Source organism: Bacillus cereus group sp. N11, from assembly GCF_016483605.1.
Lineage (GTDB): Bacteria > Bacillota > Bacilli > Bacillales > Bacillaceae_G > Bacillus_A > Bacillus_A toyonensis.
Genome location: NZ_JAEHBN010000014.1, coordinates 114,994 through 171,240, shown reverse-complemented (window position 1 = coordinate 171,240; position 56,247 = coordinate 114,994). Strand labels below are relative to the sequence as shown.

The following is a 56,247-nucleotide window of genomic DNA, read 5'->3' as shown; positions in this document are numbered from 1 at the left end:
TTTCCGTGAACAAACGAACATTCCAGAACAAATGGTGAAGAAATATGAAGGAGAGATTCTAGATTATACAGATTCACTCAAATTAGCATTAGAAACTCAAATGAATTCATTTTCTGAAGATGATTCACCTTTTGCGGTTCGTAGTCTAGAAACATTAGAGCAGTTAAAAAAAGACTACAAACTTTAAAAAAACAAAACGACCAAATTACATACTGTGCAATTTGGTCGTTACTGTGTACTCACTTTCTTTAACACTTTTGAAAAGTCCACGAGTTCCCCTAATGTTGGAGGTGCTGGTTTCACTAAATACTCTTTATCTTTTTCTACTAATTTAAAAATATTGTACGTCGTCATCGCATCATCTAGCGCACAATGATGCTTACCCGTTCCTACTTTTCCATACGCCTCAATCGCTTTCCATAATCCTGTTTGATTTCTTTCTCCAAAAAACTTCTTATACTCAAGCGATAAATCACGACACTGTCCGAAAAACGGAAAAGCTACTCCCGACATTTCACAATTATGCTTCAGCACTTTCATATCCATATTTCCCCACGTTACAATGGTCGGTTTACATCTTTTTTCGTATTCTGCAAGTTTATCAATGAGTTCAGGAAATGAAATTCCTTTATCCACGATTTCTTGTTTAATTCCTAAAAATTTCTTGCATCGATCCGTTAAAGAAGGAAATGTTTTCGGCCTGACATGTGATGAATACGTATCTTCTACCTTACAACCTACAACCGAGACGAGTCCTACCTCAATAATTTCCGGGAAAAATCCTTTTGGTTTCTTTCGATGCTGGGGCATCGTAAACTCAAAATCTAAAAATAAAAATCTTTGTTCATCCATACGATCCCTTCCTTATCATCTTTGTCATTCCTTTCTATTTGACACTCCTACACGAACAAGCTCGAATGCTAATTCCATTTTAAATATTCAGATTGGATGTATCTTATATATATGTCAAATGCCCACAAATATTTTTAAAAATGAGAAAAAATGACCTATGCAGAAAATATGACAAAATCCCTCCTTTCATTTACATCCGCAGTTTTTCTACTTTATAATGACGTTATGTGTGTTTCATCTAGTTAATATTTGACACACTAAGAAAAATGAATGAAAGGAGATGAGATTTTTGCACGAAACAACGCAAGAACTCGCTAACTGGCAGTATTATTTTGCTATCGCAGTCTTTTTAATTACATATGCCATTATTATTTCTGAAAAAATTAATCGCGCTGTCATCGCACTTCTTGGTGCAGCACTCATGGTAATTGTGGGGGTCGTCGATTTACATAACGCCTTTACGAAACATATTGAATGGGGAACGATTACGCTACTCATCGGTATGATGATTTTGGTGAACATTACGAGTAAATCAGGTGTTTTCCAATACGTTGCCATTAAAGCAGCAAAAGGGGCACAAGGAAATCCAATTAAAATTTTAATTTCCCTTTCCCTACTTACCGCGCTTGGCTCCGCATTTTTAGATAACGTTACAACTGTACTTCTTGTTGTTCCAGTTACTTTATCTATTACGCGCATCTTGCAAGTAAATCCTGTTCCTTATTTACTTTCTGAAATTATTTTTTCAAACATTGGGGGAACAGCAACATTAATTGGTGATCCGCCAAATATTATGATTGGTTCTGCAAATAAGCACCTAGACTTCAACGCTTTCTTACTGAATCTAGCACCAATCGTAATTATTATTATTGCAGTTACAGCAACAATACTTTACTTCATGTACCGTAAACAATTAATTGCTGATCCTGTACAAGTTAAAAAATTAATGAGCTTAGATGAAAAACAATACATTAAAGATCCAGTATTAATGAAAAAATCTTTAACAGTACTTGGACTTACAATTGTAGGTTTCATGACTCATTCCATTTTCCATGTTGATGCAGCTATTATCGCCTTGACTGGTGCTACTGTACTTATGCTAATCGGTGTGAAAGAACATGAAATTGAAGAAGTATTCGCAAGCGTAGAATGGGTGACGATTTTCTTCTTCGCGGGACTATTCGTACTCGTTGGAGGACTTATCGATATCGGTCTTATCAAAATGTTAGCTCAAAAGGTAGTCGGAATAACAGGCGGAGATATTTCTCATGCATCTATCCTTATTCTATGGGTATCTGGTATCGCCTCTGCAACAATCGATAACATTCCATTCGTTGCAACAATGATTCCACTTATTAACGATATGGCAGTTGGGCTAGGTTTATCACCTTCTGACGCACAAATCGACGTATTATGGTGGGCATTAGCATTAGGTGCTTGCCTAGGTGGAAATGGAACTTTAATCGGGGCTTCTGCTAACGTAATCGTAGCCGGAATCGCAAGTCGTGAAGGACATAAATTTAGCTACATGGAATTCCTTAAAGTCGGCTTCCCAATTATGATTGTTTCATTAATCATTTCTCATATTTACATTTATTTACGCTATCTTATGTAGTAGAAAAAGGGCTGTCCTATGTGGCAGCCCTTTTTTCTTAGTCAACGAAATATCAATTAACCAACAAAGAGCTGTTCCAAAATAGCTTCGAAACAGCTCCCCGCATATATCTACTCGTTATATCTTACCGGCTCATTTCGGATAATGAATAAATGAATCGGCAAGAAAACCGAAAATGTGATTACATGAATAATCGTAAATAGTATAGAGTTCGTTCCGTATCTGTCTAAAATAGCGTAGATGAGATAAATGGACAGCACAATCGATACGGCTGTTGCTAGTAAACTTATAATTGGTACGAAGTTAAAGATGAAACATGCGACATATATACCGAATACTTTCCACCCTGCCTCTTCTTTCAAGAAATCTGGTAATTTATCCTTCGCCAAGTCACCCCACGTCTTACTATTCAAAAATGGAATAAACGCAAGAACCCCATCAGTTGCACCATCATTTTTTGCCATCGTATAAAGTGCAAAAGCCGTTAACAAATACGAAATAATTGCCCAAATTATTATAACAAGAATAAACGCAAAACTAAGAGCAAAGAAACCTGCTAGTACGCTCTGATCTTCCATCTTATCCTCTCCCCTCTCTTTTCAACATATTTCATTACATTGCAAGTTATGTTTTAAAATTTAACCAAACTCTTTGTATAATAAGAGAAGAAAGGTAATAAGAGAGGAGAAACACTTATGCATCCATTTGTACAAGCATTACAAGAGCATTTTACAGCTCATCAAAATCCTGAAAGAGCAGAACCAATGGCTCGTTATATGAAAAATCACTTCCCATTTCTAGGTATTCAAACACCGGAAAGACGCCAATTATTAAAAGACGTCATTCAAATACATACTCTCCCAGATAAAAAAGACTTCCAAATTATCGTACGTGAACTTTGGAACTTACCAGAACGTGAATATCAAGCTGCCGCACTTGATATTATGCAAAAATATAAAAAGCATATAAACGAAACTCATATCCCATTTTTAGAAGAACTTATTGTTACGAAATCTTGGTGGGATTCTGTTGATAGCATCGTCCCTACATTTTTAGGTACTATCTTTTTACAACATCCCGAATTAATTTCTGCATATATTCCAAAATGGATTGCATCAGATAACATATGGTTACAACGTGCCGCTATTTTATTCCAACTAAAATATAAACAAAAGATGGATGAAGAACTTCTTTTCTGGATTATTGGACAACTACATTCTTCAAAAGAATTTTTCATTCAAAAAGCGATCGGCTGGGTTCTTCGCGAGTATGCAAAAACAAAGCCTGATATCGTTTGGGAATACGTGCAAAATAACGAGCTTGCCCCGCTCAGTAAACGTGAAGCAATTAAGCATATTAAACAAAATTACGGAATAAATAACGAAAAAATAGGCGAGACTCTATCATAGATAGACGCGTTCCTCTATTGAGATTTAAAAAAGAACGTGTTAGAATATGTTCATTATTATTAATATAAGTAGCGATGACGGACTTATAAGTACTTGCACAAAAAGCGATTCAGGGATAGTGAAAGCCTGAAGACGCAAGGAAACGGCAGTCTCGAGCATTACATGATAAAGTGGATGCACATTTTGTGTATCAACTAGGGTGGAACCGCGGGCAAACGCTCGTCCCTAGGCAAATATGCCTTGGGATGAGCGTTTTTTTATGTTTTTCAAAGCATATACTGCGCATTTCACAAGTACCAGAGCACGTCATCGCCAATACGTTAACTTTCAAAAGGAGGATTTTATTATGTATTCAATGGAACAAGTTGTAAACTTAGCGAAACATCGCGGTTTTGTTTTCCCTGGTTCTGAAATTTACGGTGGTCTTGCAAACACTTGGGATTACGGTCCACTTGGAATCGAATTAAAAAATAACGTTAAAAAAGCTTGGTGGAAAAAATTCATTCAAGAATCTCCACACAACGTTGGTTTAGATGCAGCTATTTTAATGAACCCAAAAACTTGGATCGCTTCTGGTCACGTTGGTAACTTCAACGATCCAATGATCGACTGTAAAAAATGTAAAGCGCGTCACCGTGCTGACAAATTAATTGAAGATGCATTAGATGCAAAAGGCATTGAAATGGTTGTTGACGGTCTTACTTTCGACCAAATGGCTGACTTAATGAAAGAACATGAAGTAAAATGTCCTGATTGTGGTAGTGAAGAGTTCACTGAAATTCGTCAGTTCAACTTAATGTTCAAAACATTCCAAGGTGTTACAGAGTCTAGCACAAACGAAATCTTCCTTCGTCCTGAAACAGCACAAGGTATTTTCGTAAACTTCAAAAACGTACAACGCTCTATGCGTAAAAAACTTCCATTTGGTATTGGCCAAATTGGTAAGAGTTTCCGTAACGAAATCACGCCTGGTAACTTCACATTCCGTACACGTGAATTCGAACAAATGGAACTTGAATTCTTCTGTAAGCCTGGTGAAGATTTAGAGTGGTTCGCATTCTGGCGTGAAACTTGTAAAAACTGGTTACTTTCACTTGGTATGCATGAAGAGAGCATGCGTCTTCGTGACCACGGTGAGGAAGAGCTATCTCACTACAGTAACGCAACAACTGACATTGAATTCAAATTCCCATTCGGTTGGGGCGAACTATGGGGCGTTGCATCTCGTACAGACTTCGATTTAAAACGTCACATGGAACACTCTAACGAAGACTTTAACTATATCGATCCACAAACGAACGAGCGTTACGTACCATACTGCATCGAGCCATCTTTAGGCGCAGACCGTGTAACATTAGCGTTCTTATGTGATGCATATGAAGAAGAGCAATTAGAAAACGATTCTCGTACAGTTCTTCGTTTCCACCCTGCTTTAGCACCATACAAAGCAGCAATCTTACCATTATCTAAAAAGCTATCTGAAGGTGCTACTGATGTATTCGCAGAACTAGCTAAAGACTTCATGGTAGACTTTGATGAAACTGGTTCTATCGGTAAACGTTACCGTCGTCAAGACGAAATCGGTACACCATTCTGTATCACATACGACTTCGACTCTGTTGAAGACAAAGCTGTTACAGTACGTGACCGTGACACAATGGAACAAGTTCGTATGCCAATTAGCGAACTAAAAGGTTTCTTAGAAAAGAAAATCCAGTTCTAATTATAAAAAAAGAGGCTGCTCATGAGAGCTGCCTCTTTTTTATTTTTCACGTTTTTCTTTAATTGCTACTGTACATCTTGAAATACATATTAAATCATCATTTTCATCAATGATACGAATATCCCAAACCATCGTTGAATGTCCTCTATGTATCGGTGTCCCGATTGCTGTTACGATTCCATCTTTCTTTGAGCGAATATGATTTGCATTAATTTCTAGACCGAAACAAATACATTTCTCTTGATCAATTAAATTATATGATCCAACACTTGCTACTGTTTCCGCTAACGCAATAGAAGCACCACCATGTAAAAATCCAAACGGCTGATGCGTACGCTCGTCAACAGGCATCGTAGCAACTACTTTATCTTCTGTCATTTCTAACAACTCAATTCCAAGTGAGTCCATTAAAGTTTTTGCCATATCGTTTTCGCCTTCTCTCTTTAATTAAATGTATAATTTTACCTATTTATTTTCAAACTACCTATAATACTTATATAAGGAGGTTTCACCACAATGAAACAGAAACTTTGTATACTATTGCTCATGTTCTCCTTGCTGACTATTGTACCAAATTGTGCAATGGCAGCCAAAGCATCTAACCTGACAATCGATGTTCAGACTATAACGCAAAAAGGTAAGAAACCTTATATAGAATATCAAATTAGTAGGCCTTCTTTTCACAGTTTTTCCGATTCTAAATTTCAAAATAAGCTCAATTTCTATTACAAAAAATCTACTGACAAATTTAAAAAAAAATTAGAAAAAGAAGCAAAAAAATATTATAAAGAAACAGAAGGGTCTAGTACACCCTTCCATCCGTACGTGGCGAATGTTGATTATAAAATCTCCTTAAATAAACCACCTTTTCTCAGCCTATATGTGAATTACTATCAATATACGGGCGGGGCACACGGCCTTTATACGTGGAAAGCAAACACATTTGATTTAAATGAAAAAAAATTACTACGCTTAGACGATTTATTTCAACAAGAAGATAAATATAAAGAAGTAATCCGTGCAGAAATTGTAAGGCAAATTAAACAAAATGAAAGTATTTATTTTCCTGATGCAACGGAAAAAGTAATGAGTGCTAAAAAGTTTCACTTCTTTTTAGAACCAAACAATCTCGTTATTTATTTCCCTTTATATGAGATCGCTCCTTATTCAAGCGGCATTCCACAATTTCGTATTCCGTATACGTTGCTAAGAGACTATTTGAAGCCTTCTTATCAAAATAATTTGATTGACAACAAGTAAATATTTTCGCTACGATAATGTTAACCTAAAAACAACAGGAGGTTAACATTATGAGAAGATTTCATGTTTTAGATTTAGCATTAGCTGCCATGTTTGTTGCTCTTATGGCCATTGGTGCAAATATTGTATCTTGGGCGCCATTCCTGCAAATAGCGGGCGTTCCGTTATCTATGCAACCATTTTTCGCAATTTTAGCAGGCCTTCTTCTTGGAAGTAGACTTGGTGCATTATCAATGACTGTGTATATGCTAGTTGGCGTAGCCGGCGCACCAATCTTCGCTAACTTCAAAGCTGGATTCGGAGCACTTTTAGATCCTACTGGTGGTTTTATTATCGCATTTATTATCGTTGCTTACGTATCAGGAAAAATAGTAGAACAAAAAGAAAGACCAACATTCAGTACATTTGCTATCGCTTCTTTCACAGGAATCATTTTAACTTATATTATCGGTACTACTTACATGTACGGGGCGGTCAATCTCTTCATGGGCGGTAATATGAGTTATAAAGCTGCCTGGATGATTATGATGTGGTTTGCAGTAAAAGATATCGCATTTACAATTATCGGTGCTATTATCGCACCTCGCATATACTATGCTGTACGCCGTTCTGCTTATCAACGTTCTCATTCGACGATTTCTTAATAAAAAAGAGTTATTTCAGTACACTGAAATAACTCTTTTTTTATATTAAGACTCTTGATTCGTTTGTTCTTCTAAAATTCTCTTCATCATTGTAACCATGTCACCACGTAATTCTGGGTGTTGCAGGGCCATTTCAATTGTCGTTTGAACGAATCCTAACTTTTCACCAACATCGTAGCGTTTTCCTTCGAAGTCGTAAGCAAATACTCGTTGAATTTCATTTAAGTTTTGAATTGCATCTGTTAACTGAATTTCACCGCCAGCACCGACATTTTGCTGTTCTAAGAACATGAAAATTTCAGGCGTTAAGACGTAACGTCCCATAATTGCTAAGTTTGATGGTGCTGTACCTGCTGCTGGTTTCTCAACGAAATTACGAACTTGGTAACGACGTCCTTCCTGCTCTAATGGGTCGATAATTCCATAGCGATGTGTTTCATCTTCTGGAACCGTTTGTACACCAATAACAGAAGAAAGTGTTTTATCATATTCGTCCATTAACTGACGTAAACATGGTTTTTCAGCTTGAACGATATCATCACCTAATAAAACAGCAAATGGTTCATCACCGATGAATTTACGTGCACACCAAACTGCGTGTCCTAATCCTCTTGGTTCTTTTTGACGGATATAATGAATATCTACCATTTTTGAAGAAGCCTGTACTTTTTCAAGTAACTCATACTTTTTCTTTTCTAATAAATTTTGCTCTAATTCAAATGCATTATCAAAATGATCTTCAATAGATCGCTTTGTTTTACCAGTAACGATAATAATATCTTCGATTCCTGATTGTATTGCTTCTTCGACAATATATTGAATAGTTGGTTTATCTACTATCGGTAACATTTCTTTTGGCATTGCTTTTGTAGCTGGTAAAAAACGTGTTCCTAATCCAGCTGCTGGGATTATCGCTTTTCTTACTTTTTTCATAACAAAATACCCTCTCTTCTGTCAGGATCAATAACGATTATTTCCTTACATAGAACAAAAGGGAAGTTTTGCTTCCCTTTTGTTCTGACTACCTAAAATTAATTTATATTATAAACGATTCATAATATCTTCTTTAATAGTAAGTAACTTTTGTTCACTATTTTGTAAAGAATTATCTTTTACACCAAAGTAAAACTTGATTTTCGGCTCTGTTCCAGATGGACGTAAGCAGAACCAAGAACCATCTTCTAATTGATATTTTAACACATTTGATTTCGGTAAGTGAATCTCTTCTTTATGTCCATCTTGTAAAGATGTAACGATGCTTGCTTTATAGTCTTCAACCGCTACGACTGTTAAGCCCGCTACTTCTTTCGGAGGATTTTCACGGAATGTCGCCATCATCTCTTGAATTTGTTCCGCTCCATCTTTCCCTTTTAACGTTAATGACACAAGATCTTCACGGAAGAAACCGTACTTCTCAAATACTTCTAATAAACCATCATATAACGTTTTACCTTGTGATTTGTAGTATGCAGCTACTTCGCATGCAAATAAAACAGACTGTACCGCATCTTTATCACGGCAGAATGGACGGATTAAATAACCATAGCTTTCCTCATAACCGAATTGGAATTCATATTGTCCGCTTTCTTCATACTGTTTAATTTTCTCACCAATAAATTTAAATCCAGTTAACGTATCAACTGTATCTAAACCGTATGCTTTTGCAATTGTACGACCAATTTCAGACGTTACGATTGTTTTTAATACAACACCGTTCTCTGGAAGCGTTCCGTTTTCTTTCTTTTGAGATAGTAAGTAATCAAGCATTAATGCACCTGTTTGGTTACCAGTTAATACTTGGAACTCACCATCATGATTACGAACTGCTACACCTAGACGGTCTGCATCAGGGTCTGTTGCGATTAGCACATCTGCACCAATTTTTTCACCGTCACGAATTGCATATTCAAACGCTGCATGCTCTTCTGGGTTCGGTGATTTTACTGTAGAGAAGTTTGGATCTGGTAACTCTTGCTCTTTTACAACCGTTACATCTGTAAATCCAACTTCCTCTAAACCACGGCGTACAGAAAGATTTGATGTTCCGTGTAATGGTGTAAAGACGATTTTTAAGTCTTTCCCTACCTTTTGTACCATTTCTTTATTAATAATGACATCGTTCAATTCTGCAGCATATGCATCATCTACTTCTTGTCCAATAATATGTAATAAACCTTCAGCTTTTAATTGCTCTACATCAGCTACTTCAACTGTTAATTCATCTTCTACTGCATTTACGTAACTAATTAACTCATCAGCTTCTTTTGGAGGCAACTGTCCACCATCGTCACCATATACTTTATAACCATTATATTCAGGCGGATTATGGCTTGCCGTAAGAACGATTCCACTTACTGTATGTAAATGACGAACTGCGAAAGAAAGCACCGGCGTTGGGCGTAAGCTTTCAAATACATATGTTTTAATACCATGTGCACCAAGTGTTGCAGCTACTTCCATTGCAAATTCAGGTGATTTATGACGAGAATCATATGCTACAACAACACCACGTTCCTTTGCTTCTTCACCTAATTTTTCAATAAATTTCGCTAATCCTTGTGTCGCTTTACGAACTGTATATACATTTAATCGGTTCGTACCAGCACCAAGTTCACCACGCATACCACCTGTACCGAACTCTAAATTTTTATAAAAGCTATCCTCAATTTTCTTCTCATCTTGCTTCATGTTTTCTAGCTGTTCTTTTAATTCTACGTCTAATTCTGCATATGAAAGCCAGCGACTAAATTCTTGTTTCCAATTCATATCTCTATCTCCTCCCGCTTGTCATACCTTTATTATATGAAAAAAACAACCTGTATCTCAATATTTTATAAAATATAGCAGGATTTTACTAGGAATATTTGTATACACTATGGTTAAATACTCCACCAAAGGGAATGAGGATTATGCAAGAATGGGGCTTGTCCGAAGAGCTCAAAATACAAACAAAGCAAATGATTGAAAGCGCTGAAAAAGAATTATCTATTATGAGGCAAGCAATTGATAAAGAAGATGAATGTATTTTATGTAAAATGGAAGAGATTCATCATATGTTGGCAAATGTACAAACATTGGCAGCTACATACTATATTCAGGCGTATTTATCACCTTATACAGAAAGCTCACATTTTATCACAACTGCTGTCCAACATTTAAGTGCCCGCAAACACGGTGCTCTTATCGTTGTGGAACGAAACGAGACGCTTGAATCTTGTATTCAAACTGGCACAACATTAAACGCTCATTTAACTGCACCGTTACTCGAATCAATTTTTTATCCAGGTAATCCTCTTCATGACGGAGCCGTTCTCGTTAAAAATAATCATATTGTTTCAGCAGCTAATATTCTTCCGTTAACGAAAAGTACGGAAGTTGATCCTGAACTAGGAACACGTCACAGAGCTGCAATTGGCTTATCAGAAAAAAGTGACGCACTTATTTTAGTTGTCTCTGAAGAAACAGGACGTACTTCCTTTGCTTTAAGCGGGACGTTATATACGATTTCTTTATAAGACGAGCCTTTCACTATGCCACACGTTTTTAAACAGCATAATAGTAAATGAAGTTGTATCGACTTACCGACAAAAACTGATCACACTCGTACCATATCAATAAGAAAAGACTGCCTCAAATGTTTGAGACAGTCTTTTCTTCAAAAATTATTCTTCCCCGAAACGCTCAACAAGTGTTGCAAGTGTACGTACCATTGCACCTGTTGCCCCGGCCGGCCCTAAATCATTTGCTCCTGATGTTTCAGATGTTCCAGCGATATCTAAGTGTACCCACGGTGTATCTTCAGCAAATTCACCTAGGAATGTACCTGCCATAACCGCATGCCCTTCACGGCCTGGTGAGTTATTTAAATCAGCAAACTTACTGTTTCGAACGCGTTCTTTATCACGATCAAAAATCGGTAATTGCCAAATTGATTCATCCGTTTCCATAGAAGCTTCTAGTACTTGCTCAAACAACTCTTCATTGTTTGTCATTGCGCCTGTCGTATGATTTCCAAGTGCAACAATTACACCGCCTGTTAATGTCGCAACATCAATAAGGTAGTTTGCACCTAGTTTTTTCGCATACGTAATACCGTCCGCTAACGCAAGGCGACCTTCTGCATCTGTATTTAATACTTCAATTGTTTTTCCGCTCATAGATGTAATTACATCGTCTGGCTTAAATGCTGTACCACTTACAACGTTATCAGTTGATGGAATAACAGCGATCACATTTTGCTCTGGGCGAAGTTCACCGATAATTTCCATCGCACCTAATACAGCAGCAGCACCGCCCATATCACCTTTCATACCGACCATGCCTTCACGTGGTTTTAAAGAATAACCACCTGTATCGTATGTGATTCCTTTTCCAACAAATCCAATGACATCTGTCCACTCTTCTTTTCCTTTATAAATAAGAGCAATCATTTTTGGCGGCTCTGTACTACCTTGGTTTACTGCAAGTAACGCACCCATACCAAGATCTTCCATCTCTTCTTTCTCAAGAACTTTATAATCCATATCATACTTTTCCGCTAACTCAACAGCATACTCAGCAAGCTTCGTCGCTGTTAATACGTTTGGCGGCATATTTACAAGTGTACGAGCCGAATTTGTTGCGCGTCCATGCACGTAGCCAACTGTTAATGCAGCTTCAATTTCCTGTGCATCTTCCGCTGTAATAGCCGTGAACTTCTCTAACTCTACACGATCCTTTTTATCTGATTTATACGTTTGTAATTCATATGTACCAAGACCTTGTACTTCTGCCGCTATATGAGCTACATCAATCACATCTAATTTCTCTGTTACGAAAGAATCAAGTAAGATTGCTGCATCTTGTACTTTTGCTGCCTGTAACGTTTTAAACGCCTTACCAAGAGCCGCACGTAACGTTTCTGTCGTATAAGATTCTTTCTTTCCTAAACCGACGAAGTAATAGCGTTTTACATTTGTTTTTCCTAAACTATGTACTTTTGAAATAGCTTTCTTCTTAGTAGAAAGTTCTTTCTCTTCTAATAAAACTTGTAATTGCCCTTCAAACGCTTTGTCCAGTTCTTGTACAAAACTACTCGTTTTCTCTTCTTCAAATAAGGCAACAATTACCGCTTCATGACCTGCTAATTCTTTTTGTACTTGAAACATGTTCAGACCCCCTAAATTTCTCTACTCTGCCTTTATTATAACTTTATTTTCGATAAAATGCGACAATTCTAACTTCTGTTACATCCTATATAAAGTGAACCTTTAATCAGTGGTGTTTTTCTTCATCCCCCACTGATCATTAGCCTTCACCAATCGGGCTTTTACGGGCCACAAATAGCGGGGTGATCCATCTTTCTTCCATTTCTTCTATGATCAAATAAAAAAGTCTAGCGTAATTACCACTAGACTATCTTTGTTTTAAATATTGGCCACGAAACACTTGCATCGTTTCGTCTTCATTTAACATCGTTAACTCTTCTTCTGTAAACTTACCATTTCCTACCTTAACTACATATACCTTTACTTTTTTCTTACCCCATTGGCTATAAACATCTTTCACCGTATCATAATATAAATCAAGACGATTTCCTTTTATAGCACCGCCCTTATCAGCGACAACCCCATATCCGTAATCTGGCACGAATAAAATCGTTCCAATCGGGAATACACGTAAATCCGCTGCGATTGTGGAATATAAATCCCTTTTCGCCTTAACACCTGAATATGTAATACCATACTCCGGATGTCCCGGCCTCTTACCAGTTGACTCAATTCCCGACGTATAACCTGTTGCCGTCATTTCAATTGAACGATATTTAGACCAGTCGTTTGCCTGCTCTAAAGCATTTATCACTTCTTTACTCGGAGCAACATTTCTCTTAACTTCTGCTGCATGTACTTCTTTTGCACTCGTTCCCTCATACTTCTTTACAATCTCTAATAAAGAAACTCCTGTGAAAGCATTCCATGTTACGCATAATGCGGATACAAGTAAACAAGTCATCATAATGCGAATACAATATCGTTTTAACATTTTTATATTCCACACTCCTTCATCGTTAATCATTCCCTATACGATGAAGGAATATGCAAAAAAATAATCTCCAAATTGATTGGAGATTAAAACATTTGATATCCACTCTTTCGAAGTTTCTTAATTACGATTCCTGCCAAAGCAGCACCTACTAATCCAGTAGATAAAATAAACATATCGGCTTGTCCTAAATGCGATACACTTGTCCCAAATGAAGAAAATGTTTCTTTCGGCTTTGAAAAATAATCCCACACACTCGCTTTATTAATAATAAGCATACAAACAATCGGATACACAATAACCATTACCCATGTAGCTCGCAAAATCATGTTGAGTAAAAATCCAATTCCAAAAAACAAAATAAAGAATAACATCATTGAAATAAGTAGTACCGGTATACTCACTCTTTCTCCCTCTCCTTCGCATGCGCCGTAAATACGTGATACGCTGTATAACCAAATTGCTCTCCTGGATTTAATGTTTTGTCCATTTCAAGATGTAGTTCTGATCTTCTTTCTAGCAAATATTTAATAAGTATAGACGTATTGGGATCGTCAGCAATCGTCTCTGGATGTAAAAATGCTACTTCAGACAATTCCTTCTCCTGTACAATAATATTTTCCCCTTCAGGCTCCAAAAGGAAAATAATCATATTATCACTAATTTCATTACGAATAACGCCCGACCGAATACCTATAATCCCCTTCACATGAGCGACAATACCTGTCTCTTCTAATACTTCACGTTTCACAGCTTCATCAACCGTCTCACCTTCATTTACAAAACCAGCTGGCAAAGACCATTTCCCCTTTAATCCACTGTATTTTTTCTTAACAAATAGCCACCTGCCATCTTTTGTAGCTACTAAACCACTAACAGCTAACCACACTTTCCCTCGTTTCTCCATGATGTAATAACCTCCTCCACCTGAACGGACAGAATATTCTTTCTTTTTTATATATTATACTATATTTTTAATATGAAAAAAGCAGAAACAGCTCTTAGCCGTTTCTGCTTTTTCTATTATATATTAAAAGAACTTTAATTTACCTTTTTTAAGAACTAATAAAGGTCCACCTAATAAGAATAGGTAACGGTTATCAATTACTTTCTTCATGAAGGAAGCTTTCCAACCTGTTAACTTTTTACCCATAACAACGCCCATTGCATCGTCATGCCCTAAAGAACATACAGATCCTTTATTGTCGAATGCGAATTTTTTCATTTCGCCCTTACCACGAACTAACACAGTTAAGTTATGTGCAATGTTGTAACCTTGTTGAATTGCAATTTGTGCTGTTGGTGGATATGGACGGTTAATTTCTTCGTTAATGATTAACGCTGCATCACCAACCATGAATACATCTTCGTATCCTGGAGCGTGCATGTACTCATCGACTTTTACACGTCCGCGCATTGCTTCAAAGCCAGACTCTTCCACAATACCGTTACCACGAACACCTGCAGCCCAAACTACTGTTTCAGACTTAATTAATTCAGTGTCATCGCCATTCGCAACGATAATACCTTCTTCAGTTGCTTCTTTAATTGCTGTACCGATGCGGAATTCTACACCTTTTTTCTCAAGTTGTTTTACAGCGTATTCTACTAACGCTGGATCGAAACCTGGAAGTGCTGTTGGAGCAGCTTCTACACAGATGATACGTGCTTTTTCACGTGGTACATTGTACTCTTTGCAAAGTTCAGGAACACGGTTTGCAAGCTCACCTACGTACTCGATACCAGTAAATCCAGCACCACCAACAACGATTGTTACTAACTCATCGCGTTGTTCAGTTGCATATTTAGCGAAACTAGCTTCCATATGCTCACGAATTTCACGAGTTGCATTAATGTTAGCGATTGAGAATGCATGCTCTTTTAATCCTGTAATTCCGAATGTTTCTGATTCGAAACCAAGACCAATTACTAAGTAGTCATACTCTAACTCGCTGTCTTTTAAGATAATGCGTTTTTCAGCAGCTTTAATTTCTACTACTGTATCTTGTACAAAGTTCACTTTATTTGTATCAATAACGTCTTGAATATCTAGACAGATTTTTTCATCTTGTAATGTACCAGCTGCGCTCTCGTGTAACCAAGTCGCTTGGTAGTGATAGCTGTTGTTGTTTACTAGCGTAATTTCAGCTTCATTTACAGATAATGCTTTTTGCAGACGAACAGTCGTAATCATCCCGCCATAACCTGCACCTAAAACTACGATTTTTGGAGTCTTCACCAAATCACAACCCTTTTCTTTATATAATAGTAATAAAAAATAATACCAAGTACTAAAAACTCTATTTGTCAAGAATGTGGAATTTATCACATTCTATATCGTAACAAAACGCAGTCAAAAAATCGTACGAATTTTGTCATAGAAATTTAACATAATACTTCCCTATATTAGTCGGTTTTATTCCATAATTCAAGCACCTAGCGAATTATCAATATTTTAAAATAACATAGCGTTTACAAGGGTTTTTCAGCCTTTTTTTCATGTATTTTCCTTTCTGTATATTTTATACAATGTAAAAAACATCTATGCGGAAACTTACTTATAATTCAGTCGTTTTCAGAAGTATTATGAACTGAAATATGCTATCATTTATTTGAAAGTATCATCATTTGCAGGATTTTCATGTACATATGAACAATATATGAAATCAATATCAAAATTCCATCTATAGGGGGAATGAAAGTGGCAGAAAATCAAAAAGTTTACGACATAACAATTATTGGTGGTGGTCCAACTGGACTTTTCACAGCATTTTATGGCGGTATGAGACAAGCAAGTGTAAAAATCATTGAAAGCTTACCTCAACTTGGAGGACAATTATCCGCACTCTACCCTGAAAAATACATTTATGATGTAGCTGGATTCCCAAAAGTGCGTGCACAAGAGTTAGTTGATAACTTAAAAGAGCAAATGAAGAAATTTGATCCAACAGTTTGCTTAGAAGAAGCTGTTGATACGCTTGAGAAACAAGCTGACGGTATATTTAAACTTGTTACGAATAAACAAACTCACTATTCTAAATCAGTCATTATTACTGCTGGTAATGGTGCTTTCCAGCCACGCCGCTTAGAATTAGAGGGGACCGCAAAATACGAAAAGAAAAACTTACATTATTTCGTTGATGATATGAATAAATTTGCTGGCAAGCGTGTTGTTGTATTTGGCGGCGGCGACTCAGCAGTAGACTGGACGATGATGTTAGAACCGATTGCTGACAAAGTTACAATCGTTCATCGCCGTGATAAATTCCGCGCACATGAACATAGCGTCGAAAGCTTAATGAATTCTCGTGCAGAAGTAAGCACACCGTACGTTCCAGTTGAACTCATTGGTGATGACAAAATTGAACAAGTCGTTCTTCAACACGTAAAAACAGAAGAAAAACTTATCATCGATGTTGATGATGTAATTGTAAACTACGGCTTCGTTTCTTCTCTTGGCCCAATTAAAAACTGGGGCTTAGATATACAAAAAAATAGCATTCTTGTGAATTCAAAAATGGAAACAAATATTCCTGGCATTTACGCTGCTGGTGACATTTGTACATATGAAGGAAAAGTAAAACTTATCGCTTGTGGATTTGGTGAAGCACCGACAGCAGTAAACAATGCAAAAGCTTACTTCGATCCAAACGCAAAACTTCAACCAATGCATAGCTCCAGTATGTTTTAATATAGAACTACGAAGAACCCTTTTCACATATGAAAGGGTTTCTTTTATATCTCCTCAAAAAAGTAACACTTTCTAAAAAGCTCTACTTCTCCCCAAAAACATGTTACACTAAAACAGAACAAACGTTCTTATTTAAAAGGAGGAATTTTCATGATTAACGAACCCATTATCGTAAAAAAAGAAGCTTTCCAAGCAATCGGTGTTTCTCTTACAACGACAAATGAAAAAGAGGCGTCTACTGAAGGAAAAATCCCAGGGCTTTGGAACAAATACTTCCAAGAACAAATGATGCATCACATCCCAAATCAACAAACAAAGGAAACGTTCGCTTTCTATTCAAACTACGAATCAGATGAAACTGGCACATATAAATTTACAATCGGTATGCCCGTTTCTTCATTAAAAGACGTTCCAGAAAATATGACAACTTTAACAATACCTGCCGCTACATATGCGGTATTTACATCGAGAAAAGGCCCAGTTTCTGAAGTCGTGTGCGAAGCTTGGGAATACATTTGGCAATGGTCGAAAGAAAACAAACGTGCTTTTACAACAGATTTCGAACTGTATGATGAAAAAGCGGTAGACCCAAATAATGTGCAAGTAGATATTTATATCGCATTAGCTTAAAGAAGATACTCTTTGGTATCTTCTTTTTTTGTCGTTAAATAGCTACTGGGCAAATTCATTATTATTGTCTACAATGAGAAAGTGCAGTATAGAAATATTAGAAACTGTATAAAGTGAAACTATACTCAGTGGGGGTTTTTTCATCCCCCACTGAGTATTAGCCTTCACCAATCGGACGTTTACGGGCAGTTGGTCTCCCACCTAACTTCTTTGCTCGAACCGAATTTTGAGGTGGGATTTTTACTGCCCGTTAACGCAGGATAAAACGATTGTTAATAGGTTTTTTAGTTTAAATTTGTCACATAGAAAGGAAGCAATATGGAGGAACTACAACAAAATAAAACTGCTTTAGAAGGAAGCGGAAAACCGTTATTAAAAAATACGAATTTCCTTTTTCTTTGGGCAGCTACTCTTTTTTCAAGCTTTGCTTTAGCCTTTTTTACTTTTTCACAAACGTGGTACATAGCAAAAACATTAAACCTTGAGGCTTCACTCGGTATTGTTTTCGTAGCTCTTAGTGTTCCAAGGCTTATTTTTATGATTATCGGCGGCGCTGTAGCTGATAAATTCCCGAAAAAAAATATTATGTTTTACTCCAATATTATTCGAGCGATTCTTGTCGCAACCATTCTCACATGGTTCATCGTCGGTGATGTAACACTATATACATTTGCCTTATTCGCTTTATTCTTTGGACTTGCTGATGCTTTTTTCTGGTCCGCAGATGGATCTATTCTGCCAGAACTTGTAGAAAAAAGCCGCTTAACGCAGGCAAATTCACTTACACAAATGACGAATCAAGCGTCGGTTATCTTGGGCCCTGTACTTGGTGGAATTCTCATCAAATTTACGAACTATGAAACAATCTTTTCGATTACGATTTTACTACTGATCGTTGCGGCCATACTCGTTCAAAAAATACAATTTACGATGTCAGAGCAAAAAGATACCGACAAAGGCATGTTTACTTCTATTAAAGAAGGAATCTTATATGTAAAGGAATCACCATTCCTTTCAACTTTCCTTATTTGTAGCGCCTTTCTAAACTTATTTTTAATCGGTCCGATGCAAGTCGGTTTCCCGCTCTTCGTTAAAAATGTCCTGCACGGTGATTCACTTCAGTTCAGTTACTTAGAAGCTGCTGTTGGTGGTGGAATGGCGATAGGCGCTGTCATTGTCGGTTTAAAGAATATTAATCGTAGACGCGGCCTATTTTGCATTATCATGATGCTACTGTCTGGTATATTCTTCTTATCCATTAACTTTAGTACGGTACTTTGGCAGGCATTATTAGCTGGCATGTTTTACGGTATTACAATCGCAATGGCGATCGTTCCACTTATGGCAATGATTCAAGCAACTGTAAAAGAAGAGATGATGGGGCGTGTAATGAGTTTACTTATGCTATCATCAATGGGCTTTATCCCGCTCTCTTATGCATTCACATCCATTGCACTTGCAATAGGAATTCCAATCGTAACCGTTATGAAAAGCGGTGCAATCGCCGTTATCGTCTTCGTACTATTTGTAGCGATTCGTGTTCCAGTTGTAAGGAAATTCGATTAACAAGCAAGAGTCATGTATTATAAGCATGGCTCTTTTTTAAACGGATCAAATAGATGTACTCCCTTTCTCCTCCTTAATGCTGCTCCCCACTCTAATCCAACCTCAAAAAATAAATCTCGCACTGTACTGTACAAAAGTGCCCCAATATCTTTACGAATTTCCCCATATTTATGTGCCCTCACAACACTTTTCACGCGCCAAATGAAATTTCCGTTCACTTCTTCATCAGCTAATATTTGCTCTAATAAAACACCTTGCTCTAATAAGCCACTCTTTTTATACGCAAGTTCCACCTTACTCCAAAATATATTAATCTTCTTCGGATTACTTGTCATCGGCACCAGTGCGTATATAAAAGACTTCGGTATATCATGACGGCAATACGTTTCATCAAGCTCATACGTTATTTTTCTTTTCTCTTTTATTTGTGGAATTTTTTTAAAAAGAATTGTTTCCCCCTCATATTTTTGCTCATTTTTACTACAGCCAGCTGCATAATCCTTACTTTCACATGCGGACATTTTCATACGGTCATCCATGCGGTCAATTGCAGATATAAGAAAAATATATAAGTTCGCACTATACCCACCGCGCTTATGTCTTTCTTTTGTCGCAACACGCTTTATAATTCCTAGTTCCTCTAACTTTGCAATGGAGCGGCGTACTGTACGAATACTCTTTCCAACATTCGTCGCAATCGTCTCCATTAACGGACAAGCAACTCCTACTGTTTTCTGTTTCTCATTCACCGCATACTTTCCTAAAAAATGAATAATGGTAGCATCCGTTTTATTTAATTGAAATCGATAATATTTCAAAACTTGTTTTTGATATATATTAAACTCCTCTTTACTTTGAAATTCACTATATGGTTTCATTAAATTATATAAGCTTCCCATTCTTATCACCTCATTTATAAGTAAGAAGCAGGAAGAGAAATTGGCGTGATAGTTAATATTTCTTTATTGGAGATGAAAATATGATTGTAATTAGCGCTTGTTTAGGTGGTATCGCTTGTCGTTATGATGGGAATGACAATCTCGTTTCAAAAATAGAGGAACTTTTGCACAAAGAAGATACAGTCCTCATTTGTCCTGAAGTATTAGGAGGACTACCGACGCCTCGTCCTTCCGCTGAAATTATTGGTGGGAATGGCGATGACGTTTTGGACGGAAAAGCGAAAGTGATGACAAAAGATGGAGAAGATGTCACAGAAGCTTTCGTAAGTGGTGCTTATAAAGCATTAGAACAACTTAAAGACTTACACCCAGAATATATTATTTTAAAAGAACGTAGTCCATCTTGTGGTAGTTCTACAATTTACACTGGAGAATTTAACAGGAATAAAAAAACTGGTTATGGGGTAACAACTGCTTTATTCAAAAGACATGGATTTACAGTCATTTCAGAAGAGGATTTTGAGAATATAAAAAGGAATTGACCCTGTTCGTCAATTCCTTTTTTCTTTCTTATTTTGCACCTAATTTTTCTTTAACTTTCGCTGGAAGCTCGTCTTTTTTCACTTCTTCCCAAGCTGTTACACCTTTTTTATCTGAATTGTATACGCGTAAGAATGCTTCTTTGCGAAGATTTTTTGGAGCTGTGAATTCCAATTCTTTTTCTTCTCCACCTTTATCGAATCCTTTTAATTTATACTCGAAATATTTATGTGGCTCTCCGTTATCAAACTTCTCATTTTTTTCAATTCCATCAGCTGTAACTTGAACATAATACTCATCTTTTCCTAAACGATTAATATCACAACCAACTAACAGACTTGCAAATACAACTAAAATACTAAAAAGTGCAATGTATCTTTTCATTTCCTTCACCTCAAATGTTTTTTCTTATATTCTTATCTTAAAGCTCAGGCTTTAAAGAAGAAATTCAAAAACATGACATGAACATTACACTTTTGTAAGATAATAATTATTTCTTCACTTTAGAAATAGTCATTCCAACACCAATTGGAACGAGGACAGATTCTACCTTCGGATCAGTTGCTACTACTTCATTAAACTTCTTCATACACATCAGCCAACTTCTATTATGCAAAAGACAAAAATCGTAAGAAAATAGATAAAAAATAATAATTCCTTACTCAACCAACTAGCGATTTCGTTTTCAATATGTGAAAAGGGATTTGTAAACGATGAATTGAATATATATTTATTATTTTCTAACTTTTGGCTGAAAGTTTTTTTATTACATAAATTTCATTATTTCCTAATTTAAAGTTTTCGAGGGGAGAAATAATATGAATCCTATTTTATTAGATGTTCCGTTACAAATAGAAACAGACAAACTCATTCTTCGAGCACCACTGCAAGCAGGTGAAGGGAATGTAGTACATAAAGCTATTAAAGATTCAATTCATGAATTAAAGCAATGGTTGTCTTTATTCCAGTCCATTCCTACTGTTGAAGAAACGGAAATTCTCCTTAGAAATGCGCATATAGATTTTTTGAAAAGAGAAAGCTTTCGCTATCTTATCTATCATAAGGAGACGAATAATTTTATCGGAACTGCTAGCCTTCACGCGATTGATTGGAAGGTTTCTAAATGTGAAATTGGATACTGGATTAACACCCAATTTAGTGGCAATGGATATATGACAGAAACAGTAAGTGCGTTAATAAACCTTGGATTTCAGTTATTCAAATTTAGAAGGATTGAAATACGATGTGAACGTAATAACACAAAAAGTCGTGCGATTCCTGAAAAACTAGGCTTTGAGCTTGAAGGGATATTACGTAATGAGGATCTTTCAGCTGACGGCAAACAACTAACTGATACTTGCATCTATGCAAAGATAAATTAGATTAAGACTTTAAAACTCGTTGCACAACATATCTTGAGGCTGATTTCTAAATTTAGAAGGTGGCTTTTTGATTTTTCACGACAAAAGAAAAGACCTCCTTAACGATTGTATTCCATCGTTAAAAAGGTCTTTCTCTATTTCTGCCAAAAAATTAGCACTCTTCTGGCTTACCAGCATTCGTCGCTGTACGGAAAGATGATCCACATCCGCATGATGCGATTGCGTTTGGATTATCAATTGTGAATCCGCCGCCAAGCATCGATTGTTTATAATCAACTTTTACTCCTTTAACAATTGGAGCACTTTCTTTATCGATAACAAATTCAACACCGAAAAATTCAAGAACTGTGTCGTCTTCTTTTGGTTCTACTTCAAATCCTAAGCCGTAAGAAAGACCACTACATCCGCCGCCGTGTACAGCAAGGCGCACGTACTTCTCTCCATCTTCAGCATCTTTTAACATATCTTTAATTTGAAAAGCTGCTTGTTCTGTTACTTCAATCATGAAATACACCATCCTTTCTGTTCTCATTCTATTATACATCTTTACGCTTCTATCTTGTACTCATACACTCCGCGGCAAATTACTTCCGCAGGTCCTTTCATTAACACATTTCCTTCTTCTGTCCATGCAATCATTAAATCGCCGCCAGCTAAATGAACTGTAATCTCTTTACCACGTTCCAGCTTTTCATTTAAAATAGCAGCTACAACTGCAGCACATGCTCCTGTCCCGCAAGCTTGTGTTACACCAGATCCACGTTCCCAAACACGGAAGTTCATCTCGTCACCATTCAAAATTTCGATAAATTCAACATTTACTCGCTCTGGGAACATTTCATGTGTCTCAAGGACTGGTCCAAGTGTTGTAAGTGGCGCTTTTTCTACATCATCAACAAAAATAACCGCATGCGGATTCCCCATTGAAACAGCTGTAAATGCATAACGATGATTATTGTATAAGAAGTTTTCACGAATAAACGGTGTTTCACCTTCACCAAGCATCGGGATTTCTGCACGTGTTAAACGTGGTGCTCCCATATCGATTTTTGCTAATGTAACTACACCATCTTCTACCGTTACTTCAGCCGTTACAATTCCGGCTAACGTTTCAATTGCGAAAACTGTTTCTTCTACTAGTTTATGCTCATACGCATATTTCGCTACGCAGCGTAAACCGTTGCCGCAGCTCTTCCCTTCTGAACCATCATTATTAAACATGCGCATTTTCACCGGAGCTACGTCAGAAGGACAAATTAAAATCATTCCATCTGCCCCAATACCAGTATTAATATTTGAAACTTTTTCCGCCACAAGAGCTAAATCTTCTTCAAGAATTTGTTCCTCAAACATATTTACATATATATAACTATTGCCAAGACCATGCATTTTTGTAAAAGAAAATTGGCTCATTTGTATTCACTCCAAAAATAATTTGTTATTTTAAGTATAGAATGCATGCTTTTAGAACACAATATGAATGTCCCCCGTTTCTCATATTTGACAACATTTGGCGATGAGCCATTCTTGCAAAAATTGTGTAGGAAAAAAGCCCTTCTAAAAGGGCCTTTTTTTTATTTATATTCCGTATTATCCTACCCTGCGAAATAATATTTTATCTAATGGAAAAAGGTGCTGCCCATTCGCAACACCTTAAAACATTGGATTTTCATCCAAATACTCATATACATTATTAACAAGCTCTTCTACTGTCGATCCTTGTACTACTTCACCATTCACAAGGGCAAATGGGCCTTCAAAACAAATACCACAATATCCTAAACATCCATACTCCATTACATCTAAATTCGGATCTTTTTCTAATTTCTCTAAAGCTGCTTGTGAACCACTCGCGAGGTTACCTACACAAAATTCAATTAACGGTTTAATCAAAATTCTCCCCCCTGTACTACAAAACAAATTACCTTCTGACTTCATCTATAAGAAGAAAACTAAGCTGTTTCTTGTTGTTTTCATTACACTTACTAAACTATTCAATTCCTTCACTGTTTCACTTCAAAGCAAATATTCTTTTCTATATAAATATATTCACAACACTGCTTTTCGGCCTTCATAATGAAATAGTAACTAGAAAAGGAAAACAGTTTACTTTACTTTTCTTCTTATTGTACAACAGAGTATTCATTCATGCATTGTTATTTGTTCACAAATTCGATATAATTTGATTGAGTAAAGTCGAAATATTTTATTAATATAAAATTTTAGGATTAGGGGACATTTCAACAGAAAAGGGGTAATCCATCATGAAACACCTCGTAATACTAGGTGGTGGCTACGGTGGAATGAGAATTCTGCAACGGCTACTTCCAAGCAACCAACTTCCAGATGATGTACAGGTGACATTAATCGACAAAGTACCATACCATTGTTTCAAAACTGAATATTATGCATTAGTAGCGGGTACAATTTCAGAAACGCATATTCGCATACCGTTTCCTGAGCACCCACGCCTCAATATTCAATACGGCACAATAACAAATATTGATCTCGAAGAAAAAGCTGTTCATCTTGATGGCGGTGAAGCAATCCAATATGATGATTTAATTATCGGACTTGGCTGTGAAGATAAATATCATAACGTTCCTGGGGCAAAGGAATATACACACAGTCTACAATCAATTGAACAAACACGTAAGACATATGAACAATTAAATGGCCTAGAACCGAATGCTACAGTTGCTGTCGTTGGTGCTGGCTTAAGTGGCGTTGAAGTAGCAAGTGAACTTCGTGAGAGCCGTTCTGATTTAAAAATCTATTTATTTGATAGAAAAGATAGAATTTTATTCCCATATCCAGAGAAATTAAGTAGATATGTAGAAGAATGGTTTATAAAACATAACGTTACCATTATACGAAACTCTAACATTACCAAAGTCGAACCAAATATTGTGTACAACCACGATGAACCTCTTGCATGTGATGCAATCGTCTGGACAGCTGGTATTCAAGCAAATGAAGTTGTTCGAAACCTTCCGGTTGAACAAGATGGTAGCGGACGGGTTGTTTTAACAAAATATCACAATATTCCAAATGACGAGCACGTTTACGTTGTAGGAGATTGTGCAGCACTTCCACACGCACCATCTGCTCAACTTGCTGAAGGTCAAGGAGAACAAATTGTCCAAATATTATTAAAACGTTGGAATAATGAACCACTTCCTGATGAACTACCTGTTATTAAATTAAAAGGTGTTCTCGGTTCCCTCGGCAAAAAACACGGATTTGGTTTACTAGCAAACCAACCATTAATGGGACGTGTACCGAGATTATTAAAATCCGGTCTTCTTTGGATGTATAAATATCATAACGGTTAATACTTTACGAGCTGTCTACTATGTAGGCAGCCTCTTTTCATCAGTTGAAAAAATTTTTTTTCATAAACAGAAATTATCAGAAATTTTTTTCTCAATATTTATTCACAAAATTTTCTATTTTTATATTAAAAACTATTGATGAAAAGTGTATGCTATTTGTAAGTTGTTTTTATTATTTCCTTTAAGACCGAATTCATTCGGTCTTATTTTTTATGTGATAAATACTTTTATAGGAGGCATTACATTTCACTTATGAACTTGACGAAACTACACGATCGAATAGAAGCGAAGAAGAAAGAATTGATCTATCTCGTTGAAATGTACGGATTCACTCATGATAAAGTAATTTCTTTCAGTCAAGAATTAGATTGTTTACTTAACTTATTAATAAAACTCAAGACGAAGAAAAAACGTTGCTCTTTATAACCTTATTTTTCTATTTCTCTCTCTTTTTTGATACGATATAACTAGAATCAGAAAGGAGCAATTTATGTTTATATTAAAAAACGTTACATATAAAGATATACTACACATTCCTTATTTACAGATTCAAAAAGAGACAATCACTTGTATTATCGGTGAAAGTGGGAGCGGAAAGAGTACATTACTTCGCATGTTAAATGATTTACAATCTCCAACATCCGGTACAATTGAATATAACGGAAAACTAATTTCTGACTATCCCCCTATTCAATTACGACGTGACGTAGTCATGCTTGGGCAAACGCCACCTATTTTTGATGGAACGATTAAAGACAATCTCTTAATGGGACTTCGTCTTTCTGAAAAACCATTTCCAAATGATGATGTCCTGCGTAGCGCATTAATGACTGTTAGCTTAGAAAAAAATTTAGAAGACAACGCTGATTCCTTATCAGGTGGGGAAAAACAACGACTCGCTTTTGCACGTATCGTACTTATGGATCCACCGGTTTATTTATTAGATGAACCAACCTCGGCGCTAGATAGCGATACAGAACGCCGCGTTATGAAACAATTTACTACACTAGCAAGAGAAAAGAAAAAAACAGTTATCTTCATCACACACTCACAACAACTTCCAGAAGAAATTGCAGACGATATTATTGAAATTAGTAAAACAAACGGTGCAACTAGAAAGGAAGTGCTCTCAGTTGAAGGGCGTTATTGAACTCCAAATTTGGCAACTTGCCGCCGCATATATTTTTATTCTTATTTTAATTGGCCTTGTAAAATTAAAAGGGATTCCGCGTGAAAAACAAATTACGCTCGCAACATTCCGTATGACGATTCAGCTCGTACTTGTTGCATATGTCCTTACATATGTATTTGAAAATAGTAATCCATTTTATACAATTGCCCTTATTACTTCTATTACTACCTTTGCTATTTTTAATATTTATAAACGAGTTAATATTCCGATGTCCAAAGAATTAAAACGTGTAGCCGCTCTTTCCATGGTTGCGGGATCAATCGGACCATTACTACTATTTATCTTTGTTATTATCGGGCATAATCCGTGGTATGCACCGCAATATATCGTTCCTATTGCCGGCATGTTAATCGGTAATGCTATGACCGGTATTTGCCTCGGGGCAAACACCTTTTTAAACAATATGAAATCTCAAAGAGATCATATTGAAGGTGCCCTTATGCTCGGCGCAACACCGAAAGAAGCAACTGCTCCCCTCATAAGGGACGCTTTTGATTCTGCTATTTTACCAACAATCAATTCCATGGTCGGTATGGGAATTATAAGCTTACCCGGCATGATGACCGGTCAAATATTATCCGGTGTATCACCGTTTACAGCAATTCAATATCAAATTGCTATCATACTCGGTATTTCAGGGAGTACTGCTTTCGCTGTCATTATCTTCTTACAGCTTGGATATAAAACATTCTTTAATAAGCGCTGTCAGTTGAAAGAAATTGACTATGATGCGAGGTGAATCGTGCGTAGTTCAAGGCGAATGAAATTATATTAACGATTTTTTCAATATATCTATCATAACTTACAATATATCAACGATTTTTCAAATATATCTATCATAACTTACAATATATCAACGATTTTTCAAATATATCTATCATAACTCAGAATATATTAACGGTTTTGTACGAAATATCGATTTACCGACAAAAAGTGACATAATAAAAAGAGGAGGCGAATAGCCTCCTCTTTTTATTTGTCTTACGCCTTCTTAACGAATTGTGATTTTAACTTCATCGCTCCGAAACCGTCGATTTTACAATCAATATCGTGATCGCCATCAACTAGACGGATACTCTTTACTTTCGTACCGATTTTCACAACTGAAGAAGTTCCTTTTACTTTTAAATCTTTAATAACAGTAACAGCATCGCCGTCTTGAAGAACGTTTCCGTTCGCATCTTTTACAACTTTTGCACCATCATTATTTTCAGCTTCTGCTTCTTGGCCCCACTCATGAGCACATTCTGGACATACGAAAAGAACGCCATCCTCATACGTATATTCTGAATTACATTTTGGACAATTTGGTAAAGTAGCCATAAATTCATTTCCTCCGTTCATTATTTATACGTAAAAATCAAAATTGATGTTTACATCTCGATAAATAAAATTTGTATAGCATTTCTTTATAGTGCCATAGTCTCACGTTATTGACAAGCCTACCTGGAATTCTCATTTTTTATTGTATTTTACAAAATTTCAATTCGTATGGTGTTTTGTATTCACACTTTTCATTAATTAGCTTATTCGACATGTACTTCTTCCATCCAGCTGCTCGTCTTAGATTTCACTATTATTAAGTGCTCATTTTCCCATTTTAGTTTGCCTAAAAACCTAGAATAGACTACTTCATTCCCTACTTCTTCTACGAGCAATTTATTTACCACTCTGAGTCCTTTATCGTTATACACTTCACACATTAGCTGAAATCCTTCTGAGCGATGAATTCCTTTTAATATAGCCGTTTTCTTCCGGCTCGGGCTCTTCTTCGGTGTTTTATCCACTAAGAACACAATCTCGTAATTCTCTTTCTCTATTTCTTGAAGCGCTTCATTCACATACTCTCTAATCATTTCTAATGTTAGATTTGAATATTTTTCAATAGCTGGTACGACATAGAGGTAAACCAACTCACAAAAATGCTTATACTTCTCCTCAACTGATTCCAAATTTAAAAATTGCATATAATCATAATGTACGAATATACGAATCTTCTCCAGAGCCTCATGTAGTTCATAAGAGATATCTTCATTAGGGTTTGCTAGGCAATATATATCTATATTTTCTAATCCAAGATCCAAGCTACTTAACTTCTTTGAAAAAATCAATTCAAAAATTCTCATTTCATGTAATCGATTATAATGTTTTTTAGGACGTTTCTTAGCCCAATCATAAAAATGAACATCTACCATACTACCTTTTCCTCCTAACATATAAAAAGAAGAACCTTCACAAGATTCTTCTTTTCAAAATGAACGAGTTCTGACTAGAACCCCCAACCATTTTCTTCAATGTAAAATTGATACTCTTCTAACTCTTCTTCACTTAACTTCTTATTACTCTCATATACTTCTTGCCATTCAAAGTAACCTTCACTGAAATAAACAGCGAATTTAATTTTTACGTTTTTCTTCTCTGTATATTCATAACCAGTAAACTCTACTACGTCATACTCTTTTTCTTTCTTCACGAACTTCCAAGTTGGATTATCAGTCATAACCTCTAAAGTAAATCCTTCATCACTTGAACGAACAACATTTTTAATATTCGGCTCAGTTGGTAAAAGAGAAAGTCCGAACATAGCTCCACCAAACACTATCCCCACTATAACTTGTAAACCAATCATACCAGCAGCACTAGCGCCGCCCTTTGATTGTAAGTAATACGCCTTCTTGTGATCCGGCATATCTTCTTCCTTATGTAAAACTCGAACAGCATGCTTATAATATAAACGGTTTCCTTGCCATCCAGTAAATATCATCATTCCTAATTGAAGAACTAAACTAACTGTTAAATAAATCCCATCTGGAATATCTATAAAAGGAGTTACAACGATACTAGGTACCGCCAATAACGTAAGTATAATAAATAACTTATACATTTTACGATAAGCTAACCAAAAAGTTGGGAAGAAAAAGGCTACCCAATTCCACGTATTCCCTTGTGCTGGATTTTCTACTTTTCCCCATTTAAAGTCATAATACGCCGTATTCTTTTGAACAATCTTATGTAACTCTTGTGGAGAAATTGTTTCTTGTAAAACAGTGTCTTTCACGTACATCATCCTTTTCTTATTTCTATATACAGGTATTGTATATGTACAAAAAGAAGGAATCTAACAAAAAGTACATATATTTCATAAAAACGAACGGAAATCGAATATATTCCGACAATTATCCGTTTATTGTTTCATTTTACTTTAAAATATATTAAAATACTTATGAATCATACGTTTAATACACTAAGTTAAATGTTTTGTATGTTCACAAAAAAAGATGCCCCAAGATCATTTGGACACATCCTACTCCTATTATATAAAATACTATTATGGTATGGTCCAACCTAAAATCTCGACTTAAAAGACTTCACAAGTTAACTTTCTACCATTTCAAACATATTTCCACTCACGCAACTAATGAATAATCTATTATTAACTTCTTCAATTGATACAATAAAATCTATTTCAACAACATTTTTAGGGAGTTTCATTATATTTTTTACTTCGCCACATTCAGCATCAAGTATTATTAATTCTAAATTTGAAGTAGCAATATAAATTTCCCCATCTTTATATAACAGAACCAATTATTGCATAATGTTTCACATGAAACTATCGACATTCCGGATTACCTTTCTACCATTTCCGACTGGTTTCAAACGTGGGCTTCTTATGAAAATTTAACAAAAATAAATATACATTCCATTACTCCGTTACTAGCCGTCGTTCCAATATTATAAGAAAAAGCGTTTCTGCTTCTTACCTGTTTTTCTTTCTACAAATTAAAACAGTACGAACAAGCTAATCCCTATTTACAGCAATATTTACATTGCTCTGTGCATCTTAATAACGAGAAAAAAGAAAAAGTATTCTTTCATGAAGTTGATATGTATATGAAAAAACTAGTAGAAAGCACAATGTACATTTACATTGTGCTTTCTACTAGTCCTTTATATTCCTCTTGTAACTTTTTAAATTGTTCTTCATACTTTTGCATCTTTACGGTATCCGTTTTCGAATTCAGGAATGGCCTTCTTCTTCCGGTCACCATTATATTTTTCCCGCCTATTGCATCGTTCATATATACATAAGGTTTAAAAAACTCACATTCCGTATATGGCAATGCTACAGATAATTTTGCATACTCTTGCACCTTAAATTGATTAGACAAGCTTAACTCCCTCAAATTTTTTAATTGTATTAAAGGTTCTAACGAATCATCTTTAACCTTTAAGTTCATAAGAGTAAGCTTTTTCAAATGCTGTAATTCAGCAAGCGGCTTTAAAGTTTGTACTTTCATCGCTGTATTTATCCCTCCGCCCATATAGAAGGTATTGAGTTGTGGACACTTACCTAAAGCACTTAAATCTTCTAGCTTAGAAAAATCATCAATTAGTAAAGACTTGAGTTGTTTATTATACGCGATATCCCATAACGTCTTCGCTTTTGTATTCCAGCATATATATAAATGTTGTAAATTAGATAATTTCTGAAGACTACTTAAATCCTCGACCCTCATTTCGTAAACGTATAATATATCGGGACGAGCATACGTAAGAACATGCTCAAACTGCTTTTGATTTACTGCGAACACCCATAACTTCTTAACTTGTAAAGATGCTAGTCGTTCTATATTTTTTGTTTTCCCCTCAATCGCTAGCTCTTCTAAATTACCAGCTATACTTACTAAATCTTTCGTAATATTCGGCTGCTCACCAATCGGAAACATTTTATCCTCCTACAACTACCAAGTAATATTCATTTCTTCAAATGACGCTTTGCTCACTTCTAACCCTTCACTATCATCCGTCCCAATCATTGCTACTTCCTCTTTAGACAACTTAATTTTCTCGTTTGGATTTTGGATTTTTCTCTCATACACGAATTGTAAAAGTTCTATTTGTTCCGCTGTCAGTTCATACTCTTCTTCCAATCTTTCAATTGCTGATTCCGTATCAAGTAATGGAATTTCTAATAAAAATCCACCGTGCTCTTCCATCTCTTCAAATGGATCAATTGAATACGCACCGCTATCCTCAATCCAAAATGCAGTTGTAATAAAAGGAACTGTTTCGCCTTCTACTTCTTCTAATACGTATTGAAGTGCTTCCTCTTTCGCAATGTCTATTACTTCCGAAGGTGCCCCTTCAAAATAATTTGCCGCATCAATCCACTCTTCAATTCTCTCGCTATTCACATCTTGCAGACATACGATCGTATAATCCGGATGAAACGTAATTGTCCCTCTTCCGCCTTGACTATCTTGCATATTATAGTTAAACCCATCCCATGAACTTTCATGCGAGAAATCAGGAGCATGTGCTACAAAAATTGCATCTGCAATCGACTTTAAGATACAACCTTTCCATAGTTGTTCTTTATTTATATGTAATTTATATTTACTCATCTGCTTTCCTCGCCTACATATTTTTTTATATTATCTTTCGAATTCTCATTCCGTGTAAAGTACTTTTTCATTATATATCAATAGTAAAAGCATCCTTCATACAAAGGATGCTTTTACTATTTTCTCTACCATTTCCCCCTACACTCCTCAATTAAACTAAGCAAATATCTCTTCGTCATATCAGCCCTTCTCCAAATAGAAAGTTTCTTCTTCTCCTTTGGATCATACCTCATTCGCTCTACTTCTTTTAATAAAGGCTCCCATTCTTTCGCTGAGCGTTCTAACAAGTATTGCAATCCTCTATCTTTTGAAACAATTGTTTTATGATCTAACGTATATAAAATACGCCCCATCGTAACGACAGCTGATTCTACCCATTCTTCTATAAAAAATAAATATGGCTGCTTCGCTTTTTCACTCCAGTACTGTTCTACGTTGTATTGCATTGTATTGACTACATCATCCCACTTTATTTGAAGTGGAAGGTCTTCTACTTCTTTCCCGATAACTGTAATGCCTTGATTTTTTAATGTCCACCATGTGACCGCATTAATATCCCAATGACCTATATTCGCCTTACCATCTGCACAATACACGTACTCATTTATTTCATGATTGTATTTCCCTAAGTCAGCAAGCGGAATATACATACCGTCCATTCTTTTACCTAGCGTACTTTCACTCATTTTCTTATGCATTTCTACAATTTGTTGTTTTTCAGCTTCATTCACGGAATCATTTAGTACTGCAACAAAATCAACATCGCTCGTTTCTATATGAAATGCACCTAGCGCAATAGAGCCGTAAACATATACTCCGACTATTTTTCCATCTAAAAAAATTTCTTTTAACCCTACTATGTACTGCTCCATTAACTGCTTTACTTCTGCTGGTAAAGCTTGTTTTATTCCATTCTCCACATCTATCCCTCCATAAAAAAAAGCCTTCGCAAATTCGCAAAGGCTTCCTGCTTTATAAATATTTCTCGATTTCCTCGTAAACATCCTTCAAACGAGGATTTCCTTCTCCAACAATCTCTCCATTCACAAGAACGACTGGATAAAATAAATCTTCTTCTACTACGCGCTCTGCGAATGCTTTTTTATCTTCATCTTCTTGTTCTTGTTGAAAATCAATATACTCGAAATTAAATTTATTTTCTTGTCCTTCATATTTACGACCAATCGCCGCTTGTAACCACTCAAACGTTTCTGTTGAAGATGGCATTCCGACGCAGCTCGCACAAATCACTTTCGTCCCATACACTTGCACATTAACCATTTCTTCTCCCCCACTCCTTGTTCTAACAGTATATTCAGATGTCTTATTACATAAGCACATCATTTTACAAACTTATTCCATACCCCTATACTGAAAAAACACGTTGTACACATGATAAAATATTTCGACAATAAAACAAGAACAGAAAAAATAGATTTTCCCCTCTATCTTGATTATAATAAAACTGATGAAAGGAGTCGATAAAAATGGAAAACCCACATATGCAAGAACAAGTACTAGAAGTACTAGATAAATTACGTCCGTTCTTACTTCGCGATGGCGGAGACGTTGAATTAGTAGACATTGAAGAAGGTATCGTAAAATTACGCCTTATGGGTGCATGCGGAAGCTGCCCAAGTTCTACAATCACACTAAAAGCTGGTATCGAGCGCGCGTTACTTGAAGAAGTACCAGGCGTTATTGAAGTAGAGCAAGTATTTTAATTAAAAGCGGAAGCGGCTCGTTCAAAATGTGAGGAGGATGGAGCTTCTGACATAGAGGCGCTTTTTGCCTCGGCGGAAGAAGCGAAGCCACCGAACATTTTAGCCGCTGGAGCTAGATATTAATTAAAAGCAGAAGCGGCTCGTTCAGAATCGCTTCCTAGAAAGAGACCCCAATGGGTCTCTTTTTTTATTCAAATAACACTTCTCCTTTAACATCATAAAACAAAATTGGAAATCATTCTCAAAAAATGCGATAATTAATACTATATAGTGAATCGTTCACACATATAAAGTGAAACTATAATCAGTGGGCGTTTACGGGCAGCCCGATTCCCACAAATAGCGGGATGAAGTAAAAAACATAGGGGGACGACACATGCCAAAAATGGGGAACACTTTTTTAACAATTCAAGAACTAGAAGAGAAAAAAGAATATTTATTAGGCCTTTCGTCCGTTATACCAACATGGAATACAAGCTATCAATTTTTATTTAAAGAAATCCAGCAAGAATTATTGAGTAAAGTAAATGAAAAAATCGAAAGAAATCAATTCATTTTAAATATATGTGCAGATCAACAGGTAGGAGCATAATGTATTACATATACAATTGCGGTATAAAAAAGAGACCTCAATCGGTCTCTTTTTTATACTTTTAAGATAGCCAATCTAATTTTCTAATCCCTAACTTATCAATTGGCAAACGAAGTGATCCATAAAAATTCCTCATAAATTGCTCAGAGCGGTTCACATCATGTAAAATAGCTTCTAAGCGATCTCTATATATACTTTTTTGTTCTTCGTTCCCAGTTTGATAATATCGTTCGACCGTTTCAAAATAGTGGAGCGGGAACAGGAGCCTTGCAAATAATAAGCGCCAACCAAATGAGGATAGCGAATAATTGCGTTCATAATCTGTAACAAATTGAACGATTGTTTGCTCCCAGTCTTTCTTCTTTTCAATCATCATATAGCGAATCAATTCTGCTATATCTCGAGTGGGATGATCATACACCCACTCAAAAGGAAGTTTTAGACGCTTCGTTTGATGCCATAATAAAGGTGTAAATCGCTCCTGGCAAATTGTTGCCGCATCGGTCATTTGTGGCGTATCATCCATCTCTGTATCGACAACATACTGAATTGCATTTTCCGCAACTCCTAAATAATACGGGAAGGATTCGATAAACAATTGATCGAATACGTCTGTAGGGTGGTTCATCACTTGTGATTGCCAAAATTTCTCTAATTGATCGAGCCTTTTTTCCCATAACGCTTTCCATTCACCAATGCGGCTTAATTGCTCAATTTCTTCTGGAAAGAATGCACCTCGTTTATGGAATATAGAAAGCTCACTTCCTAATGACATAGCATGTCGTTCTAACGTGCGCATACCTTTTAATAAGCAGTAATTTTGTTCTTCTATCTCACTTACATAGTAGCCGTGTATAGTCGGAACGAAAGTCGCTACAGTCATATCCCCTTGCTGGTTCATATAGTCACTGAGCTTTTTCATCTCTACAAGTACTTCTTCCTCCATTTCTCCAATTGGAACAAGTACATAAATTTTGTTGCGAATCCAAAAGCTTTTATAGGGGCCAAGGGGGATTAATTCTTTAACATGCATGTGATAATGCTCATAAATATGCTGAATCATCGCAGTCGCCACCTATGGTTTTTCTTTATATATATGAGCTTGTGCTCGCCTTTCATTCCTATGCACATGATAAAGCAACGAAACGTATACAAATACTAAAAAGAAAAAAAGGTGATAAACATGAAAGAATCAAATCAACTACAAGAAAGAGCATTACAACTATTACAAGAACGCGGTGTAACAATTGACGATATTGCTGAACTTGTTCATTTTCTTCAAAAAAAATATCATCCAAATTTAGAGATGTCAGAATGCCGTTATAACGTTGAGCGTGTATTATCAAAACGTGAAGTACAAAACGCACTAATTACTGGTATCGAACTCGATGTCCTTGCTGAAAAAGGAATGTTAAGTGCGCCGTTACAAGATATCGTAAAACGTGATGAAGGCTTATACGGAATTGATGAAGTTATCGCACTTTCTATCGTTAACGTGTACGGCTCTATCGGTTTCACGAACTTTGGATATATAGATAAATTAAAACCTGGTATTTTAGAATACTTAAATGATAAATCAACTGGCAAAGTGCATACATTCCTTGATGATATCGTTGGCGGAATCGCTGCCGCTGCTTCAAGCCGTTTAGCGCACCGAGCTGATCACTCGGAATAATAATAATGCTTTCTAGACCGTTAGTTTTATGCTGACGGTCTTTCATATTCCATGAGCATAAATTCTCTTCCGCGGCTCAAAAAGATAGGTCCTTGCTGAAAACCTATATTTTTATATAGCGTAATTGCTCTTGTATTAAATGTTGCTACACTTAATCGAAACATTTTTGCATTAAACTCTTTCGTGGCAAACGCTATTCCAGCTTTGAAAAATTCTTTCCCCATTCCTTTCCCTGTTAACGCCGGCTTCATACCAAGTCCGATATCAATCAGATTTTCTCCACCATATAAATTAGTATCTCTTCCACCTGGTACTTGTGCATTTTCTCCAAAACAAAAATAGCCGATGAACTCTCCTTGATCGTCACAACAGCCATAATACGTTCCATCTAATAGCTCTTCTATCACTTCTTTCTCGCCTGAAAAACTATATAAATTATATGGTTCCTCGTACGTCCACGTATTTATCTCATTTGCTTCTTCTACCGTTAACTTATGTATATCCATCCTTCTCTCTCCTTATCAAGTGTTCTATATACTCATTCATTCTCCGCACCTTATTTCCCTCTAATTGAAATATGCAGAATTGCATGCACACAAACATTACACAAATGGTACAATTTATTTGAATCGCTGTTGCTACACTTCTTGATTAAAGAAAAGGCGTTAAAACGGAAATTAGCGTCTTATCGAACTCAAGCAATTGACACATTTTGTCATCATAAAAGACACTCGAAAGAGTGTCTTTTTTCTATATTTCATAAGGACTTACTCATTCCCCAAAATAAACGCATAAAATAATGTAACTCTTTACACGCATGAATCCCTTTCTAAAAGTTGTGAAGTACGTTACGGGAGATTCAAAATAAAAAGCACTCTGACTAGAGTGCTTTTCACTTTAAAACAAGGAGGTTACATATATGGATAGTACTCTCGTATTTAACTTCGGTATTGGTATTGTCATCATTTTATTTGTCTTCTTTGTTCTTTGTATGAGCGGGGTATAGCAATCTTTTATGCCGATAATTCCTTTAAAGTATCACTTAATTTGAACTTTCTTAATTGTAATGAAGCAATCATCGCTGCCCCTGCTCCAAGTACCACACTAGCAAAAGCTAATATGCAAACTTGATTATACGGAATGATAATAACCGTTAAATCTAAGCTTGATAACACAATATAACTAAACAAAATCCCGCCAAAAATGCCAATACAACCAGCTATCGCTCCAAGTAAAGTTCCCTCTAATAAAACAATCCTTCTCATTTGCTTCGGAATAGCCCCTACCGCACGAATCATACTAATTTCAGCACGTCTTTCATGTAAACTTGAGACAATCGCATTCATTAACCCTATTCCAGAAATAATGAAAACAATTAAAACTAACAAGCGAATTAACATCATCATTTGCGATAATAACTGCTCCTGTTCTTTCAATAACTCATGGCTATTAATAACTTCTACGTTCTCTTTATTATTTGTAATTTGTTTTACTTGCTTCTTAATCTCTTCAAATGATTGATTAGAATTTGTCATAACTTGAATTGCTTCATATCCTTGCACGTAAAACTTATCACGAACCCATTGTTCATTTACGAAAATGTCTAATCCTCTTCCCCTTAATCCTTGCTCAATAATCGAAACGACTTTAATCGTTTGTTTTTCTTTCCCCTTCCCTTGTACTTCAATCGTATCATGCAACTGAATCCCTAATGTTTTAGCAGTTCTCTTCGTAACGACTCCCTCACCATCTTGTAATGGCTTATTTAAATCTTGTCCTGTAATCACTTTCGCTTTTGTTACTTTTTGATAAGCAACAATATCATTCCCCACAACTTCTATCACATCATATTCAAAATCATCTTTCCTCACATTTTCATACCATTCTTGATCCGCTTTTTTAAAATCATAATTTATAAGCTTCGCTGTAAAGTCAGTAACATTTGCTACGCTCTCTTCTACACCATCAACTTTTTTAACCTTCTCCATCCAACTAAATGGTAATACTTCAGTACTTTGCGACTCTATTGGAATTCTTATTACTAAATCAGCTGGTAAATGTTTTTGTAACCCATCTTTCATGCCTTCGTAAATAGAGTTTATATACATCGTTCCAACAAGTGCTAACATAAAACCAAATGCTAGTATAGCAACCGATACAGCTGCCTTATTTCGATAACGAATTACATTCCGGCTGCTAATCGTCGTTTCAATTCGTAATATCATTTGAAGTGGTTTTGCAATCACTGGTGCTATCATCCGAATAAATAACGGAATCGCAAATAACAAACCGACCGCAAATAACAGCGCACCTATCGCACTTGGATTAAAACCGACATACCGCTCTAATACGTGACCCGTTAGTCCAATAACAGTACCAATGATTAGAATGCTACCACTAAAAGCACTCCATCTTTTTTCTTTTTTCTCATTACTAGGCAGACCTGGCCTAAGCGCTTGAACTGGTGGAATCTTTCTAACCATGAAGGCTGGTATAATAGCCCCTATAATAGACATAACAATTCCTAGTAAAAACGTAATGAGTAAAATCTCGCCTGAAATCGAAAATGATTCTTTCCCTGCTCCCTCAATATTCACCCATTTATTAATAAATGATGCGGCGATTGTTTGCGTACCTGCTCCAAGAATAACTCCTGCTAGCGATCCGATTGCCCCAATACATAAAGCCTCTAATAAAACGACTAATATAATTTGATTTGGATTACTACCAAGTGCACGTAATAATGCCCATTGCTTAAATCGACTTCTGACAGATAAGAAGAAACTTCCCATTATTAAAAGGGCTACAACAAATAAGGCAATACCACCTAAACTAAAAATTAATGGCTTCATTACATTTAGTCGTTCAAATGCCTTATCTACATAAGTACGTTGGTCCACCTTTATATTTTCAATCTTTTTATGTACATCAAAAGCAATTGCTTTTTTCACATTTATATCTTGTACTTTCACTTGAACAAGATTGAATTGATTTGGCAAATTTAATTCTTTTTGAAGCCAATGGATTGGAAAATAAGCACTATGTCCCATTGACGCCATTAACGGTGGATTTAAAATACCGACAACTTTCACAGTCTTTTCACCATGCTGCGGAAATGGCAGTTTAATCGTATCTCCTACCCTTATATTTTCACGATCTGTATACCCTTTTGTCAGTGCTACTTCAGCACCTTCTTTCGGATATCGTCCTTCTAATATTTTATAAGAATGCATTTCTGGAGAATCTTGCTCAACACCCCAATAAGATGGCTTTCCCGATAATTCTTTATAATGTGGAAAAGGATACGGTATAAGTGCTTTTGATATTTTTTCAGCATTTTCTAAGCCATCTATTCCTTTTAAACTTTCATTATTTAAATACATATCATTTTTTATATAGCCAAATTGTAAATTATAATCTCCATACCGACTTACTACTTGTTCCTTCACACTTTGCTCTACTGATTGATTGCCTAGCAATAACATCGTCGCTAACATAACACCTAAAGCTGCACCGAGGGCAATCAACATATTTCGCAACCAATTTTGTTTCATCGATTTTACCGCATACTTAATTACCCATCGCATCACCTTTACCTCCTACTTTAAAGTGACGATTCATAATCTCTTGAATGTGGATAACTTGTTGCGGGATATTTCGAAATTTCCATCCTTTACTTTCAGCATGCTCATGAATCACCTCACCATCTAATAAGAAAACGACTTTATCAGCATGGGCCGCTACGAACGGATCGTGCGTTACAATGACAGCTGTTTGCCCTAATTCATCACATGCATTGCGAAGTGCCGCAATAATATTTTTGCTGTTTTCTGAATCTAAAGCCCCTGTTGGCTCATCAGCTAATATAATAGCTGGCTCATTTGCAAAGGCTCTTGCTATCGCAACCCTTTGCTGTTGCCCACCTGATAACTGTGCTGGTAAATGCTTTGCTTTTCCTTTCAATCCAACGAGTTCTAATAAACGATTTGCTGTCACCGTTGCCTTTTTTTGCGAAACATTATCTAATAATAAAGGCAACCCTACATTTTCCTCCGCATTAAACACTGGAATTAAATTAAACTGTTGAAAAATAAAACCGATTTTATGCCTTCTAAATAAAGCGAGCTCTTTTTCTTTTAATGTTGAAATCTCCGTACCATTAACTCGAATACTACCTACTGATGGAATATCTAATCCACCTAACAGCTGAAGTAAGGTCGTTTTCCCCGATCCACTTGCCCCCATAATACAAACAAAATCTCCTTTTTGAATTTGAAGATTAATATCTTTTAAGATCTTTACTTTACTATCTCCAATATCAAACGATTTTTCTAACCCTTCAATTTCAATAATATTCATCCCGATATCCCCTTCTCTCTCTATTTACCAATCTATATATTCTATCCGAAAATGCAAAATCCCTACTATTTTGTATTTTTTTGTCACATACTAACATTTATATTAACCGGCATTAAGTGCCCGATTAGTGTAAGCAAATAATCAGTGCGGGATGGATAGCCCCCACCGATTAAAATTTCACTTTATTTCTCACGTCAGAAAAGTTGACTCTCGCAACGAAAGTAACCATAATAGTTACACGAATATTTAAAAACTATTCACATATCCACAAGTAGGAGGAAGAACAATGAAACATGTAATCGTTTATGCACACCCGAATACAGAAAGCTTTAACCATGCAATTTTAGAAACTGTAAAAAGTGAATTAGAAGGCAAAGGTCATGAAGTACGCGTTCGTGATTTATATGAATTAAACTTCAATCCAGTATTAGGTGCTTCCGATTTCATCTCATTTTCCCAAGGAAACACACCAGAAGATATTAAAGAAGAACAAAAGCATATCACTTGGGCTGATAGTATTACATTCATTTACCCAGTTTGGTGGGCAGGTCTTCCTGCTATTTTAAAAGGATACGTTGACCGTGTATTTAGCCACGGCTTCGCTTATGCTTACGGTGAGAATGGTATTGAAAAATTATTAAGCAGTAAAAAAGGATTGTTATTATCTACGATGGGAAATTCAAAAGAAGTATACACAGCAGGCGGTATGTTTGATGCAATGAAAAAAACAGCAGATGTTGGTATTTTTGAATTTACAGGCATTGAAACACTTGAGCATACATTCTATACAAGTGTTCCTTCTGTGGATGACAGTGTGCGTAAACAATACCTTGAAGAAGTTAAAGATGTAGTGAATCGTGCGTTTTAATAAAAAAACTCCGGTTATAACAACCGGAGTTTTTATTTCATCATCAATTTCGGAATATATCTTTGAAGAATGCTTTCTAATTCATTCATATCTTCCTGTCTAATAAGTAAATTCACATTATCATTCATTTTTTCTCGCCCGCGATATAAAAATATATTTTCTTTTGGATTTTCCCATGTTGATGTTTTATAGCCTTTTAATTCTTCGTATGAATAATAGTTCAATCCGTCTATTACACCTTTTTCATATATTTGTACACTTTTAATAAGATGGATCGCTATTAAAATCATAAAACAACTTGCTACAGCATAACTACCTGACTGAATGAGAAACTGTTCAAGTGTGCCAATATCACCACTTACGTATTGAGCATATATATACATACATTGTCCGATAAAGTACGCTGGTCCAAGTAAGGCAATCCAACGTCGTTTCACCCGAGGATATGCTGCAATAAGCTTTCCCGCGCTTTTTTTCATTTCATTTATTTTATATATCTTCCGTAGAACAAAGAATAAAACACATAATGTAAAAATAAACATAATACATGACATCCAGTACACTCTTATTTCCCCATTTACATCATTACATATAAATTTTACATTTTATATCCCTATAGTACATATGCAATTGTGCATAAAAAAACAGGTAACCTCTTCCGGCTACCTGCATTTCATTACATCTTCTCAATCCACTCCGTCAAGTTATGCACAACTTGTGTCGGTTGTACTTCGTATTCTGTTAACTTCTCCACAGTTGTGACTCCAGTGTGGACAAGAAGGGTATGCATACCAGCATTTACTCCCGCTAAAATGTCCGTATCGTAGTTATCCCCAACCATTAATGCCTCATCTTTTCCTATGCCAAGCACTTTTAACGCTTGTTCCATAATGATTGATTCTGGTTTTCCAATAAAGATTGGCTCCACACCTGTTGATACTGTAACAACTGATGTTAATGAACCGTTACCTGGTAATAATCCACGCTCAGTTGGAATAGCAATATCTCCATTTGTAGAAATAAACGTTGCACCGTTACGTACAGCAAGACATGCTTTTGCTAATTTTTCATATGTGATGTCGCGATCTAAACCAACAACAACGAAATCAGGGTTTTCATCCACAAGTTCAAATCCTTTTTCCACAAGAGCATCATGTAAGCCTTCTTCACCAATCATGTATACAGTTGCATCTTGTTTACGTTCATAAATGAAATTCGCTGTCGCCATACTCGTTGTGAATACTTGCTCTGCTTTCGCTGGAATATCGAAACGAACAAGTTTTTCTGCAACTTGTTCTGGTTTACGAGTTGAGTTATTCGTAACGAATAAATACGGAATGCCGCGCTCTCCTAATGCTTTCACGAAGTCGCTTGCTTCTTCAATTTGTTCTTCACCACGATACATCGTACCGTCTAAGTCAATTAAATAACCTTTATACATCTATTATGTCTCTCCTTCTATGCTAGAGTTCTCATCTATCATACCACTCTTATATTACCCCCTTTTCCAAAAGAAAAAAACGCTTTACCTTAAAGCGCCCCAGAACGTTCATTTTTTCTCTTTTACTTGGTAAGAACAACTACAATCACCCTCACACATGTTTGCTAGCGTATTTACATCTGCATTCGCAAATAAACGCTTATACATCTCTTTTTCATCTGCACATACTTGCGGGAATCTCTCTGCAATTTCCTTTAACGGACAGTTTTGCTTTTCAATTACGAAAGAGTTCTCTCCATCTCTCTTTATTTGAACCATATAACCATTTTTCTCTTGCATTGCTGCTACCTCTTGCACTTTATATGCTAAGTTCTTTTGATTACTAATTCTCTTTTGTAATTTTTCTTCCATTCGCTTCGTTCTTTCTTTCAAAACGTAACGAAGTATTTTTTCATCGCCCATTCGAGCTAAATCTTCTAGCATATCAATCGCAAATTGCTTATATTCTTTCGGGAATGTATCTTCTCCCTTTTCACTTAACCCGTACAAATAAGTTGGTCTTCCGACATGTTGCCTGACCATCTTAGAATAAATGAACCCATCTTTCTCAAGATTACTTAAATGTCTTCGAATCGCCATTTCTGTAATCTCTAAAACGTCAGCTAATTCTGCTACCGTATGTTCTCCCTTTACTTTCAACAATTGGACAATCTCGTCTTTCGTAGTGCGTGCTTCCCCCATGCTTTACCCTTCTCCCTTCTCCCTTTTCCCTTTTCTTTCTCACATACAATATAAGATCCCCAAAAGGTATTCCCGGGGATCTCATAAGCATAATTATTCTGGTACAAATGCAGATACAGGCCCTAATTCCTTCTCTAAATAACTGCGAATATTTGCCGGGTAGTTCTCTACCACCGCAATATGTTTTTGAATCGTCTTATATAATTCATCATGATTCATTTGAATATAATCTTGCGTAAGCATTTTTCGAAGAAGGATAATTTCTTTCATTCCTTGTCCTTCTTCTGCACTTATCACTCGCTCATCCATTAAAATATCGATAATATCTTCATAGCTTCCTGGATCGCGCATAATAAATCCATCAATCATCGCATTCCCTACATCTAATACGCAATCAATCATAAGATGGGCTATGCGCTCTAATGCATAAAATTCAAACTCGGTTTCATATATCTTCTTCTCTTGAAATGTATTTGTTGCTCGTTCTAAACATACTAGCATTTGTTCTATTTTTTTTCTGTCTACGAAGTACATTCATGTCACCTACCTGGAAATTAAAGCATTTACATTTTAATTGTAACGCTTTCTTCTGAAAAAATCGACAATTTTTCGAATTCACCTTTTCTCCGTTATTTGTTATAGTTATATTTGTATGATTTTTGAAATTGGAGGAATGAAATCTTGGAACGTGAACTCGCACTAGAAATTGTCCGTGTAACAGAAGCAGCAGCATTAGCATCCGCACAGTGGATGGGCCGCGGAAAGAAAAATGAAGCAGATGATGCAGCAACTACAGCTATGCGTGATATGTTCGATTCAGTAAACATGGCAGGTACAGTTGTAATTGGTGAAGGAGAACTTGATGAAGCACCGATGTTATATATTGGTGAAGAACTAGGAACAGGTAACGGTCCAGAAGTAGATATCGCCGTTGATCCATTAGAAGGTACAAACATCGTTGCAAAAGGTCTTGCAAACGCAATGGCAGTTATCGCAATCGCAGATAAAGGAAACCTTCTTCACGCTCCTGATATGTACATGGAAAAAATCGCGGTTGGTCCAAAAGCAGCTGGTAAAATTAGCTTAGATGATCCAATTGAAAAAACAATTGAAATTGTAGCAGAAGCTAACAATAAAAAGATTCGTGATCTAACAGTTATCATTCAAGAACGTGAACGTCATCAAGATATTATTGACCGTGTTCGTGCAAAAGGGGCTCGCGTGAAATTATTTGGTGATGGCGATGTTGGTGCATCAATCGCAACAGCACTCCCTGGAACAGGTATCGACTTATTCGTAGGTGTTGGCGGAGCTCCAGAAGGCGTTATTTCTGCAGCAGCATTAAAATGCCTTGAAGGTGAAATGCAAGCTCGCTTAGTTCCAATGAACGAAGAAGAAGAAGCTCGTTGTCGTGAAATGGGATTAGAAGATCCTCGTCAACTTCTTATGTTAGATGACTTAGTATCTGGTGATGATGCAATCTTCTCAGCAACAGGTGTTTCTGCTGGTGAGTTATTAGACGGCGTGAAATTCCTAGGCGGAGATTTAGCTGAAACATATTCTATCGTTATGCGTTACAAAACAAGAACAGTACGTTTCATTAAAACGCATCACCATTTAGATCATAAACCACACTTAAACTTAGATATTTAATAAAGGAGCCATGTGTATGGAAGAACGTTTCTTTCTGTACGACGATACTGTCGCTACAAAAACTCGTTTCGTTAGCTTTATGGGAGAAAATGAGCGTCATGATTTAGCGCTTTTATACTCCGATCGTCATTACGGTAAAACAATTGTCCTTGATATGCAGAGCAATAAATTTGCAATCATCGGTCCTGACGATTTAAACGAACCAGGCTACTTAGAGCACGCATTTTCTATGACTGAAGAAATTGCAGAAGAATTACGCTCATTTTTATTTGAACTTATATAACTTATCTCAAACACCAGCTATTTTAGCTGGTGTTTTTTCACTGTAATTATTTTGAATTTTCAATCTCTCGTGGTATACTTATGTACAAATCTATTTGGATAGAAAGGACGTTATCTACGTATGCCAACATTTACTTTGTAATGGACCAGCAATTGGATAGCATTACTCTCAAAAAAGCACGGTGCTTTTTCAAGGGAGTAGTCTGCCCATTCCCATTACAAAGGAACGTAACGCATCTGTAGTATGATGTTTACGGAGGTTCCTCTTTGGGGAACCTCTTTTTATTTTTGTCTACTTCTCATGTCTTCATACTACAAGACATCCAAATAGCTGTATTACGTTCCTTTACCACTACTATAAGAGGTGAAGGAAAATGCAGAAAGTACAACTTTCTTGGAGTTTATATGAAAATCAGCAAAACACAATCGAAAAATATTGTAAAAATTGCGGACGTAATACCCTATTTACTGATACGAATATTCGCAGGCATAACGCCAATGGAAAAAACATATACCGCTTTGCCATTTATAAATGCCCGAACGATCATACGTGGAATCAAAAACTGCGCATTTATAAATCATTTACTGATCATGTCGAAACAATCGATATGATTCAGCAAGACCAAACAGAAACAACTACTACCATTTCTATGACACAACATAAAGAAAGTGGCATAGTTGAAATCACGATTGTATTAGACATCGTTTTTGGCTCCCACCGAATTGATAAAGTGTTATCCACATATATTTCAGATTGGAGCCGTACTACCATTGTGGATAAAATTAAAAGTGGGGATATTCAATTGAACGGACAACAAATGAAACCAAATAAACAACTCTCTGAAGGCGATTATATTTCAATTTGTTTATAAGGAGGTGCCTCATGCTAAACGTGAGAAAAGGTACGATGGATTTATTAGACGAATTAGATGGAATGTATACAGAATGTAAAAAAGCGCTATTACAAAATCAAATTTACCAATGGGATGATTCTTATCCAGCTCGAGAACATATTTCCTATCACTTAGAACAAGATGAACTCTATTGCTTGTTTGAGGATGATTCACTCGTTGGTGCTGTCGTGTTAAACGAGTGGCAGTCTCCCGAATATAAACGAATTGATTGGTCAGAAACAGACGGACGCTTTCTTATCGTCCACTCTTTCGTTATCCATCCTCTCTCGCAAGGAAAAGGATATAGTAAAGTACTTTTATCTTTTTGGGAAAGTGAAGCAAGACGGGAAGGTTACAAAGGCATACGCCTAGATTGCTTTACTCGCAATCCGGTTTCATTAAGTCTATATGAAAAAAACGATTATATTTGCCAAGGTGCTGTTTATTTTGAAAGTAAACAGCCTCCTCACAACTGGTATAATTGCTATGAAAAAATCCTCTTACAATCGTAAGAGGATTTTTTTATTTCTTCACTTTTCGTAATACGAAGTGTGCACAACCGAAGTTACAGTACTCGTATAAATACTCTGATAAAGTACTAATTTTCGTATCATATGTCGCACGTTGGTTACTATCATCAAAGAATCCGCGCAATCTAAGTTGCTCATATCCCCAGTCTCCAACGATATAATCATATTTATTTAAAATTTCTGCATAGCGCTCTTTAAATGCTTCTTCACTAAAACCGTCACGAAAGTTTTTAATTACTTCGTACTGAACATTATTAATGCTCACCGTAGCATGAATTTCTTGCTTTTGCTCCATCATTAACTTCCTCTCTAAGCATTCTTCTTTTTATCGTATCACAAAGCATAACAACCAACAATTTCAAATACAAAAAATTGCAAATTAGTACATGCTATGGAGAAGGAGGTGATACATCGTGAAAAAACAAATTTTACTTTCCCTTCTCACTCTTTCCCTATTTGCAGGCTGCCAATCAACGAATAAAGCCGAAATGGAACGTGAGGAAGGAAGCCGTGTTCTTGTTTCCAACAAAAACGACATGTATCATACGGAAAATACAAATACACGATTAACGAGAGTCGGTTATTCATCTAAACAAAAGCATGAAGTATCTAACAAACAAGTAGGAGCCATTAACCGTGAGAAAGTTGCTGAAATGATTACAAGCATGACAGTCAAACTTCCTGACGTTACAAACGCTGCTACGCTCGTTACCGATGATGAAGTATTTGTTGTATACCGTGCAAACACAACGGATCCGAAACTCGTAGCGGATCAAGTATATAAAGCTGCTTTGTCCATCGTTCCTCGCTATTATAAAGCATATGTATCGACAGACCAAAAGTTGATTTCTCAAATTCAAGGACTTCAATCAGGTAGCTTAAATGATACAGAATATACGCAAAGCCTCGATATGTTAAAACGGGAAATGAGTAAAAATCCTCATTTGAACAATACAGAGGATCAGACTTTAAATGATATGATTAAAAAGTAAAACAGGTGGAGAAAACCTCCACCTGTTTTACTTTTTATTTTTTATTACGATCCGCATAAACCTCCATCGCATCACACATAAACTGTGCTAACCCTTCGCCAAACTTATCAATATTTTTCGTGAAGCGCTCATCAGCGACGTACATTTGACCGAGTCCCTTGAAGGCTTCTAATGAATATTCACCAAAGTTTTGCAAGTAATCATACCATACTTTAATAGCTTCTTGTGCCTCTTTAGAATCAGGTGCACCATGTCTAAGCGCTGCTAAATTTCTGTAAATAGTATTAAACTCTTCCTGATTCTCTTTTGACATACCTTTTGCATATTCGTTCGCTTTATCTACAGTTGTATCTCCCCATCTTTCACGCGCTTCTTCTTCATATGGGTTATGGCTAAAATCAAATCCTTCAAATTTCTCTTTGTTCGTCATTTCAATCTCTCCTTTTGTATGCTGAATTGTTTTATCAATCGTCGCAATCACCTTATCTAACCTCGCACGTTTTTCAAAAAGCATTTTCTTATGAAGCTGTAATGCTTCTTCGCGATCAAATGACGGACTCATGATAATTTCTTTAATTTTCTTCAAAGGGAAGCCTAGCTCTTTAAAAAATAAAATTTGCTGCAGTGTCTCTAAATTTTCGTCAGAATACAGACGATATCCAGATTCTGTCGTCTCGTCTGGGGTTAACAACCCAATTTCATCGTAATGATGCAGTGTGCGCACACTAATTCCAACTAAATCAGCTACTTCTTTTACTCTCATTGTCATTTGTATCTCCCCCTTAATACATACGATAAAGTATGACGCAACGTTAGAGTCAATAAGTAAATTCATTTTATCCCTCTATTTGCGAGCAGTAATACCCTCACCTCAAAATTCGGGGAATAGACAACACTCCCATTGATTAAAGTTTCAATTTATCTCTAAAAGTTTCATCTCTCCCATATTTCATGCATAATAGATATGTACATATATTAGAAAGCGGTGAAAGTATGGTTTCAAATACTGTAATTGCCAGCATCATTATGCAACTCGTTGTTTCGGTTCTGGTCCCAATTATTGTACTCGTTTATTTCCGTAAAAAATATAATATTAATTGGAAAGTGGTCGGAGTTGGTGTTCTTATCTTTATCGGATTTACCCAAATTCTCGAAACACCATTTCATCTATTTATGCGCGGTAATCCAGCAATCGCTCCATTTTTAGAAAATCCATTTGTCTTCGCACTTTATGGCGGGCTAACTGCTGGTATTTTTGAAGAATTAGGACGCTTCGTTGCCTTCTTCTTCCTACTAAAAAAATATCTAGAATATAAAGATGGCTTTGCTTACGGAATTGGTCACGGCGGGATAGAATCTATTTTAGTTGGCGGATTCTCTGCATTGCAAACTCTTATATTCGCAAATGCTATTAACGATGGTAGCTTCGCTCAAATGGCAGAAAAACTACCTCAATTAAACCTTGTAAAGGACATGTTAATCGAGCAGCCTGCCTATTTTTACTTCCTTGGTAGCGTAGAAAGAATTATGGCACTCGTATTGCAAATTGCCTTTACAATGCTTGTTTTATACGCAGTAAAACAAAAGAAGTACATCTTCCTTGTATATGCTATATTATTCCACGCATTCGTAGACTTTTTCGCAGCACTTTACCAAACAAAAACGATCAACATCTTTGTTGCAGAAGGGATTACTCTTCTACTAACAATTTGTGCTCTCGTTGTGATTCGCAAAATGAAAGTGAAATTAATGAGTGTGCCGGAGTAAAAAATAACCCACCAGTTGGTGGGTTATTTTTTACTCCGCACTAACGGGCGGTAGGACTCTCACCTCAAAGTTCGGCAAATGCAGAGAAGTTAGGCGAGAGATCAACTGTCCGTAACTGCCCGATTGGTTCAACTAATAATCAGTGGACAAATCCCCCACTGATTAAAGTTTCACTTTATAAGGATTATCACAATGATGATAACTTTTGCCCTCTTGCAGCTCCCTCTTTGTTTCTGCATCTATAACGATATACTTATAAAACTCTTCTACTTCATTTTGAGTAAAAGAAGCAAAGAAGTACACTTGGCAATCAGGGTGAACAAAAAATCTTGAAGCACCACTCTACTTCGACAACCGACAGCTGTTTTTTGTAGGAAAGAAAATTCTTCATCAGGCACTTCTTTAAATAAGATTTTTTTCCGAACACTATATGCTGCATTTTTGTATTCTTTATAAATTTTCTTATCTAACTGTTTATAAAACACATCCTCACTCACAAATGGCTTATTTCGATTGCTTGGATAATCTAACTTTTCATTGGATTCTGCATATGTTGTGGATAATTGCATAAGAAAACAAATAATGAATACAATGCACATCATTTTTTTCATAGTGGCACCTCAATTTTTCATTATCCACATTACTTTTCCACATATTTAAATCCATATGCTGTTTCCAATAAAAAGGAATTATTTCTACATTTGTCGAAGTATATAGCGTCAACTTGAAAGATGGGGATGAATTATGAAGAAAATTATTGTAATACGACATTGTTCCGCAACTGGACAAAAACGTGATGCCGAATTAACGACTGCCGGAAAAAATCAAGCTAATATCCTTGCTACATTCCTTTTAGAAAATCAGCTACAAATAGATCATATTATTTCGAGCCCATTTGTCCGAGCTATCGATTCTATTCGGCCCTATGCGCTCCAAGCTAACCTATCTATCGAAGAGGATGAACGATTAGCTGAACGTATATTAAGCAACGTTCCCATGGATGATTGGATGCCAAAACTAGAATCTACTTTTACAAACATAGATATTGCCTTTTCAGGCGGAGAGTCAACAAAACAAGCGACGGACCGTGCTATATCGCTTATCCAAGACGTTTTAAAATTAAACCATACTACAACACTACTCATTACACATGGAAACTTACTTACACTCATTTTAAAGCACTTTGATCATACGATCGGCTTTAATGAATGGAGAACTTTAACGAATCCTGATGTTTACGAAATTACAATCGGTGAACAAAGTATCATAAAACGATTATGGGAAGCGTCGTCCAAGTAGTATCCCTTTCCGAAACACTCAGTTGACGCCACGAGAAGAGACTGTATTAACAATAGAGAGGGGTATCATTCCATATGTATGAAGATGTACTTTCTTTACTACATAAAACAAATATTTCTTATGAAAAGTTTGAACACGAGCCAGTGCTTGATTATGAGACAGATCGTATCGTGCGTGAAAGACTCGGTTTGCAAGGTACTCCAAGTAAAAGCTTATTTTTAAAATCAAAATCCGGAGATTATTTCGTATTTTTTACGTTAGAGGGTACTCGGCTCGACCGAGGAGAAATGAAAAAAATAACAGGAGAAAGCTTATCACTTTGCTCTCCACATGAGTTACGAGAAAAAACTGGTTGCACCCCTGGCTGTGTAGCTCCTTTCGGTTATTCACAAGATGTAACGATTATTGTGGATAGTTCCATTTATACGTACGATAAAATTTTGATTACACCTGGTGTACCCGAATTTACAATTGAATTATCCACAGAGGAATTAAAAAAAATTGTATTCACATGCCCAAATACTGTTTTAGAGTACAAACAAAAAGAGAGCTAATGGTTAGCTCTCTTTTTTCATTATTTGGCTTCTGCTGTTTTTTCTTTTGCAGAACGTACTTGCTCGTCCGCATGATAAGAAGAACGTACAAGTGGGCCAGCTTCACAGTGGCTAAATCCTTTGCTAAGTGCAATTTCTTTAAGCTCTGCAAATTCTGCTGGTGGGTAATATTTAAGAACTGGTAAATGCTTCTTAGATGGTTGTAGGTATTGCCCAAGAGTTAAAATATCCACATTGTTTGCACGTAAGTCATCCATTGCTTCAATTAAATCTTCTCTCGTTTCACCTAAGCCCACCATAATGCTCGATTTAGTTGGAATATCAGGCTGCATTTCTTTCGCTCGACGTAAAAACTCTAATGAACGTTCATATTTTGCTCTAGCGCGAACTCGGTCAGATAATCGACGTACTGTTTCAATGTTATGGTTTAAAATATCTGGTTTTGCATCCATTAACATTTTTAAGTTTTCTTCTACTCCACCCATATCAGATGGTAATACTTCGATAGACGTGAATGGGTTTTTACGACGTACTGCGCGTACTGTTTCAGCAAAAACAGCTGCTCCCCCGTCCTTTAAATCATCACGTGCAACCGCTGTTATAACGACGTGCTTTAAGCCCATTTGTACTACTGAATCTGCTACGCGTTCTGGTTCTTGTAAATCAAGCTCAGTTGGTAAGCCTGTTTTAACCGCACAAAAACGACAAGCACGTGTACAAACCGCACCTAAAATCATAAATGTTGCTGTTTTTCTTACAGCCCAGCATTCATGAATATTCGGACATTTTGCCTCTTCACAAACGGTATGAAGATTTTTAGAACGCATCATTTTCTTTAAGCCTGTATAGTTTTCATTCGTGTTTAACTTAATTTTCAACCATTCGGGCTTGCGCTTATATTCTGTTTGTTTTGTCATGGTTATCAACTCCGCACAATATGAAATAGTTTACCGTGTTCGCTTCTTTCAATGTAACATATCTATTCTAACGTATGAAAGCGATTTGCTCAAATGAAGATTCTAAGATTTTTTCCAATCGTTCCCTATAATGAAATACTCCGTATATCCCACACTAAAAAGAGTGATGTTGTGAAAGGAGTCTATTTCATGCTTCGAAAAATTTCTCTTTTGCTTTCTATTTGTTTTCTTCTCCACCAAAACATCGCTTACGGTGAAGATAATCAGCAAAGCATATACGAAAAGCGCATGGCACTATATAAAGAAACCGAGCAGTCTTCAGGCATTCCATGGTATTACTTAGCTGCAATGGATCAATATGAAAGAAATATACGGAGCGTACGAAAAGATATTCCGAAAAAACCAGATGCCATCATTTCCCTTTATTTCAAACCAGAAATATGGGCTGGACCTATCAATAGTAAAGATACTCTCCCCCATACAATTTCTCTATTTGGCGGAATAGGTTTAGATGGTGACAAAGATGGATTTGCAAATGCAAGTAGCGACCGTGATCTTCTGCATACCGCAGCGACTATTTTAAGGAAACAAGGAACGTCAGAAGACCGTATTAAAATTATGCTCTGGGAATATTATAGACGTGCAAAAACAGTTGATTTAATTAGTGAATACGCCCAAATTTATAAACATTATGGACGTATTAATTTAGAAGGAAATGCTTTTCCTCTTCCGATTCGTAGTGACCATAGCTATCGGAGTACTTTCGGCGCTGGAAGAAGTTTTGGCGGCAGAAGGATTCATGAAGGAACCGATATTTTTGCCGGATATGGCGTGCCAGTAAGATCGACTTGCTATGGCATTATTGAAACGAAAGGTTGGAACCGCCTTGGTGGATGGCGCATTGGTATTCGTGACCTTCATAACAATTACCATTATTACGCTCATTTAGGCGGGTTCTCAAAAGAAATACAGCTTGGACAAATTGTTGAGCCAGGAAAAGTAATCGGATTTGTTGGTAGCACCGGTTATGGACCTCCTGGTACAGCCGGAAAATTTCCGCCCCACTTACATTTTGGCATGTATAAAGACAATGGCTATACAGAATGGGCCTTCGATCCATACATGCATTTAAGCTTGTGGGAACGCAAAGAACGAGCAAATACAAAACGATAACCGTAGCAGATTGCTACGGTTATTTTTTATCCCGCTATTTGCCCGGCAGTAAGACCCCTACCTCAAAATTCAGCGAAAGCAAAGGCGTTCGGTCGGTTGGGGATCAACTGCCCGTAAAAGCCCCCCACTGATTAAAGTTTCACTTTATATTCGCTAACTATCCGTTTTCTTTTTATCCGGTACAACAACGCCACCGCTTCCATAATAAGTAGGCACTTCTCCTTGAACAATGCGCGTTGCAATCGGAACATCTTGTTTCACTTTTATTTCTTTCGTATGAAATGGAATAATCACTTGCAACGTTACTTCCATCTCCATAACAATTTGAATCGCTGTATTATTAATCCCATGCGGCTCAATTTTTTGTTTAATATCCGTGTTTACATGACCGATTGTCGTGAAATCAATCGGAATATCTGGCCCCATATTTCCGAAAAGCACATTATCCGTTACACGACCAAAAGGAACTGCCATAGTCGCCCCGTTTTTTTCAGAAATACCTAGCTCCTTCAAATTCCCTTGTTCTACTTGCTGTAAATATTTTTCTATGTATGTGGTCGTTGATGTTACGATTTCATTTACTTGCTTTGTATTTAAATTAATTGTAGATACTCTTCCGTTCCGATCCGTTTGTACTTTCATTAATGAATCGACGTCGAATCCTTCATTAATTCTATCCTTTACCGCCTTCGTCATGACTGCTGTCGCCATTTTATGCGTCTCTACTTCCCCATATTTCATTAACGTTGGCTGAATGCTGTTATTCACAATCCATAATCCTTGCATTAGTAATATCACAAAAAGAATAAATGACATAAGCAGTATGTACCGAAAGGAAATAGGTCCCCTTCGAAACCGCGAATTTTTCGAACGAAATATGCTCATAAAAAAACCTCCTTCTTATATCATTTCTATGCAAGAAGGAGGGACGATATATGCTTATCTCATTTTTAATAACGCTTCTTTTCCAATCGTTCCTACTGGAATACCTAACGCTTCCGCTCCAGTCGTTACGGATTCTAACGGTGCTTCAAGAAGTTGTTCAATCGTTCTTACACCAACCGCACGGCCAGCAATAATTCCCCGATCACCTAACTTCTCATTTAAAAGACCTACATCTAATGCACCACACATAATATATCCTTTATCGCTCATTACAGCTAGCAAATTTGTCTTTGGAAGTTTTACACTAACCGCAATAAACGTATAATTATCGATTATAATTGGCTCCACATTAACCATAGTTCACACTCCTCTCTTTCTTATCTGTATGACAAGAGAAAAATGAGTGTTACAAGTAACTAGCCTATAGTTTGACGGAAGATGTATGAGTTATTAACATGTCTGTTAACACATCTCTAAGTAGTTCTGGCATATAATATTGTTTGTCAGAAAGTGTGGATAGCTCTGGGTATAAGTAGCCGAATGTAAACATATCAATCGTTCCTACCGTATATATACGATCTAACTCTAGCAATTCTCCGTTAATTAATACATCCTCCAGTAAAAGTTTATTGCCTGGAATCGTATCTGGAATGACTTCTACACCAGCGTAAATCATTTTCCCCATCACTTTTCCTCGAAATCCGAATCCTTTCACCTCAAGATTCTCCATATTCGGGCGGCGTGCTTTCAAGATCACTTCTCTTAATGTTTTTCCTGACACTTTCAACGCACATGGATTAATTGGATGTGGACAAATTCTGTGAATATCTCCGCGCGTCACAACACCTTCTTCTAATCCCTCAAGAAGTACACCAGCGTTCACCATTCCAATCTCTGCACCGCACCACGTTTTCAGCGCATTTGCTAACATGTGCGAAAATGATGTCTCATGAAACCAATCAACTGGTAATGATTCCTTTAAATGAACGACAGGCTCTGCCATAATATGCTTACTTTCTTCCTGCAGCATTTCAATTGTGGATAACGGTTCACTATAAGCACCTAACCGCTCTGTCTTAATCGCTCTACCGTCCTTCTTCAACAGTCTCTTCGTCTCTTTATCCACAGTAAGCTGCACGTGCCCAACGTAACGGCCCCACTTTTCACAACAACAAAGTAAAGTATTATTCATAAGAACACCGCGCTCAAATAAATGATGCGTATGTGCACCTAAAATAACATCTATATCATAATGCTCCGCCATATACTCATCCATACTTTTTCCAAGATGCGAAAGGACAACTGTAATATGAGCCTCATCTCGCACTTCTTCTAAAATAGACTCTAAATGCTCGATTGGATCTTCAATGTGCCAGTCTAACATTTGATAAAACTCGGGATATGCTACCGTTAATCCAATAAAAGCAATCGTAATTCCATCTGTCGTTGTATGTAATTTATAAGGCTTTGCCCATGCTGGACGTATACCTTCTTTTTCAAATAAATTCGCGACGAGCACCTCAAATCCAGCATCATCATATAGACGATTCAAATGCTCCTTCGCTAACGTAATTCCTTCATTATTTCCAATCGTTACATAATCATATAACGCCTCATTTAAAAGCTTCGTATTGCCAAGCCCATTCGTCGCTTCCGAAATACTATGAAAACGATCCACATGATCGCCAATATCCACAGTTAAAACAGTCTCTCCCGCTTCCTGTCTTCGCTTTTT

At 36.4% G+C, this 56,247-nt stretch carries 65 protein-coding genes and 4 pseudogenes (2 of these 69 cut by a window edge); 30 read left to right on the top strand and 39 right to left on the bottom strand.

Annotated features, from left to right (window positions below; translation table 11 throughout):
• Positions 1-187: the 3' end of a kinase-associated lipoprotein KapB gene (gene kapB / locus JDS98_RS22195; RefSeq protein WP_097957537.1), read on the top strand. It extends 197 nt beyond the left edge of the window; only the last 187 of its 384 coding nucleotides appear in the window; its start codon lies off the left edge, out of view; it ends in the stop codon at positions 185-187.
• Positions 188-228: 41 nt separating this feature from the next.
• Here kapB and kapD read toward each other — a convergent pair whose 3' ends face one another.
• Positions 229-852, bottom strand: coding sequence for a 3'-5' exonuclease KapD (kapD, locus tag JDS98_RS22190; protein WP_000344367.1), 624 nt, complete (start codon positions 850-852; stop codon positions 229-231).
• 289 nt (positions 853-1,141) lie between these two features.
• On the opposite strand from kapD, the gene JDS98_RS22185 reads away from it, so the two are divergent.
• The gene (locus JDS98_RS22185; protein WP_000545233.1) at positions 1,142-2,467 is read left to right on the top strand and encodes an ArsB/NhaD family transporter; all 1,326 of its coding nucleotides are present in this window, start codon (positions 1,142-1,144) and stop codon (positions 2,465-2,467) included.
• 110 nt (positions 2,468-2,577) lie between these two features.
• Here JDS98_RS22185 and JDS98_RS22180 read toward each other — a convergent pair whose 3' ends face one another.
• On the bottom strand, positions 2,578-3,045 hold the full coding sequence (locus JDS98_RS22180; protein ID WP_000390112.1) for a hypothetical protein: 468 nt from the start codon (positions 3,043-3,045) through the stop codon (positions 2,578-2,580).
• Positions 3,046-3,162: 117 nt separating this feature from the next.
• Here JDS98_RS22180 and JDS98_RS22175 point away from each other — a divergent pair, with 117 nt between their 5' ends.
• Positions 3,163-3,876: a DNA alkylation repair protein gene (locus JDS98_RS22175; protein WP_098912014.1), complete on the top strand. Its 714-nt coding sequence runs from the start codon at positions 3,163-3,165 to the stop codon at positions 3,874-3,876.
• 346 nt (positions 3,877-4,222) lie between these two features.
• Positions 4,223-5,599 (top strand): glycine--tRNA ligase, encoded by a 1,377-nt coding sequence (locus JDS98_RS22170; protein ID WP_199634321.1) that lies wholly within the window; start codon positions 4,223-4,225, stop codon positions 5,597-5,599.
• A 39-nt stretch (positions 5,600-5,638) separates the two neighbouring features.
• Here the strand turns inward: JDS98_RS22170 and JDS98_RS22165 are convergent, their stop codons facing one another.
• On the bottom strand, positions 5,639-6,022 hold the full coding sequence (locus JDS98_RS22165; protein ID WP_001140604.1) for a hotdog fold thioesterase: 384 nt from the start codon (positions 6,020-6,022) through the stop codon (positions 5,639-5,641).
• Between the two features lie 93 nt (positions 6,023-6,115).
• Between JDS98_RS22165 and JDS98_RS22160 the strand changes: the two genes are divergently transcribed.
• Together JDS98_RS22160 and JDS98_RS22155 are read left to right on the top strand one after the other, a co-directional pair.
• Positions 6,116-6,859, top strand: a complete 744-nt coding sequence (locus tag JDS98_RS22160) for a DUF3298 and DUF4163 domain-containing protein (RefSeq protein ID WP_199634320.1) — start codon at positions 6,116-6,118, stop codon at positions 6,857-6,859.
• A gap of 50 nt (positions 6,860-6,909) precedes the next feature.
• Positions 6,910-7,503, top strand: coding sequence for a biotin transporter BioY (locus JDS98_RS22155; RefSeq protein ID WP_001252145.1), 594 nt, complete (start codon positions 6,910-6,912; stop codon positions 7,501-7,503).
• A 45-nt stretch (positions 7,504-7,548) separates the two neighbouring features.
• On the opposite strand, the gene galU is transcribed toward JDS98_RS22155, so the two are convergent.
• Positions 7,549-8,436, bottom strand: a complete 888-nt coding sequence (gene galU / locus JDS98_RS22150) for a UTP--glucose-1-phosphate uridylyltransferase GalU (RefSeq protein ID WP_000757818.1) — start codon at positions 8,434-8,436, stop codon at positions 7,549-7,551.
• Positions 8,437-8,544: 108 nt separating this feature from the next.
• Entirely contained in the window at positions 8,545-10,269 is a 1,725-nt protein-coding gene (locus JDS98_RS22145) for a phospho-sugar mutase (protein WP_001104200.1), read from the bottom strand.
• Between the two features lie 143 nt (positions 10,270-10,412).
• On the opposite strand from JDS98_RS22145, the gene cdaS reads away from it, so the two are divergent.
• Positions 10,413-11,018, top strand: coding sequence for a sporulation-specific diadenylate cyclase CdaS (cdaS, locus tag JDS98_RS22140; protein ID WP_001158745.1), 606 nt, complete (start codon positions 10,413-10,415; stop codon positions 11,016-11,018).
• 147 nt (positions 11,019-11,165) lie between these two features.
• Here cdaS and pepA read toward each other — a convergent pair whose 3' ends face one another.
• The 5 genes from pepA to JDS98_RS22115 form a co-directional block, all read right to left on the bottom strand.
• The gene (pepA, locus tag JDS98_RS22135) at positions 11,166-12,650 is read right to left on the bottom strand and encodes a cytosol aminopeptidase (protein ID WP_000487963.1); all 1,485 of its coding nucleotides are present in this window, start codon (positions 12,648-12,650) and stop codon (positions 11,166-11,168) included.
• Positions 12,651-12,897: 247 nt separating this feature from the next.
• Positions 12,898-13,524: a 3D domain-containing protein gene (locus JDS98_RS22130; protein WP_033663350.1), complete on the bottom strand. Its 627-nt coding sequence runs from the start codon at positions 13,522-13,524 to the stop codon at positions 12,898-12,900.
• An 86-nt stretch (positions 13,525-13,610) separates the two neighbouring features.
• Positions 13,611-13,928 carry a YuiB family protein gene (locus tag JDS98_RS22125; RefSeq protein WP_000027018.1) on the bottom strand — a complete coding sequence of 106 codons (318 nt, stop codon included), beginning with the start codon at positions 13,926-13,928 and terminating at the stop codon, positions 13,611-13,613.
• Positions 13,925-14,431: an NUDIX hydrolase gene (locus JDS98_RS22120; protein WP_000415303.1), complete on the bottom strand. Its 507-nt coding sequence runs from the start codon at positions 14,429-14,431 to the stop codon at positions 13,925-13,927. Before JDS98_RS22120 ends, JDS98_RS22125 begins: the two co-directional genes overlap by 4 nt.
• A gap of 123 nt (positions 14,432-14,554) precedes the next feature.
• Entirely contained in the window at positions 14,555-15,763 is a 1,209-nt protein-coding gene (locus JDS98_RS22115; protein WP_000856621.1) for an NAD(P)/FAD-dependent oxidoreductase, read from the bottom strand.
• A gap of 462 nt (positions 15,764-16,225) precedes the next feature.
• On the opposite strand from JDS98_RS22115, the gene JDS98_RS22110 reads away from it, so the two are divergent.
• The 3 genes from JDS98_RS22110 to JDS98_RS22100 all read left to right on the top strand — a co-directional run bounded on the left by JDS98_RS22110 (position 16,226) and on the right by JDS98_RS22100 (position 19,411).
• The gene (locus JDS98_RS22110; RefSeq protein ID WP_000829781.1) at positions 16,226-17,215 is read left to right on the top strand and encodes an NAD(P)/FAD-dependent oxidoreductase; all 990 of its coding nucleotides are present in this window, start codon (positions 16,226-16,228) and stop codon (positions 17,213-17,215) included.
• Positions 17,216-17,365: 150 nt separating this feature from the next.
• Positions 17,366-17,845, top strand: a complete 480-nt coding sequence (locus JDS98_RS22105) for a GyrI-like domain-containing protein (RefSeq protein ID WP_097957532.1) — start codon at positions 17,366-17,368, stop codon at positions 17,843-17,845.
• A 318-nt stretch (positions 17,846-18,163) separates the two neighbouring features.
• On the top strand, positions 18,164-19,411 hold the full coding sequence (locus JDS98_RS22100; protein WP_199634319.1) for an MFS transporter: 1,248 nt from the start codon (positions 18,164-18,166) through the stop codon (positions 19,409-19,411).
• A 17-nt stretch (positions 19,412-19,428) separates the two neighbouring features.
• Here the strand turns inward: JDS98_RS22100 and JDS98_RS22095 are convergent, their stop codons facing one another.
• Positions 19,429-20,310, bottom strand: a complete 882-nt coding sequence (locus JDS98_RS22095) for a helix-turn-helix domain-containing protein (protein WP_199634318.1) — start codon at positions 20,308-20,310, stop codon at positions 19,429-19,431.
• An 80-nt stretch (positions 20,311-20,390) separates the two neighbouring features.
• Between JDS98_RS22095 and JDS98_RS22090 the strand changes: the two genes are divergently transcribed.
• Positions 20,391-20,852 carry a 2-thiouracil desulfurase family protein gene (locus JDS98_RS22090; protein WP_199634317.1) on the top strand — a complete coding sequence of 154 codons (462 nt, stop codon included), beginning with the start codon at positions 20,391-20,393 and terminating at the stop codon, positions 20,850-20,852.
• Positions 20,853-20,880: 28 nt separating this feature from the next.
• Here the strand turns inward: JDS98_RS22090 and JDS98_RS22085 are convergent, their stop codons facing one another.
• Both JDS98_RS22085 and JDS98_RS22080 read right to left on the bottom strand, forming a co-directional pair.
• Positions 20,881-21,234: a YxeA family protein gene (locus tag JDS98_RS22085; protein WP_000833123.1), complete on the bottom strand. Its 354-nt coding sequence runs from the start codon at positions 21,232-21,234 to the stop codon at positions 20,881-20,883.
• A gap of 106 nt (positions 21,235-21,340) precedes the next feature.
• Positions 21,341-21,439, bottom strand: a pseudogene (locus JDS98_RS22080) (methyltransferase); the annotation flags it as partial.
• Positions 21,440-21,668: 229 nt separating this feature from the next.
• Between JDS98_RS22080 and JDS98_RS22075 the strand changes: the two are divergent.
• Entirely contained in the window at positions 21,669-22,232 is a 564-nt protein-coding gene (locus tag JDS98_RS22075) for a GNAT family N-acetyltransferase (RefSeq protein WP_097837606.1), read from the top strand.
• A gap of 151 nt (positions 22,233-22,383) precedes the next feature.
• Here JDS98_RS22075 and JDS98_RS22070 read toward each other — a convergent pair whose 3' ends face one another.
• From JDS98_RS22070 to JDS98_RS22060, 3 genes are all read right to left on the bottom strand, one after another.
• A complete protein-coding gene (locus JDS98_RS22070; RefSeq protein ID WP_000573824.1) occupies positions 22,384-22,737 on the bottom strand; it encodes a HesB/IscA family protein in 354 nt (117 codons plus the stop codon).
• A 41-nt stretch (positions 22,738-22,778) separates the two neighbouring features.
• Positions 22,779-23,645, bottom strand: a complete 867-nt coding sequence (gene dapF / locus JDS98_RS22065; protein ID WP_199634316.1) for a diaminopimelate epimerase — start codon at positions 23,643-23,645, stop codon at positions 22,779-22,781.
• Between the two features lie 240 nt (positions 23,646-23,885).
• Entirely contained in the window at positions 23,886-24,125 is a 240-nt protein-coding gene (locus JDS98_RS22060) for a YuzB family protein (RefSeq protein ID WP_000595027.1), read from the bottom strand.
• Between the two features lie 371 nt (positions 24,126-24,496).
• On the opposite strand from JDS98_RS22060, the gene JDS98_RS22055 reads away from it, so the two are divergent.
• The 4 genes from JDS98_RS22055 to JDS98_RS22040 all read left to right on the top strand — a co-directional run bounded on the left by JDS98_RS22055 (position 24,497) and on the right by JDS98_RS22040 (position 27,498).
• Complete coding sequence (locus JDS98_RS22055; protein ID WP_000682063.1) at positions 24,497-25,567, top strand: NAD(P)/FAD-dependent oxidoreductase; 1,071 nt, start codon at positions 24,497-24,499, stop codon at positions 25,565-25,567.
• A 252-nt stretch (positions 25,568-25,819) separates the two neighbouring features.
• A complete protein-coding gene (locus tag JDS98_RS22050) occupies positions 25,820-25,993 on the top strand; it encodes an aspartyl-phosphate phosphatase Spo0E family protein (protein ID WP_001054617.1) in 174 nt (57 codons plus the stop codon).
• 64 nt (positions 25,994-26,057) lie between these two features.
• Positions 26,058-26,717, top strand: a complete 660-nt coding sequence (locus JDS98_RS22045) for an ABC transporter ATP-binding protein (RefSeq protein WP_097957525.1) — start codon at positions 26,058-26,060, stop codon at positions 26,715-26,717.
• The gene (locus JDS98_RS22040) at positions 26,701-27,498 is read left to right on the top strand and encodes an ABC transporter permease (RefSeq protein WP_199634315.1); all 798 of its coding nucleotides are present in this window, start codon (positions 26,701-26,703) and stop codon (positions 27,496-27,498) included. The genes JDS98_RS22045 and JDS98_RS22040 overlap by 17 nt, the downstream gene beginning before the upstream one ends.
• Before the next feature lie 242 nt (positions 27,499-27,740).
• Here JDS98_RS22040 and phnA read toward each other — a convergent pair whose 3' ends face one another.
• From phnA to JDS98_RS30790, 4 genes and pseudogenes are all read right to left on the bottom strand, one after another.
• A complete protein-coding gene (phnA, locus tag JDS98_RS22035) occupies positions 27,741-28,082 on the bottom strand; it encodes an alkylphosphonate utilization operon protein PhnA (RefSeq protein WP_000212737.1) in 342 nt (113 codons plus the stop codon).
• Positions 28,083-28,285: 203 nt separating this feature from the next.
• A complete protein-coding gene (locus tag JDS98_RS22030; RefSeq protein ID WP_199634314.1) occupies positions 28,286-28,954 on the bottom strand; it encodes a hypothetical protein in 669 nt (222 codons plus the stop codon).
• A gap of 74 nt (positions 28,955-29,028) precedes the next feature.
• The gene (locus tag JDS98_RS22025) at positions 29,029-29,823 is read right to left on the bottom strand and encodes a DUF2628 domain-containing protein (protein WP_199634313.1); all 795 of its coding nucleotides are present in this window, start codon (positions 29,821-29,823) and stop codon (positions 29,029-29,031) included.
• A gap of 311 nt (positions 29,824-30,134) precedes the next feature.
• Positions 30,135-30,344 (bottom strand): annotated as a pseudogene (locus JDS98_RS30790) (outer membrane protein assembly factor BamB family protein); the annotation flags it as partial.
• Here JDS98_RS30790 and JDS98_RS30335 point away from each other — a divergent pair.
• Positions 30,339-30,680 (top strand): annotated as a pseudogene (locus JDS98_RS30335) (DUF4304 domain-containing protein); the annotation flags it as partial. The pseudogenes JDS98_RS30790 and JDS98_RS30335 overlap by 6 nt on opposite strands.
• 5 nt (positions 30,681-30,685) lie before the next feature.
• On the opposite strand, the gene JDS98_RS22020 reads toward JDS98_RS30335, so the two are convergent.
• The 4 genes from JDS98_RS22020 to JDS98_RS22005 all read right to left on the bottom strand — a co-directional run bounded on the left by JDS98_RS22020 (position 30,686) and on the right by JDS98_RS22005 (position 33,448).
• Positions 30,686-31,489, bottom strand: a complete 804-nt coding sequence (locus JDS98_RS22020; RefSeq protein WP_087969446.1) for a leucine-rich repeat domain-containing protein — start codon at positions 31,487-31,489, stop codon at positions 30,686-30,688.
• A gap of 15 nt (positions 31,490-31,504) precedes the next feature.
• Positions 31,505-32,167, bottom strand: coding sequence for a hypothetical protein (locus JDS98_RS22015; protein WP_097957517.1), 663 nt, complete (start codon positions 32,165-32,167; stop codon positions 31,505-31,507).
• Between the two features lie 125 nt (positions 32,168-32,292).
• A complete protein-coding gene (locus JDS98_RS22010) occupies positions 32,293-33,171 on the bottom strand; it encodes a nucleotidyltransferase domain-containing protein (RefSeq protein ID WP_199634312.1) in 879 nt (292 codons plus the stop codon).
• The gene (locus tag JDS98_RS22005) at positions 33,140-33,448 is read right to left on the bottom strand and encodes a YuzD family protein (RefSeq protein WP_000248598.1); all 309 of its coding nucleotides are present in this window, start codon (positions 33,446-33,448) and stop codon (positions 33,140-33,142) included. The genes JDS98_RS22010 and JDS98_RS22005 overlap by 32 nt, the downstream gene beginning before the upstream one ends.
• 206 nt (positions 33,449-33,654) lie before the next feature.
• Between JDS98_RS22005 and JDS98_RS22000 the strand changes: the two genes are divergently transcribed.
• Together JDS98_RS22000 and JDS98_RS21995 are read left to right on the top strand one after the other, a co-directional pair.
• Complete coding sequence (locus JDS98_RS22000) at positions 33,655-33,891, top strand: NifU family protein (RefSeq protein WP_000431159.1); 237 nt, start codon at positions 33,655-33,657, stop codon at positions 33,889-33,891.
• Positions 33,892-34,267: 376 nt separating this feature from the next.
• Complete coding sequence (locus JDS98_RS21995; protein WP_001125484.1) at positions 34,268-34,483, top strand: hypothetical protein; 216 nt, start codon at positions 34,268-34,270, stop codon at positions 34,481-34,483.
• Between the two features lie 61 nt (positions 34,484-34,544).
• Here JDS98_RS21995 and yutH read toward each other — a convergent pair whose 3' ends face one another.
• A complete protein-coding gene (gene yutH, locus JDS98_RS21990) occupies positions 34,545-35,546 on the bottom strand; it encodes a spore coat putative kinase YutH (RefSeq protein WP_000614220.1) in 1,002 nt (333 codons plus the stop codon).
• A gap of 120 nt (positions 35,547-35,666) precedes the next feature.
• Here yutH and JDS98_RS21985 point away from each other — a divergent pair, with 120 nt between their 5' ends.
• On the top strand, positions 35,667-36,158 hold the full coding sequence (locus JDS98_RS21985) for a phosphatidylglycerophosphatase A family protein (RefSeq protein WP_000665097.1): 492 nt from the start codon (positions 35,667-35,669) through the stop codon (positions 36,156-36,158).
• 26 nt (positions 36,159-36,184) lie between these two features.
• On the opposite strand, the gene JDS98_RS21980 is transcribed toward JDS98_RS21985, so the two are convergent.
• The 3 genes from JDS98_RS21980 to JDS98_RS21970 all read right to left on the bottom strand — a co-directional run bounded on the left by JDS98_RS21980 (position 36,185) and on the right by JDS98_RS21970 (position 40,517).
• On the bottom strand, positions 36,185-36,664 hold the full coding sequence (locus JDS98_RS21980; protein WP_199632806.1) for a GNAT family N-acetyltransferase: 480 nt from the start codon (positions 36,662-36,664) through the stop codon (positions 36,185-36,187).
• A 507-nt stretch (positions 36,665-37,171) separates the two neighbouring features.
• Positions 37,172-39,745, bottom strand: a complete 2,574-nt coding sequence (locus JDS98_RS21975; protein WP_199632807.1) for an FtsX-like permease family protein — start codon at positions 39,743-39,745, stop codon at positions 37,172-37,174.
• Positions 39,729-40,517 carry an ABC transporter ATP-binding protein gene (locus JDS98_RS21970; protein ID WP_199632808.1) on the bottom strand — a complete coding sequence of 263 codons (789 nt, stop codon included), beginning with the start codon at positions 40,515-40,517 and terminating at the stop codon, positions 39,729-39,731. Before JDS98_RS21970 ends, JDS98_RS21975 begins: the two co-directional genes overlap by 17 nt.
• A 286-nt stretch (positions 40,518-40,803) precedes the next feature.
• On the opposite strand from JDS98_RS21970, the gene JDS98_RS21965 reads away from it, so the two are divergent.
• Positions 40,804-41,385 carry an NAD(P)H-dependent oxidoreductase gene (locus JDS98_RS21965; protein WP_099004209.1) on the top strand — a complete coding sequence of 194 codons (582 nt, stop codon included), beginning with the start codon at positions 40,804-40,806 and terminating at the stop codon, positions 41,383-41,385.
• A 32-nt stretch (positions 41,386-41,417) separates the two neighbouring features.
• Here the strand turns inward: JDS98_RS21965 and JDS98_RS21960 are convergent, their stop codons facing one another.
• The 4 genes from JDS98_RS21960 to JDS98_RS21945 form a co-directional block, all read right to left on the bottom strand.
• Complete coding sequence (locus tag JDS98_RS21960) at positions 41,418-41,948, bottom strand: iron ABC transporter substrate-binding protein (protein ID WP_098710744.1); 531 nt, start codon at positions 41,946-41,948, stop codon at positions 41,418-41,420.
• 113 nt (positions 41,949-42,061) lie between these two features.
• Positions 42,062-42,826: a TIGR01457 family HAD-type hydrolase gene (locus tag JDS98_RS21955; protein ID WP_000276473.1), complete on the bottom strand. Its 765-nt coding sequence runs from the start codon at positions 42,824-42,826 to the stop codon at positions 42,062-42,064.
• A 108-nt stretch (positions 42,827-42,934) separates the two neighbouring features.
• Complete coding sequence (locus tag JDS98_RS21950; protein WP_000503334.1) at positions 42,935-43,567, bottom strand: helix-turn-helix transcriptional regulator; 633 nt, start codon at positions 43,565-43,567, stop codon at positions 42,935-42,937.
• 93 nt (positions 43,568-43,660) lie between these two features.
• A complete protein-coding gene (locus JDS98_RS21945; RefSeq protein WP_000273995.1) occupies positions 43,661-44,101 on the bottom strand; it encodes a DUF86 domain-containing protein in 441 nt (146 codons plus the stop codon).
• 147 nt (positions 44,102-44,248) lie between these two features.
• Between JDS98_RS21945 and glpX the strand changes: the two genes are divergently transcribed.
• The 4 genes from glpX (at position 44,249) to JDS98_RS21925 (ending at position 46,907) form a co-directional block, all read left to right on the top strand.
• On the top strand, positions 44,249-45,220 hold the full coding sequence (gene glpX / locus JDS98_RS21940) for a class II fructose-bisphosphatase (protein ID WP_000439085.1): 972 nt from the start codon (positions 44,249-44,251) through the stop codon (positions 45,218-45,220).
• A gap of 16 nt (positions 45,221-45,236) precedes the next feature.
• A complete protein-coding gene (locus JDS98_RS21935; RefSeq protein WP_000392613.1) occupies positions 45,237-45,503 on the top strand; it encodes a DUF3055 domain-containing protein in 267 nt (88 codons plus the stop codon).
• Positions 45,504-45,876: 373 nt separating this feature from the next.
• Positions 45,877-46,374: a hypothetical protein gene (locus JDS98_RS21930; protein WP_001174592.1), complete on the top strand. Its 498-nt coding sequence runs from the start codon at positions 45,877-45,879 to the stop codon at positions 46,372-46,374.
• Positions 46,375-46,385: 11 nt separating this feature from the next.
• Positions 46,386-46,907, top strand: a complete 522-nt coding sequence (locus JDS98_RS21925; RefSeq protein WP_098911483.1) for a GNAT family N-acetyltransferase — start codon at positions 46,386-46,388, stop codon at positions 46,905-46,907.
• Between the two features lie 10 nt (positions 46,908-46,917).
• On the opposite strand, the gene JDS98_RS21920 is transcribed toward JDS98_RS21925, so the two are convergent.
• Positions 46,918-47,220 carry a YutD family protein gene (locus JDS98_RS21920; RefSeq protein WP_000435941.1) on the bottom strand — a complete coding sequence of 101 codons (303 nt, stop codon included), beginning with the start codon at positions 47,218-47,220 and terminating at the stop codon, positions 46,918-46,920.
• Positions 47,221-47,338: 118 nt separating this feature from the next.
• On the opposite strand from JDS98_RS21920, the gene JDS98_RS21915 reads away from it, so the two are divergent.
• On the top strand, positions 47,339-47,917 hold the full coding sequence (locus tag JDS98_RS21915) for a YhcN/YlaJ family sporulation lipoprotein (protein ID WP_087969457.1): 579 nt from the start codon (positions 47,339-47,341) through the stop codon (positions 47,915-47,917).
• A gap of 34 nt (positions 47,918-47,951) precedes the next feature.
• Here the strand turns inward: JDS98_RS21915 and JDS98_RS21910 are convergent, their stop codons facing one another.
• On the bottom strand, positions 47,952-48,686 hold the full coding sequence (locus JDS98_RS21910; RefSeq protein ID WP_097957503.1) for a MerR family transcriptional regulator: 735 nt from the start codon (positions 48,684-48,686) through the stop codon (positions 47,952-47,954).
• Positions 48,687-48,868: 182 nt separating this feature from the next.
• Between JDS98_RS21910 and JDS98_RS21905 the strand changes: the two genes are divergently transcribed.
• Positions 48,869-49,684 (top strand): YhfC family intramembrane metalloprotease, encoded by an 816-nt coding sequence (locus JDS98_RS21905; RefSeq protein WP_002039875.1) that lies wholly within the window; start codon positions 48,869-48,871, stop codon positions 49,682-49,684.
• A 162-nt stretch (positions 49,685-49,846) separates the two neighbouring features.
• On the opposite strand, the pseudogene JDS98_RS21900 reads toward JDS98_RS21905, so the two are convergent.
• A pseudogene (locus JDS98_RS21900) lies at positions 49,847-50,295 on the bottom strand (hypothetical protein).
• A gap of 133 nt (positions 50,296-50,428) precedes the next feature.
• Between JDS98_RS21900 and JDS98_RS21895 the strand changes: the two are divergent.
• Together JDS98_RS21895 and JDS98_RS21890 are read left to right on the top strand one after the other, a co-directional pair.
• The gene (locus JDS98_RS21895) at positions 50,429-50,983 is read left to right on the top strand and encodes a histidine phosphatase family protein (RefSeq protein WP_097957501.1); all 555 of its coding nucleotides are present in this window, start codon (positions 50,429-50,431) and stop codon (positions 50,981-50,983) included.
• A 74-nt stretch (positions 50,984-51,057) separates the two neighbouring features.
• Entirely contained in the window at positions 51,058-51,537 is a 480-nt protein-coding gene (locus JDS98_RS21890) for a YbaK/EbsC family protein (protein ID WP_097957499.1), read from the top strand.
• Positions 51,538-51,557: 20 nt separating this feature from the next.
• Here the strand turns inward: JDS98_RS21890 and lipA are convergent, their stop codons facing one another.
• The gene (lipA, locus tag JDS98_RS21885) at positions 51,558-52,454 is read right to left on the bottom strand and encodes a lipoyl synthase (protein ID WP_000166372.1); all 897 of its coding nucleotides are present in this window, start codon (positions 52,452-52,454) and stop codon (positions 51,558-51,560) included.
• A 189-nt stretch (positions 52,455-52,643) separates the two neighbouring features.
• On the opposite strand from lipA, the gene JDS98_RS21880 reads away from it, so the two are divergent.
• The gene (locus JDS98_RS21880; protein ID WP_199634311.1) at positions 52,644-53,627 is read left to right on the top strand and encodes a M23 family metallopeptidase; all 984 of its coding nucleotides are present in this window, start codon (positions 52,644-52,646) and stop codon (positions 53,625-53,627) included.
• 153 nt (positions 53,628-53,780) lie between these two features.
• Here JDS98_RS21880 and yunB read toward each other — a convergent pair whose 3' ends face one another.
• The 3 genes from yunB to JDS98_RS21865 form a co-directional block, all read right to left on the bottom strand.
• Complete coding sequence (gene yunB / locus JDS98_RS21875; protein ID WP_043322472.1) at positions 53,781-54,512, bottom strand: sporulation protein YunB; 732 nt, start codon at positions 54,510-54,512, stop codon at positions 53,781-53,783.
• Between the two features lie 54 nt (positions 54,513-54,566).
• Positions 54,567-54,869 (bottom strand): YunC family protein, encoded by a 303-nt coding sequence (locus tag JDS98_RS21870; protein ID WP_000248467.1) that lies wholly within the window; start codon positions 54,867-54,869, stop codon positions 54,567-54,569.
• A 64-nt stretch (positions 54,870-54,933) separates the two neighbouring features.
• On the bottom strand, positions 54,934-56,247 hold the 3' portion of the coding sequence (locus tag JDS98_RS21865) for a bifunctional metallophosphatase/5'-nucleotidase (RefSeq protein ID WP_097957497.1). The gene runs 78 nt beyond the window's last position; 1,314 of the gene's 1,392 nt are visible here — the last part of the coding sequence; the start codon falls outside the window, past its right edge — the gene reads right to left on this strand; it ends in the stop codon at positions 54,934-54,936.

What these genes read in the sequence shown, in the direction of transcription:
- JDS98_RS22160 (WP_199634320.1), top strand. Translation starts at nt 6,116, where the DNA reads ATGAAACAGAAACTTTGTATACTATTGCTCATGTTCTCCTTGCTGACT.
- kapD (WP_000344367.1), bottom strand. Translation starts at nt 852, where the DNA reads ATGGATGAACAAAGATTTTTATTTTTAGATTTTGAGTTTACGATGCCC.
- JDS98_RS21945 (WP_000273995.1), bottom strand. Translation starts at nt 44,101, where the DNA reads ATGTACTTCGTAGACAGAAAAAAAATAGAACAAATGCTAGTATGTTTA.
- lipA (WP_000166372.1), bottom strand. Translation starts at nt 52,454, where the DNA reads ATGACAAAACAAACAGAATATAAGCGCAAGCCCGAATGGTTGAAAATT.
- dapF (WP_199634316.1), bottom strand. Translation starts at nt 23,645, where the DNA reads ATGAGCCAATTTTCTTTTACAAAAATGCATGGTCTTGGCAATAGTTAT.
- JDS98_RS22075 (WP_097837606.1), top strand. Translation starts at nt 21,669, where the DNA reads ATGAATCCTATTTTATTAGATGTTCCGTTACAAATAGAAACAGACAAA.
- JDS98_RS21985 (WP_000665097.1), top strand. Translation starts at nt 35,667, where the DNA reads ATGAAAGAATCAAATCAACTACAAGAAAGAGCATTACAACTATTACAA.
- cdaS (WP_001158745.1), top strand. Translation starts at nt 10,413, where the DNA reads ATGCAAGAATGGGGCTTGTCCGAAGAGCTCAAAATACAAACAAAGCAA.
- phnA (WP_000212737.1), bottom strand. Translation starts at nt 28,082, where the DNA reads ATGGCTACTTTACCAAATTGTCCAAAATGTAATTCAGAATATACGTAT.
- pepA (WP_000487963.1), bottom strand. Translation starts at nt 12,650, where the DNA reads ATGTTTCAAGTACAAAAAGAATTAGCAGGTCATGAAGCGGTAATTGTT.
- JDS98_RS22165 (WP_001140604.1), bottom strand. Translation starts at nt 6,022, where the DNA reads ATGGCAAAAACTTTAATGGACTCACTTGGAATTGAGTTGTTAGAAATG.
- JDS98_RS22000 (WP_000431159.1), top strand. Translation starts at nt 33,655, where the DNA reads ATGGAAAACCCACATATGCAAGAACAAGTACTAGAAGTACTAGATAAA.
- JDS98_RS21935 (WP_000392613.1), top strand. Translation starts at nt 45,237, where the DNA reads ATGGAAGAACGTTTCTTTCTGTACGACGATACTGTCGCTACAAAAACT.
- JDS98_RS22045 (WP_097957525.1), top strand. Translation starts at nt 26,058, where the DNA reads ATGTTTATATTAAAAAACGTTACATATAAAGATATACTACACATTCCT.
- JDS98_RS21970 (WP_199632808.1), bottom strand. Translation starts at nt 40,517, where the DNA reads ATGAATATTATTGAAATTGAAGGGTTAGAAAAATCGTTTGATATTGGA.
- JDS98_RS22145 (WP_001104200.1), bottom strand. Translation starts at nt 10,269, where the DNA reads ATGAATTGGAAACAAGAATTTAGTCGCTGGCTTTCATATGCAGAATTA.
- JDS98_RS22025 (WP_199634313.1), bottom strand. Translation starts at nt 29,823, where the DNA reads ATGTACGTGAAAGACACTGTTTTACAAGAAACAATTTCTCCACAAGAG.
- JDS98_RS22030 (WP_199634314.1), bottom strand. Translation starts at nt 28,954, where the DNA reads ATGGTAGATGTTCATTTTTATGATTGGGCTAAGAAACGTCCTAAAAAA.
- JDS98_RS21890 (WP_097957499.1), top strand. Translation starts at nt 51,058, where the DNA reads ATGTATGAAGATGTACTTTCTTTACTACATAAAACAAATATTTCTTAT.
- JDS98_RS22175 (WP_098912014.1), top strand. Translation starts at nt 3,163, where the DNA reads ATGCATCCATTTGTACAAGCATTACAAGAGCATTTTACAGCTCATCAA.
- JDS98_RS21880 (WP_199634311.1), top strand. Translation starts at nt 52,644, where the DNA reads ATGCTTCGAAAAATTTCTCTTTTGCTTTCTATTTGTTTTCTTCTCCAC.
- JDS98_RS21920 (WP_000435941.1), bottom strand. Translation starts at nt 47,220, where the DNA reads ATGGAGCAAAAGCAAGAAATTCATGCTACGGTGAGCATTAATAATGTT.
- JDS98_RS22105 (WP_097957532.1), top strand. Translation starts at nt 17,366, where the DNA reads ATGATTAACGAACCCATTATCGTAAAAAAAGAAGCTTTCCAAGCAATC.
- JDS98_RS22100 (WP_199634319.1), top strand. Translation starts at nt 18,164, where the DNA reads ATGGAGGAACTACAACAAAATAAAACTGCTTTAGAAGGAAGCGGAAAA.
- JDS98_RS22095 (WP_199634318.1), bottom strand. Translation starts at nt 20,310, where the DNA reads ATGGGAAGCTTATATAATTTAATGAAACCATATAGTGAATTTCAAAGT.
- JDS98_RS21910 (WP_097957503.1), bottom strand. Translation starts at nt 48,686, where the DNA reads ATGACAATGAGAGTAAAAGAAGTAGCTGATTTAGTTGGAATTAGTGTG.
- JDS98_RS21950 (WP_000503334.1), bottom strand. Translation starts at nt 43,567, where the DNA reads ATGGGGGAAGCACGCACTACGAAAGACGAGATTGTCCAATTGTTGAAA.
- JDS98_RS21980 (WP_199632806.1), bottom strand. Translation starts at nt 36,664, where the DNA reads ATGGATATACATAAGTTAACGGTAGAAGAAGCAAATGAGATAAATACG.
- JDS98_RS21955 (WP_000276473.1), bottom strand. Translation starts at nt 42,826, where the DNA reads ATGTATAAAGGTTATTTAATTGACTTAGACGGTACGATGTATCGTGGT.
- JDS98_RS22180 (WP_000390112.1), bottom strand. Translation starts at nt 3,045, where the DNA reads ATGGAAGATCAGAGCGTACTAGCAGGTTTCTTTGCTCTTAGTTTTGCG.
- galU (WP_000757818.1), bottom strand. Translation starts at nt 8,436, where the DNA reads ATGAAAAAAGTAAGAAAAGCGATAATCCCAGCAGCTGGATTAGGAACA.
- JDS98_RS21975 (WP_199632807.1), bottom strand. Translation starts at nt 39,745, where the DNA reads ATGCGATGGGTAATTAAGTATGCGGTAAAATCGATGAAACAAAATTGG.
- JDS98_RS22085 (WP_000833123.1), bottom strand. Translation starts at nt 21,234, where the DNA reads ATGAAAAGATACATTGCACTTTTTAGTATTTTAGTTGTATTTGCAAGT.
- yunB (WP_043322472.1), bottom strand. Translation starts at nt 54,512, where the DNA reads ATGAGCATATTTCGTTCGAAAAATTCGCGGTTTCGAAGGGGACCTATT.
- JDS98_RS22010 (WP_199634312.1), bottom strand. Translation starts at nt 33,171, where the DNA reads ATGTTTACGAGGAAATCGAGAAATATTTATAAAGCAGGAAGCCTTTGC.
- JDS98_RS22070 (WP_000573824.1), bottom strand. Translation starts at nt 22,737, where the DNA reads ATGATTGAAGTAACAGAACAAGCAGCTTTTCAAATTAAAGATATGTTA.
- JDS98_RS22020 (WP_087969446.1), bottom strand. Translation starts at nt 31,489, where the DNA reads ATGTTTCCGATTGGTGAGCAGCCGAATATTACGAAAGATTTAGTAAGT.
- JDS98_RS21995 (WP_001125484.1), top strand. Translation starts at nt 34,268, where the DNA reads ATGCCAAAAATGGGGAACACTTTTTTAACAATTCAAGAACTAGAAGAG.
- JDS98_RS22055 (WP_000682063.1), top strand. Translation starts at nt 24,497, where the DNA reads ATGAAACACCTCGTAATACTAGGTGGTGGCTACGGTGGAATGAGAATT.
- JDS98_RS22130 (WP_033663350.1), bottom strand. Translation starts at nt 13,524, where the DNA reads ATGTTAAAACGATATTGTATTCGCATTATGATGACTTGTTTACTTGTA.
- JDS98_RS21930 (WP_001174592.1), top strand. Translation starts at nt 45,877, where the DNA reads ATGCAGAAAGTACAACTTTCTTGGAGTTTATATGAAAATCAGCAAAAC.
- JDS98_RS22170 (WP_199634321.1), top strand. Translation starts at nt 4,223, where the DNA reads ATGTATTCAATGGAACAAGTTGTAAACTTAGCGAAACATCGCGGTTTT.
- JDS98_RS21965 (WP_099004209.1), top strand. Translation starts at nt 40,804, where the DNA reads ATGAAACATGTAATCGTTTATGCACACCCGAATACAGAAAGCTTTAAC.
- JDS98_RS21905 (WP_002039875.1), top strand. Translation starts at nt 48,869, where the DNA reads ATGCATAATAGATATGTACATATATTAGAAAGCGGTGAAAGTATGGTT.
- JDS98_RS22005 (WP_000248598.1), bottom strand. Translation starts at nt 33,448, where the DNA reads ATGGTTAATGTGCAAGTGTATGGGACGAAAGTGATTTGTGCGAGCTGC.
- JDS98_RS21925 (WP_098911483.1), top strand. Translation starts at nt 46,386, where the DNA reads ATGCTAAACGTGAGAAAAGGTACGATGGATTTATTAGACGAATTAGAT.
- JDS98_RS22155 (WP_001252145.1), top strand. Translation starts at nt 6,910, where the DNA reads ATGAGAAGATTTCATGTTTTAGATTTAGCATTAGCTGCCATGTTTGTT.
- JDS98_RS22050 (WP_001054617.1), top strand. Translation starts at nt 25,820, where the DNA reads ATGAACTTGACGAAACTACACGATCGAATAGAAGCGAAGAAGAAAGAA.
- JDS98_RS21870 (WP_000248467.1), bottom strand. Translation starts at nt 54,869, where the DNA reads ATGGTTAATGTGGAGCCAATTATAATCGATAATTATACGTTTATTGCG.
- JDS98_RS22015 (WP_097957517.1), bottom strand. Translation starts at nt 32,167, where the DNA reads ATGAGTAAATATAAATTACATATAAATAAAGAACAACTATGGAAAGGT.
- JDS98_RS21895 (WP_097957501.1), top strand. Translation starts at nt 50,429, where the DNA reads ATGAAGAAAATTATTGTAATACGACATTGTTCCGCAACTGGACAAAAA.
- JDS98_RS22090 (WP_199634317.1), top strand. Translation starts at nt 20,391, where the DNA reads ATGATTGTAATTAGCGCTTGTTTAGGTGGTATCGCTTGTCGTTATGAT.
- yutH (WP_000614220.1), bottom strand. Translation starts at nt 35,546, where the DNA reads ATGATTCAGCATATTTATGAGCATTATCACATGCATGTTAAAGAATTA.
- JDS98_RS22120 (WP_000415303.1), bottom strand. Translation starts at nt 14,431, where the DNA reads ATGGAGAAACGAGGGAAAGTGTGGTTAGCTGTTAGTGGTTTAGTAGCT.